Annotated in this window: 44 protein-coding genes and 2 pseudogenes (1 of these 46 cut by a window edge); 14 read left to right on the top strand and 32 right to left on the bottom strand. The window is 62.5% G+C overall.

The genetic code is table 11. The features are described from left to right. From BLR69_RS20995 to tssA, 16 genes and pseudogenes are all read right to left on the bottom strand, one after another. Positions 1-609 (bottom strand): annotated as a pseudogene (locus BLR69_RS20995) (RHS repeat-associated core domain-containing protein); its annotated part reaches 138 nt to the left of the window's first position; the annotation flags it as partial. Positions 610-680: 71 nt separating this feature from the next. Next, positions 681-1298, bottom strand: a complete 618-nt coding sequence (locus tag BLR69_RS20990) for a hypothetical protein (protein ID WP_071494645.1) — start codon at positions 1296-1298, stop codon at positions 681-683. Between the two features lie 225 nt (positions 1299-1523). Then, complete coding sequence (locus BLR69_RS20985; protein WP_071494644.1) at positions 1524-2093, bottom strand: hypothetical protein; 570 nt, start codon at positions 2091-2093, stop codon at positions 1524-1526. Between the two features lie 13 nt (positions 2094-2106). Beyond that, a complete protein-coding gene (locus tag BLR69_RS20980; RefSeq protein ID WP_071494643.1) occupies positions 2107-6492 on the bottom strand; it encodes an RHS repeat-associated core domain-containing protein in 4386 nt (1461 codons plus the stop codon). Between the two features lie 66 nt (positions 6493-6558). Then, entirely contained in the window at positions 6559-6840 is a 282-nt protein-coding gene (locus BLR69_RS20975) for a hypothetical protein (protein ID WP_058424275.1), read from the bottom strand. 2 nt (positions 6841-6842) lie between these two features. Then, positions 6843-11270, bottom strand: coding sequence for an RHS repeat-associated core domain-containing protein (locus BLR69_RS20970; RefSeq protein WP_071494642.1), 4428 nt, complete (start codon positions 11268-11270; stop codon positions 6843-6845). Between the two features lie 12 nt (positions 11271-11282). Next, positions 11283-11717: a DcrB-related protein gene (locus tag BLR69_RS20965; RefSeq protein WP_071494641.1), complete on the bottom strand. Its 435-nt coding sequence runs from the start codon at positions 11715-11717 to the stop codon at positions 11283-11285. A 14-nt stretch (positions 11718-11731) separates the two neighbouring features. Continuing rightward, complete coding sequence (locus BLR69_RS20960; protein WP_071494640.1) at positions 11732-13672, bottom strand: type VI secretion system Vgr family protein; 1941 nt, start codon at positions 13670-13672, stop codon at positions 11732-11734. Between the two features lie 156 nt (positions 13673-13828). Next, the gene (gene tssH / locus BLR69_RS20955; RefSeq protein ID WP_071494639.1) at positions 13829-16486 is read right to left on the bottom strand and encodes a type VI secretion system ATPase TssH; all 2658 of its coding nucleotides are present in this window, start codon (positions 16484-16486) and stop codon (positions 13829-13831) included. Next, positions 16479-17522 (bottom strand): type VI secretion system baseplate subunit TssG, encoded by a 1044-nt coding sequence (gene tssG, locus BLR69_RS20950; RefSeq protein WP_058424270.1) that lies wholly within the window; start codon positions 17520-17522, stop codon positions 16479-16481. The genes tssH and tssG overlap by 8 nt, the downstream gene beginning before the upstream one ends. Continuing rightward, positions 17486-19345, bottom strand: coding sequence for a type VI secretion system baseplate subunit TssF (gene tssF / locus BLR69_RS20945; protein ID WP_071494638.1), 1860 nt, complete (start codon positions 19343-19345; stop codon positions 17486-17488). The genes tssG and tssF overlap by 37 nt, the downstream gene beginning before the upstream one ends. Then, positions 19342-19857 (bottom strand): type VI secretion system baseplate subunit TssE, encoded by a 516-nt coding sequence (gene tssE, locus BLR69_RS20940; protein WP_058424463.1) that lies wholly within the window; start codon positions 19855-19857, stop codon positions 19342-19344. The genes tssF and tssE overlap by 4 nt, the downstream gene beginning before the upstream one ends. Before the next feature lie 78 nt (positions 19858-19935). Next, entirely contained in the window at positions 19936-20424 is a 489-nt protein-coding gene (locus tag BLR69_RS20935; RefSeq protein WP_005792512.1) for an Hcp family type VI secretion system effector, read from the bottom strand. Positions 20425-20574: 150 nt separating this feature from the next. Further along, positions 20575-22074 carry a type VI secretion system contractile sheath large subunit gene (tssC, locus tag BLR69_RS20930; RefSeq protein ID WP_058424268.1) on the bottom strand — a complete coding sequence of 500 codons (1500 nt, stop codon included), beginning with the start codon at positions 22072-22074 and terminating at the stop codon, positions 20575-20577. 2 nt (positions 22075-22076) lie between these two features. Next, positions 22077-22583 carry a type VI secretion system contractile sheath small subunit gene (gene tssB / locus BLR69_RS20925; RefSeq protein ID WP_010207547.1) on the bottom strand — a complete coding sequence of 169 codons (507 nt, stop codon included), beginning with the start codon at positions 22581-22583 and terminating at the stop codon, positions 22077-22079. Positions 22584-22637: 54 nt separating this feature from the next. Continuing rightward, positions 22638-23657 carry a type VI secretion system protein TssA gene (tssA, locus tag BLR69_RS20920; RefSeq protein ID WP_071494637.1) on the bottom strand — a complete coding sequence of 340 codons (1020 nt, stop codon included), beginning with the start codon at positions 23655-23657 and terminating at the stop codon, positions 22638-22640. Between the two features lie 394 nt (positions 23658-24051). Between tssA and tagH the strand changes: the two are divergent. The 13 genes and pseudogenes from tagH to BLR69_RS20855 all read left to right on the top strand — a co-directional run bounded on the left by tagH (position 24052) and on the right by BLR69_RS20855 (position 41526). Beyond that, positions 24052-25385, top strand: a pseudogene (gene tagH, locus BLR69_RS20915) (type VI secretion system-associated FHA domain protein TagH). A 52-nt stretch (positions 25386-25437) separates the two neighbouring features. Then, on the top strand, positions 25438-25947 hold the full coding sequence (gene tssJ, locus BLR69_RS20910) for a type VI secretion system lipoprotein TssJ (RefSeq protein WP_071494635.1): 510 nt from the start codon (positions 25438-25440) through the stop codon (positions 25945-25947). Positions 25948-25965: 18 nt separating this feature from the next. Beyond that, the gene (tssK, locus tag BLR69_RS20905; protein WP_071494634.1) at positions 25966-27300 is read left to right on the top strand and encodes a type VI secretion system baseplate subunit TssK; all 1335 of its coding nucleotides are present in this window, start codon (positions 25966-25968) and stop codon (positions 27298-27300) included. A 6-nt stretch (positions 27301-27306) separates the two neighbouring features. Continuing rightward, positions 27307-28596 (top strand): DotU family type VI secretion system protein, encoded by a 1290-nt coding sequence (locus BLR69_RS20900; protein WP_071494633.1) that lies wholly within the window; start codon positions 27307-27309, stop codon positions 28594-28596. Then, the gene (gene tssM, locus BLR69_RS20895) at positions 28593-32093 is read left to right on the top strand and encodes a type VI secretion system membrane subunit TssM (protein ID WP_071494632.1); all 3501 of its coding nucleotides are present in this window, start codon (positions 28593-28595) and stop codon (positions 32091-32093) included. Before BLR69_RS20900 ends, tssM begins: the two co-directional genes overlap by 4 nt. Then, entirely contained in the window at positions 32090-32743 is a 654-nt protein-coding gene (gene tagF, locus BLR69_RS20890; protein WP_071494631.1) for a type VI secretion system-associated protein TagF, read from the top strand. Before tssM ends, tagF begins: the two co-directional genes overlap by 4 nt. After that, complete coding sequence (locus BLR69_RS20885; RefSeq protein WP_071494630.1) at positions 32744-33463, top strand: PP2C family protein-serine/threonine phosphatase; 720 nt, start codon at positions 32744-32746, stop codon at positions 33461-33463. It begins immediately after the preceding gene. Continuing rightward, positions 33460-36426, top strand: coding sequence for a serine/threonine-protein kinase (locus tag BLR69_RS20880; RefSeq protein ID WP_071494629.1), 2967 nt, complete (start codon positions 33460-33462; stop codon positions 36424-36426). Before BLR69_RS20885 ends, BLR69_RS20880 begins: the two co-directional genes overlap by 4 nt. After that, complete coding sequence (locus tag BLR69_RS20875) at positions 36426-37130, top strand: ABC transporter ATP-binding protein (protein ID WP_071494628.1); 705 nt, start codon at positions 36426-36428, stop codon at positions 37128-37130. Before BLR69_RS20880 ends, BLR69_RS20875 begins: the two co-directional genes overlap by 1 nt. Next, positions 37130-38314 (top strand): ABC transporter permease family protein, encoded by a 1185-nt coding sequence (locus BLR69_RS20870; RefSeq protein ID WP_071494627.1) that lies wholly within the window; start codon positions 37130-37132, stop codon positions 38312-38314. The genes BLR69_RS20875 and BLR69_RS20870 overlap by 1 nt, the downstream gene beginning before the upstream one ends. After that, positions 38307-40016, top strand: coding sequence for a formylglycine-generating enzyme family protein (locus BLR69_RS20865; RefSeq protein WP_071494626.1), 1710 nt, complete (start codon positions 38307-38309; stop codon positions 40014-40016). The genes BLR69_RS20870 and BLR69_RS20865 overlap by 8 nt, the downstream gene beginning before the upstream one ends. Positions 40017-40100: 84 nt before the next feature. Beyond that, entirely contained in the window at positions 40101-41027 is a 927-nt protein-coding gene (gene tagQ, locus BLR69_RS20860) for a type VI secretion system-associated lipoprotein TagQ (protein WP_071494625.1), read from the top strand. 124 nt (positions 41028-41151) lie between these two features. Further along, on the top strand, positions 41152-41526 hold the full coding sequence (locus BLR69_RS20855; protein WP_003195530.1) for a hypothetical protein: 375 nt from the start codon (positions 41152-41154) through the stop codon (positions 41524-41526). Positions 41527-41627: 101 nt separating this feature from the next. Here the strand turns inward: BLR69_RS20855 and BLR69_RS20850 are convergent, their stop codons facing one another. The 9 genes from BLR69_RS20850 to exbB form a co-directional block, all read right to left on the bottom strand. Beyond that, positions 41628-43028: an aminoacyl-tRNA deacylase and HDOD domain-containing protein gene (locus BLR69_RS20850; protein WP_071494624.1), complete on the bottom strand. Its 1401-nt coding sequence runs from the start codon at positions 43026-43028 to the stop codon at positions 41628-41630. Between the two features lie 208 nt (positions 43029-43236). After that, complete coding sequence (gene recG / locus BLR69_RS20845; RefSeq protein WP_058424461.1) at positions 43237-45312, bottom strand: ATP-dependent DNA helicase RecG; 2076 nt, start codon at positions 45310-45312, stop codon at positions 43237-43239. Between the two features lie 8 nt (positions 45313-45320). Beyond that, complete coding sequence (locus tag BLR69_RS20840) at positions 45321-46241, bottom strand: hydrogen peroxide-inducible genes activator (protein WP_016975936.1); 921 nt, start codon at positions 46239-46241, stop codon at positions 45321-45323. Positions 46242-46358: 117 nt separating this feature from the next. Then, the gene (locus BLR69_RS20835) at positions 46359-46889 is read right to left on the bottom strand and encodes an iron transporter (protein ID WP_071494623.1); all 531 of its coding nucleotides are present in this window, start codon (positions 46887-46889) and stop codon (positions 46359-46361) included. Next, complete coding sequence (locus BLR69_RS20830; protein WP_071494622.1) at positions 46886-47728, bottom strand: FTR1 family iron permease; 843 nt, start codon at positions 47726-47728, stop codon at positions 46886-46888. Before BLR69_RS20830 ends, BLR69_RS20835 begins: the two co-directional genes overlap by 4 nt. Before the next feature lie 3 nt (positions 47729-47731). Then, positions 47732-48076, bottom strand: a complete 345-nt coding sequence (locus BLR69_RS20825; RefSeq protein WP_071494621.1) for a cupredoxin domain-containing protein — start codon at positions 48074-48076, stop codon at positions 47732-47734. A gap of 182 nt (positions 48077-48258) precedes the next feature. Beyond that, on the bottom strand, positions 48259-49008 hold the full coding sequence (locus BLR69_RS20820) for a TonB family protein (RefSeq protein WP_071494620.1): 750 nt from the start codon (positions 49006-49008) through the stop codon (positions 48259-48261). Then, positions 49005-49430 (bottom strand): TonB system transport protein ExbD, encoded by a 426-nt coding sequence (gene exbD / locus BLR69_RS20815; RefSeq protein ID WP_003195519.1) that lies wholly within the window; start codon positions 49428-49430, stop codon positions 49005-49007. Before exbD ends, BLR69_RS20820 begins: the two co-directional genes overlap by 4 nt. A 6-nt stretch (positions 49431-49436) precedes the next feature. Beyond that, the gene (gene exbB, locus BLR69_RS20810; protein WP_071494619.1) at positions 49437-50414 is read right to left on the bottom strand and encodes a tonB-system energizer ExbB; all 978 of its coding nucleotides are present in this window, start codon (positions 50412-50414) and stop codon (positions 49437-49439) included. A gap of 186 nt (positions 50415-50600) precedes the next feature. On the opposite strand from exbB, the gene BLR69_RS20805 reads away from it, so the two are divergent. Next, positions 50601-51452, top strand: coding sequence for an SDR family oxidoreductase (locus tag BLR69_RS20805; RefSeq protein WP_071494618.1), 852 nt, complete (start codon positions 50601-50603; stop codon positions 51450-51452). Between the two features lie 125 nt (positions 51453-51577). On the opposite strand, the gene BLR69_RS20800 is transcribed toward BLR69_RS20805, so the two are convergent. The 7 genes from BLR69_RS20800 to BLR69_RS20770 form a co-directional block, all read right to left on the bottom strand. Beyond that, complete coding sequence (locus BLR69_RS20800) at positions 51578-52288, bottom strand: hypothetical protein (RefSeq protein WP_071494617.1); 711 nt, start codon at positions 52286-52288, stop codon at positions 51578-51580. Between the two features lie 75 nt (positions 52289-52363). Then, entirely contained in the window at positions 52364-53107 is a 744-nt protein-coding gene (locus BLR69_RS20795) for a hypothetical protein (protein ID WP_071494616.1), read from the bottom strand. Positions 53108-53163: 56 nt separating this feature from the next. Then, a complete protein-coding gene (locus BLR69_RS20790; RefSeq protein WP_003176922.1) occupies positions 53164-53544 on the bottom strand; it encodes a RidA family protein in 381 nt (126 codons plus the stop codon). A 22-nt stretch (positions 53545-53566) separates the two neighbouring features. Continuing rightward, on the bottom strand, positions 53567-55672 hold the full coding sequence (spoT, locus tag BLR69_RS20785; RefSeq protein WP_058424246.1) for a bifunctional GTP diphosphokinase/guanosine-3',5'-bis pyrophosphate 3'-pyrophosphohydrolase: 2106 nt from the start codon (positions 55670-55672) through the stop codon (positions 53567-53569). Positions 55673-55732: 60 nt separating this feature from the next. After that, positions 55733-55996, bottom strand: coding sequence for a DNA-directed RNA polymerase subunit omega (gene rpoZ / locus BLR69_RS20780; protein WP_003176920.1), 264 nt, complete (start codon positions 55994-55996; stop codon positions 55733-55735). Positions 55997-56163: 167 nt separating this feature from the next. Continuing rightward, entirely contained in the window at positions 56164-56784 is a 621-nt protein-coding gene (gmk, locus tag BLR69_RS20775) for a guanylate kinase (protein WP_032884410.1), read from the bottom strand. Positions 56785-56794: 10 nt separating this feature from the next. Continuing rightward, positions 56795-57658 (bottom strand): YicC/YloC family endoribonuclease, encoded by an 864-nt coding sequence (locus BLR69_RS20770; RefSeq protein WP_049710930.1) that lies wholly within the window; start codon positions 57656-57658, stop codon positions 56795-56797. Positions 57659-57671: the final 13 nt, after the last annotated feature.

Here is a 57671-nt window from a genome sequence, read left to right as displayed (position 1 = left end):
CGCGAGGGATATTTCATTGAGTTGTGCTCGAACAGCTTTGTTGTAACCCGGATGTGAGCCTTTGTGAATAGTGCAATATTTGTGCTTGCCCTCTTGACTAGGCAAGTAAATGATGTTGGAAGTTTTGTATATGTCGAATCCAGCCTTCTTCAGAGCAGGGTGATCAGCCAGCGATTGAGGAATAATATGGTGTTTCTGGAGTCCATCGATTCCAGGCATATTTTTATAGTTCCACTTAAACAGGCCCCATGGATCAACCCATGTAATTGGATTTGGCGCATATTGGTACAGGTTTATGCCGCCCAGTAAACTGATCGGGTCTGGAGTCGTGAATGTCCCTATTTCGGGGTCGTAGAACCTGAGAGTGTTGTAGTGTAGCCCCGTCTCCCGGTCCAGATAGTGCCCCTGGAACCGCAGGTTCTGCTCCTCGATGTAGTAAGGCTCGCGCACCTCTTCCAGTGTGTTGCCCCACCCCCGATAAGTCGCCTGCCAGATGCTGTGCCCATCGGCCTCTGTCAGTTGTTCGGGCAGCCCGTTCAGGTCGTTGTGGTAGTAGCGAATCTTCTGCAACGGGCCAAGGCCGTCGATGCGGGCCAGCGGTTCATAGCCTCATCGTCGTAAATTTAAATTTTTAGCACTAAATAAAAACTTCCTTTTCTCTGCGAGGAATATTTGTATTTTTAACTCAGAATTTTATTCGCTAACGCCAGGTCGAACTGCTTGTTTCCAAAAATGGATTTAGTTGCAAGCGCTTTTTTTAGTGCGTCCGAATCCAGGCTCAGATTATTTTTGTAGGCAGCAAAGAGGATGGTGAGAAATGGGAATGCATAGTTGTCAGGCTCAGCCAATACGTCCTCAATTAGTGCTCGTTTGCCAAGGATGCAATTCTCTGCCTTTGGGAGGTAAAAAGCCTTCAAGCGGTCGGTTATTTTTTTTACAGTCTGGCTTATTTCTTGCGGCGACGGCGTTCTAATGATACCGCCCATCTCGTCGCCAAACTGTTTTGTCTCTTCTGATAAGGAAGTCTTCGAAAAAAATGACGCGTTCAACAGCCGACTCTGATACGGCGGGGATTGATCTATACAAAAGCTAGATGCCTCACAGGTATATATTTCCATTCCAGCGTAGTAACCATCGGCTTTGGTCAAGTGCTGGATGTAGATGTCTGCAAGTTTTTCCTTTGCTACAAGCAGGCAAAGCTTGTTTTTGCTTACCTTCAGGTCGACGTTGGGAAGCGTTATCTGCTTCAATGGTGCCAATAGTTCAATTTCCATATTTTTACGAATTTCTAGGCTCATGTTATTCACTTGTAGATCAGAAGATTGAAGGTTGCGTTGTGCTGTGCGCCTTTTTCACCTAACGATACCTCCAGCTTTCCTTTAGTATCAACTTTGAACGATCCTTTCGTTTCGACAACCGATAAAGGGGTCAGATTTATTTATAGTTCCTATCTGGATTAAATAGATCCGTCTCCTTTATCGCTTTATCACCATCGCCTTTATCGTTGAGTAGGCGGTCTATTTTTATTTGGAGTCAAACAATTCTTGCGTATGCAGGACTGCCTTGTTTACGCGCTCTGAAGCGGTAACGCTATCAATGCGTAAGTCGTCGGGTAAGTGCTCATAGTCCATGGCCTCATCCGCCGTTAGCGCCCCACGCAGATGAGCAATTACTCTGAAAATAATGTGATGCATACGCCAGCAAATTGAGGGTTCAATATTTACCAACTGTTCCTCAGATGCGGGCTTGCTTACACCGCCGGTCCAGATTTCTGACTCAAACGCGAATTGAATTCTGTCGTAACCAGAGGTCGATTTTTTGTAGTCGGGGTCACTGAAAAGTATCTTCCAGCGAGGGATACCTGAAAATCGCATGCTGCAGAAAATCGGCCGAAACAAACGTTTTGAGGTGTCCACCTGGCTGATCGAGGTCGGGATTTGTGTATAGAATTTCGCAAAAACCTCAATCAGATGTCCCAGCGCAGGAGGAATGAGTTCGATATAGCGTGCAATAACAAAGCCAGGCTCATCTGAAGCGTTGATGGCTGGGATGTAGAAGAGATCACCGGGTTTGGGTGCCTTGAGGGTTTTCATACAGCGGCCTCTTTTAGGTACAAGATTTGATTTTGCTCGGCTTGATGCCAAGGGCTTTAGCCGCAGCCCTATAGTTTTTATAGTGACTTTTGCCCCGTGCATCAGTACGGCTTTTATTGATGGGTTCGATGACGTTTCCGGGGAACTTGCCCTTCGTTTTATATTTCTCTCGGTAGGCCTGCTCGTAACCTTTGGCTTGAGAGTAGGTCATCTTGCCGTCCTGGCCTTTCAACACACGCAGCTTTCCTTTTCCAAGCCGCGTGGACCTGTCGTGCTGACTTTCACGCGCCGCAGGATCCTGTTCGGTGTGACCGATGTAGTAAGGCGTTTTAGCGCCCGGGGCGTAGAGCCCGTAGACATAGAAACCAGGTTTGTTTAGGGGCGTTGGGGTCCAGCCTAGTGGATCCAGCCATGTAATAGGGTTTGCACCGTACAAGTAGAGGTTCAGTCCACCTAGCAACCCAATCGGATCCGGCGTCGTAAGCCGCCCCACATCCGGATCATAAAACCTGAACGTATTGAAATGCAGCCCCGTCTCCCGATCCAGATACTGCCCCTGGAACCGCAGGTTCTGCTCCTCAATGTAGTAAGGCTCGCGCACCTCTTCCAGTGTGTTGCCCCACACCCGATAAGTCGCCTGCCAGATGCTGTGCCCATCGGCCTCGGTCAGTTGTTCGGGCAGCCCGTTCAGGTCGTTGTGGTAGTAGCGAATCTTCTGCAACGGGCCGAGGCCGTCGACGCGGGCCAGCGGTTCATAGCCGTCATCGTCGTAAACATAAAGGCTGGTCTGGCTGTGTTTATGCTCCTGCAACAACCGCAGTCCATCCCACACAAACTGCGTTTCTCCCAGCGGATACCCGTCACGGCCATGCTCGGTTTTTTCGATGCGTCGGCCCAGTGGGTCATAGGTCATTCGCACGACGCTGCCGTCATCGTTACGCACTTCAACCAAGCGGCTTTCAGCATCGTAGGCAAACCGCTGCACGCCCCGTTTGGCGCTGCGTTTTTCAATCGTGCGGCCAAACGCGTCATAGCGATAACGCTTGTCCTGATAGGTCAGCAGCTTGTTATGCACCACCAACCCCGCGCCAGCCTGCGGGCCGTCCAGCAAGTTGGCGGCGGCGTCGTAGGCGAAGCTTTCGCGCTGGCCGTGCAGGCTGTCTTGGCTGGCGATGATGCGGCCGGTGGCGTCGTAGTGCAGCAGTTGGCGGTGTTGCGTGGCGGGCTGCTGGTCGAGTTTGCCGATCAGGTTGTCGGCGGGGTCGTACTCGAACTGTTTTTGCGCAGCCGCGGGCAGCAAGGTTGACTGACTGGCGTGACGGCGCTGGCGCGAACGCAGGCGGCCGCTGCGGTCGTATTCGCTGCGGGTGCTGAGCTGGCCCTGGGTGCGCAGCACTTCGCGGTGCAGGCGGTCGCGTTCGAAGTCGCTGATGACTTGGCCGTCGAGGTTGATCTGGTGCAGATGGCCGCTGCCGTAATACAGGCGATTGAGCCAGCGGCCGTCCGGCAGTTGGGTCTGGATCAGGTTGCCGAGTTCGTCGTAGTGGTGGTGCAGGCCGCCTGCCGAGCTTTGTTCGGTCACCAACTGGCCGAGGGCGTCGTAGGCGAAGCCCAGGGCCTGGGCGTTGCCTTGCAGGTCGGTGAAGGTGACAGCAGTGAGTTGGTCGAGCTCGTCGTAGCGGTACTCGGTGCGGCCATCGTCCGTGGTTTTGGCCACCAACCGGCCGACCGCATCACGTTCGAGTCGATGCACGATAGGCGCGGGTGGTCTGTCGGGCACCAGCGCCAGGCCATTGCCGTAAGGCGCGGGAACTGCCGTCAGCGTCGTGACATTATCCAACGCGTCGTAATCGTAGCGCTTGGCGCTGCCATCGAGGTCTTGCTGCTCAACCAGCCGATCGCCAGCGTCCCACGCGAAACGATATCGCTCGCCGTTCTCATTGATCAGTGCCTGCAACCGCCCATAGCTGTCATAGCCGAACTGCACTTGCCGGCCATGGGCATCGATGCGCTGGCGTACCTGCCCGCGACGGTTGTGCTGGTACAACGTGGTATGTCCGGCCGGGTCGGTGTAACCCACCAGTTGCCCGCTCGTATCGCGCTGGTACTGCTCGATACGACCGTCTGGCAATTGGGTGGTGAGCAAGCGCCCCTGGGCGTCATAGCTGAATTGAGTGCGTTCGCCGAGAGCATCGGTGATGACCTGCAGATAGCCGCGCTCGTCATAGCTGAAACGCGTTGGGTAACCCGAGCAGTCGATATGCTCGACCAGTTGCCCGAACGGATTCCAGCGCAGCTTTTTGCTTTTGCCGGTGGCATCGATGATTTCCACGACCTGACCGTGGTCGTCATAGCGGTAGCGGGTGACGTAGCCCAGTGGATCGGTTTCGGCGATGCAGTTGCCGCGCTGATCGTAGCGATACGCCCAGCTATTGTCGGCGGCGTCGGTCTCCACCACTGGCAGTGCCCAGTGCTCAAGCCACAAGGTCGAATCGCTGCGCCCTAGCGGGTCGGTTTCGCCAATCAGGTTGCCGGCCTCGTCGTAGCTGTATTCAAAGCGCCCGCCCAGCGGATCAGTGGCACTGAGCAACTGGCGCTCGTCGTTCCATTCGAACAGCCAGGTGTGGCCGAGATTGTCGCTGTACCGAATGATCTGGTGTTGGGTGTTCCAATGCCGGGTACTGACGCGTTGCAGGCCATCGGTAATTCGCGTGATACCGGCCTGCAAGTCATAGTCGAACTGGTAGGCGTCGCCTTCGTCGGTCCAGTGCCGCACCACGCGCCATTCCAGGTCTTCAACCAAGGCCCACTCATAGAAGCAGCGCAATCCGGTGGGCAGTTGATGCTCCACCATCCGCTGGCCACTGTCGTAGGCGAAACGCCGCTGGACCTGGCCAGTGGTATCGCGCACTTCAGCCAGGTTGCCCTGCGCGTCGAAGCCATAGCTGACGAGCACTTCGCGGCGCTGATCGGGGTACAGGCGTTCGATGCGCGCCAACTGGCCCTGATCACGGATCAACTCAACCTGCACCAGATCGAAGGTATCGCGCAGGCGCACCAGTTGCCCGGCGGCGTCGTAGTCGACATGGATGCGGTTGTCATTGCGGTCGCCGAGCTGGCTAAGGCGCAGCAATGACGGGTTGGCAGAGGGTTCAAACAAGCGATACAACCCGTCATCGCTTTCGATCAGCAACTGCCCATTGAGATGTCGCCGCACGGCCAGCCCTTCACCCGCGCTGAACACGGCGCCGCCCAAGGGAATCGAGCCCATGTCGATGGGGCGGCCTTGTTCATCGGTGTAGACCAGCGTTTCGCCGCCATCGGGGTGAGGCTGGATGTCGACGCACACTTCATACGGCACGCTCCAGCCTGCGCCGAAAAGACTGCCCGTGCGTGCGTCGCGGCTGTTGTAGAAACGTTGCCAATCAATCGGCAGGATGCCGGGCAGGACGAAATCCAGCTCATCATCGCCGCCCAGCACCTTCGCGCCGGTGGCCGCATGCACCGGATTCGAAGAACCCATCGCTGCGTTCGCCACGGCCCCCATCGCGCTGCTGACCGCCATCGACGTAGCGCCGCCGATCAACATGCACGGCAGTTTGCTGAAGAACTTGCCCTTGCCGCCCTTGAGCATCAACAACGCCGTGACCGCCAGCCCCACGCCCGGGGTCTTGCCGCTGCGGATCTCACGCACCACCACCGAGCCGCCGCCAATGGTCACGTTGGAAGAAATCAACCCCGACGACACCACTGTCGCATCACAGGTACTGCGATCACCACTGCGCACCGCCGGTTGGCCGTTGATGGTGACTTTGTCCGATCCTTCGGCCAGAAACTGCGGCGGCATCGGCGGGTGCTTCATGCAGGTGACCAGGTCCAGCGGCTTGGGCTCGGCCCCAGGCGCGGGGGTGGCGACGGTAGGGCGCCACATCTGCGAGAAGAAACTTTCGGCCATGTCCAGGTAGCTGGCTTCGGGCTCCGGCTCGGGCGCTTCCAGCTCGGTACCGGCCGGTGCGACATGGGAGCTGATCGCCCCTGCGGCGCGTGCAGCGGGGATGTTGTTGGTCAGGGTATCGGTGGAACCGGTAAGAATATTGGCCTGAACCGTGGGCGGAAACAGCGCGTTGGCGAACGTATCGCATAAATTCGTCAGGCCTTTGTCGGCCCCGGTCTTGCTCATGGCCAGGCCGACAATCGTGCCCACCACCGCTCCCAGCAGGAAACAGCCAAGCCCACCGGTGGCGACGGTAATCCCGGTGGCGGCGACGACAGCCGCCGTCGCCACCGCCGTGATCGCGATATTGGCCGCCACCTCCAGCACCCCGCCAAGGATGTCCGCCATCATCGAGGTGTGAGTCAGCGCATCGCCCATCCGGGCCGCCCAGAGTGCATCAGACAAGGACTGCACTCCTGTGTCTGATCGAATTGAACGCACAACTTTCCATAGTCGCCGTGTCCTTGGGTGTTATGGCATACGCATCAGTGCTGTCTTCAACCGCTTTATCAGCGTGGGACTTTCCAGGCACTCCAGCGGGGTGAGGTTGTCCAGTGCCGGAACCTTTTGCCCGATCCACCACAACCCCTCTTCAAGGCCTCGTTTCCCACGCAGTATCACTGCCAGGTCGAGATGGCCGCCCAAGGCCTTGGCCAGTTCACGTGCATCGTCGTCAAGGTAGTCTTCTTCATACAAGGCCACTGTGCTCTGCCAGTCCGCGTCACCTGGGTATTCGTTTTCCAGTCGTTCCATGTTCAAAAACCTGCAAAGGAGATCAAGTTGCTGCCGGTCGGGTTGCGTGCCGATGGTGCCAGGATTCCATCATAGCCGTTGGCCTTGGCCCAATTGCCGATCTGATGGGTCTCGGTGTACTTCGAGCCGGTGATGCTTTTAAGGCTGACCCCTAGCTGTTTGCGCACATCGGCGCGGGTCAGATCCAGGACATTATTGAGCTGCACTTTCTTGCTGACCAACACCCGTTTGGACAGGTCGACCTTCCAGTGCGTGACCTCGCCCAGTGCGGTCTTCCGTGAGTTCGCGCCATACACGCCGCCGACGCCTTTGGTGGTGTAGCGGTGGGTGGACTCCACATTCCACTTGTGTGCCTGCCAAGTGGTCCCGATGCGCCCCGGCTCCTCGAACCGATACACGGTGCGGCTGACCTTGCGCCCCTTGGGTGGGCTGGAGCATTTCATCAGGCCCAGCGGGTCAATCCAGCTCAGCGGGTTGGGCGCATATTGGTAGAGATTCAGGCCGCCGGCCAGACCGATGGGGTCGGGTGTGGTGAAGCGCCCGATATCCGGGTCATAAAAGCGCAAAGTGTTGTAGTGCAGGCCCGTTTCCCGGTCCAGATACTGGCCCTGGAAGCGCAGGTTCTGTTCTTCGATGAAGTAGGGTTCTCGGCTTTCCTCGACGGTATTGCCCCAGACTTCATAGCGCGCTTGCCACACCGTATGGCCGTCGCTCTCGGTGAGGCGTTCGGGCAATCCGTTGAGGTCGTTGTGGTAGTAGCGGATTTTTTGCAGGTGACCCGTGCCATCGACACGGGCCAGTGGTTCGTAGCCCTCGTCGGCATAGATATAGAGGCTGGTCTGCTGATTGCAGTGCTCCTGCACGAGTTGCAACGCGTCCCAAGTGAAACGTGTCTGGCTGCGCTGAACACCGTTGCGGTCGTAGGTGGTCTTGGCGGTGCGCCGGCCCAGCGGGTCATAGGTCATGACGACCCGGGAACCGTCATCGTTGTGCACCTGTGCCAGCCGTTGCTCCGCGTCGTAGCTGAAGCGCTGTGTGCCGTGCCGAAGGCTGCGCTTTTCAACCATTCGGCCAAAACCGTCATAGCGGTAATGTTTGTCCTGGTAGGTCAGCAATCGGTTGTGGGCGACCTGTCCTGAACCGTCCAGCAGGTTGGCCGCCGGGTCGTATCGGAAGGCTTCCCGCTGGCCCAAGAGGTTGTCCTGGCTAGCCAGAATGCGGCCGGTGGCGTCGTAATGCAGCAATTGGCGGTGTGCCGCGCCGGGCTGGCTGTCGTAGCGTTCGACCAGTTGGTCGCTGTCGTCATAGCCCAGGCGTGTCTGTGCCGGCGGATGTAACAGTGAATGGTCCGGTTGGCGGCGCTGGCGGGCGCGCAGACGTCCACTGCGGTCATATTCGCAACGCGTGCTGATGCGGCCCTGGGTGCGCAGCACTTCGCGGTGCAGACGGTCGCGCTCGAAGTCACTGATGACCTGCCCATCCAGGTTGACCTGATGCAAGTGCCCGCTACCGTAGCGCAGGCGGTTGAGCCAGCGGCCGTCGGGAAGTCGGGTCTGGGCCAGGTTGCCCAATTCGTCGTAGAGATGCTCCAGGCAACCGGCGGCGCTTTGCTCAAGGGTCAGCTGGCCGAGGGCGTCATAACCGAAGCCCAGGGTTTGCTGCTCGCCGTCGTGGCCTGTAAAGGTGATGGCTGTGACTTGGTCGAGCTGATCGTAGCGGTACGTCGTGCAGCCATCCACGGTGCGCTTGGCGATCAGCCGGCCTGCTGCATCCCGCTCCAGATCATGGATGATGGCGGGCTCGGTGTCGGACGATGCGAGGGTTTCTACCTGTGTGACATTGTCCAGCGGGTCGTACGTGTACCGTTTCCGGCAGCCGTCCAGGCGCTGCTCGAGGGTCAGGCGGTCACCGTCGTCCCAGTCGAATCGGTAGCACTCGCCATTTTCGTTGGTCAGGCTGTGCAGGCGGCCATAGGCGTCATGGCTCAACTCCACACGGCGGCCATGGGCGTCGATACGGTGGCGCAACTGGCCGTTCGACGCATGCTCGAAGCGCGTGGTGTGGCCGGCCGGGTCGCTGTAGCCGATCAACTGGCCGCTGACGTCACGCTGATAGTGTTCGTTGCGCCCATCGGGCAACTGCTTGCTGATCAGGCGGCCCTGGTCGTCATACTTGAAGGTGGTGCGTTCCCCGAGCGCGTCGGTACTGGCCAGCAGCAAGCCTCGCTTGCAGTAGCTCAAACGGGTGGTCAGGCCCGTACAGTCGGTGTGCTCGGTCAATTGACCCAGTGGGGACCAGCGCAACGTCTTGCGCTTGCCGCTGGCGTCGATGATCTCGCTGACTTGGCCGTGTCCGTCATAGTGATAGACCGTGCGGTTGCCCAGCGGGTCGGTTTCGCGAATGCAGTTGCCCCGCGAGTCGTAATGGTACTGCCAGGTATTGCCCGCGGCATCGGTCTCCGCCAGTGGCAGCGCCCAGTGCTCCAGCCACAAGGTCGATTCACTGCGCCCCAGGGGGTCGAGGGTCTCTGTCAGGTTGCCGGCATCGTCGTAGCTGAACTGATAATGCCCACCGAGAGGGTCGGTTGCGCCCAGTAGTTGGCTTTCATCATTCCACCGGAAGGCCCAGGTTCGCCCCAGGGCATCGGTGGACGCAATGATCTGGTGTCGCTCATCCCAGTGTCGAATGCTGACGCGCGACAGCCCGTCGGTGATACGGGTGATGCCGGTGTCCAGCGCATAGTCGAATGTGTAGGTGTCCCCGGCCTCCGTCCAATGCCGCACAACACGCCATTCACGGTCATCAACCCTGGCCCACTGATAGAAGCAACGCAGGCCGCTGGGCAATAGATGCTCGACCATGCGCTGCCCGGCATCATAGGCAAAACGGCGCTTCACGTGCCCGTCGGACTGGCGTACAGCGGCCAGGTCGCCACGGACGTCGTAGGCGTAATGCATCAGTACTTCACGGTGGTGGTCGGGATACAGCCGTTCGATCCGGCTGACGCGCCGGGGCCAAGTGCTGTCGTAGGTCAGCTCGACCCTGACCAGGTCAAAGGTGTCACGCAGGCCCAGCAGGCGACCATCGTCGGCATAGTCGAGGTGGATTCGGTTGTCGTTGCGATCTCCCAGTTGGCTCAGGCGTAGCAATGATGCGTCCTGTGGCGCCGGATCGAATAGCCGGTACAAGCCGTCTGCGCTTTCGATCAGCCACTGGCCGTTCAAGTGACGCTTGACACTGAGGCCTTCGCCAGCGCTGAACACGGCACCGCCCAAAGGGATCGAACCCATGTCGATACGTCGACCCTGCTCGTCGATGTACAACGCGTAGTCGCCCCCTTCAGTGTGAGGCAGCAGCTGCACGCTGACTTCATAGGGCACACTCCAGCCGGCACCAAACAAGCCATCGCGGCGTTCATCTCGGCTGTTGTAGAAACGCTGCCAGTCGATGGACATGATTCCGGGCAAGGCGAAATCCAGCTCCTCGGGACCGCCCAGCACCTTGGCCCCCGTGCTCGCGTGCACCGGGTTGGAAGAGCCCATAGCGGCGTTGGCCAATGCGCCCATGGCCTGACTGACCACAAACGAATTGACGCCTGCCAGCAGCATGCAGGGAAGGTTGCTGAGGAACTTGCCTTTACCCCCCTTGAGCATCATCAGTGCGGTGACGGCCAGGCCAACCCCCGGCGTCTTGCCACTGCGGATCTCGCGCACCACGACGGAGCCGCCGCCGATAGTCACATTGGGCGAAATCAGCCCCGACGACACCACAGTGGCATCGCAGGTGCTGCGGTCACCGCTGCGTACCGCCGGTTGACCGTTGACCGTGACCTTTTCCGAGCCTTCGGCCAGAAACTGCGGCGGCATCGGCGGATGTTTTGTGCAGGTCACCACGTCAAGCGGTTTAGGGACTGCACCTGGCGCTGGCGTGGCGACGGTGGGGCGCCACATTTGCGCAAAGAATCCTTTGGCCATGTCCAGGTAGCCGGGCTCTTCGCTGTGTTCCGGTGCTGGCGGCGTTTCGGTTTCGGTGCCCGCAGGTGCGACGTGGGAGGGCACGACGCCGGCCGCGCGCGCAGCGGGCAAGGCGTTGATCAGTGTGTCGGTGGACCCGCTGAGGATCGTGGCCATGACCGAGGGAGGGAACAGCGCGTTGCCGATTCCTTCGCACATGGCGCTCAACCCCTTGTCGGCCCCGGTCTTGCTCATGGCGATGCCGACGATGACGCCGACGACCGCCCCCAGCACGCAGGCCCCCAGCCCACCGGTCGCGACGGTAATGCCGGTAGCCGCCACCACCGCAGCGGTCGCCAATGCAGTAATCGCCACGTTGGCCGCCACTTCCAGCACACCGCCGAGGATGTCGGCCATGACAGAGGTGTGGGACAGCCCATCGCCCAGGCGCGCTGCCCAGAGCAGTGCGTCAGACATGCAAAGGCCGCTTCACTGGGGGACGTCGAACACGAGCGAGCCCTTGATCGTCGACCAATGCGCCGCCTCGGCATCCCCGAGCTTGTCCGCCTTCACATAACTCAAGGCGAGCATCTTGCGCGTCCCCGGCAACACCAGCGCCAGCTGATACTGGAACACCTTGTCATTGCCCTTGTTGAACTGGCTGCGCAGCTCGATGCCTTCGACCTCTTGCGCGGCGCCGAGGCGCACATCAACACCCGGTTGATAACGCAGGTCCTGCACCTGTTTTTCCAGGCGCTGGAGCTGGTCATTGAAGTTACTGTGCAGGGTTTCACCCTCGGCGAGCAGGCTGCGGCTGACGATCAGGGACGTGCCCAATTCAGGGAACTTGAGGATATTGACCGTCGCGTCCTGCAACTCGCTGGCGGGCAGTTGAAACTGGAATTCGTTGATGCGATACGTCATGAAAACAGGTCTCGTCAGGAGCTTTTAGGCGCGGGGAACGCGGCTTTGATGTTGGCGTCGATGGCGGCTTTCTGGCCCTGGCCATCGGGCGTGGCGCCGGGGCCGCCGCCGTTGTTCAGGTGCAGCACGCCGCCAGTGTTGAACTCGGCGTCGCCGCTGGCATAGAAGCTGATCTGCACGCCGGTGAGGTTGATCTGCCCGCTGGCGTTCAACTCCAGGATGCTTTCACCGCAGACCAGGCGCAGGTTTTCGCCCACTTCGATGACGTAGCTCTGGCTGATGCTGTCGGTCTTGCGCTGGCCCACCGAGAGGATGTCTTCCTGCTTGACGATGCGCAGGCGGTTGTTGCCGATGGTCACCGTCTCGTTGTGGCCGATGCTCTTGTTGCGGTCATGCCCCACCGAGTGGCTCTCATCCACCTCGACCACGATGTCTTGGTTGCGCTCGGCATGGATATACAACTGCTCCAACCCCTTCTTGTCCTCCATGCGGATTTCATTGAAGTTGGCCGGCGTGCCGCCCTTGCTCGAACGGCTTTTCATGCCGCTCTGGGTCGCATTTTCCGGCAGGTCGTAGGGCACGGTCTGCTCGGCGTTGTACACCCGCCCGGTGATGATCGGCCGGTCGGGATCACCTTCCAAAAAGCTCACAATCACTTCCTGGCCGATCCGGGGAATCTGCATCGAGCCCCAGTTCTTGCCGGCCCAGGATTGCGACACGCGAATCCAGCACGAGCTGTTCTCGTTGGATTGGTCGTGACGGTCCCAGTAGAAGTGCACCTTGACGCGGCCGTACTGGTCGGTCCAGATTTCCTCGCCCTTGGGGCCAACCACCAGCGCGGTCTGCGGGCCTTTGACGATAGGACGGTGAGTGATGGCGAGCGGGCGGAAGCTCTGTTGGGCGTCAATGCAGGTCAGGCTGCTTTCGAACTGTGCCGAGCCCGAACCGCCGCCGCTCTCCAGGCTTTCCTGGACGATGTAGTAGCGGCAGCCGATGATCAGGTATTCGCGGTTCTGGTCCTGGCGACTGAAGCCGGTGAGGCTGAACAAATGCCCCGAACCCAAACCCCGTGCATTACCGCTGAACTCGATCTGTTCATGCAGGGTTTGCAAGGCTTCGATGCGGGTTCGGGCATAGTGTTCGCCGTCCTCGCTTTGCACGTAGGTGCCGGGGTAATCGTACAGCGGGTAGTCGCCGGCGGTGTGCGGGCGTGGCATGGCCGAGCGCACATCGATGCTGGCGCTGGGGCGCTGGAAGTCGTAGTCGTTGAGCTCCAGCGAACCGGGCTGCACCTCCTGCGCCAGGTGCCAGTTGTGCATGTGGTCGCGTTCGCGCTGCTGCTCGTCCTTGGGGTAGTACGGGATCGACGCGTAGCCTGGCACCGTGGTGTGGGCGCCGTAGGCATCGGCCAGCACCAGCACATGGCGGTCTTGCTCGTGGCGGAAGAAGTAGTAGATGCCTTCCTGTTCCATCAAGCGGCTGACGAAATCGAAGCTGGTCTCGCGATACTGCACGCAGTATTCCCACTCGCGGTACGGCCGGCTCAGGGCGTCTTCGAAATCGGAAAAACCCAGGTCGCGGAACACCTGCTTGATGATCTGCGGGATGCTCAGGTTCTGGAAAATCCGGCAATCGGAGGTGCGGCTGAGCAGCCACAGCCACGGGCGCAGCGTCACCTGGTAACTGGCGAACTGGCCCTGGTCGATGTTCTGGCTGCACCGCGCGACGATGCCGTGGAAGTGCCGTTCACCGCCGTCCGCCAGTTGCAGGCCCACGCTCATGGGCTTGCCGAGCAACTGGTTGAGGTCGATGTTGGCGTCCAGGGACGTCAGTTGCAGCTCGTAACTGAACAGCCTGCCCAGCTCTTCGCCGCCGCCCATTTCATTGAGCAGCAGCACATCCGGCCCGAGGGGGCTGGTGATCTTGGCCAGGCGTGAGGCTTGGTTGAATAGCATCGGTTAACCCGTAAATGACTTGATAACTGAAGAAACCGAATCAAGTGTGGGAGGGGGCTTGCCCCCGATAGCGGTGTATCAGGTTAGAAATTTCTGGCTGACCCGACGCCATCGGGGGCAAGCCCCCTCCCACAGTTTTAATCACATTTCGACAGGTCAATCGCTGAAGTCGTAGTGCAATTCATTATCCCGACTGCTGATCCGTACCCCCGCCAACGCCTTGCCTTCCAGCATGCGCGTGAGGAATTCACGGCTCATGTCCGGCAGCAGGCTGTTGGTGAGGATGGTGTCGATCATGCGCCCGCCGCTTTCGGTTTCGGTGCAGCGCGAGACGATCAGGTCGACCACTGCGTCGTCGTAGTCGAAGGCCACTTTGTGGGTGCTCTCCACGCGCTTCTTGATGCGGTTGAGCTGCAGGCGGGTGATCGCCTTGAGCATCTCGTCGCTCAGCGGGTAGTACGGAATGGTCACCAGGCGGCCGAGCAGGGCCGGCGGGAAGATCTCCAGCAGCGGCTGGCGCAGGGCCTTGGCGATGTCTTCCGGCGCCGGCACGTTCGCCGGGTCTTTGCACACCTGGGAAATCAGCTCGGTGCCGGCGTTGGTGGTCAGCAGGATCAGGGTGTTCTTGAAGTCGATCACCCGGCCTTCGCCGTCTTCCATCACACCCTTGTCGAACACCTGGAAGAAGATCTCGTGCACGTCCGGGTGGGCTTTTTCCACCTCGTCCAGCAGCACCACGCTGTAGGGCTTGCGCCGCACCGCTTCGGTGAGCACGCCGCCTTCGCCGTAGCCGATGTAACCCGGTGGCGCGCCCTTGAGGGTCGACACCGTGTGGGCTTCCTGGAATTCGCTCATGTTGATGGTGATGACATTCTGTTCGCCGCCGTACATGGCCTCGGCCAGGGCCAGGGCGGTTTCGGTCTTGCCCACGCCCGAAGTGCCGGCGAGCATGAACACGCCGATCGGCTTGCTCGGGTTGTCGAGGCCGGCGCGGGAGGTCTGGATGCGCTTGGCGATCATCTGCAGGGCGTGGTCCTGGCCGATGATGCGTTTCTTCAGGTGCTGGTCGAGGTTGAGCACCGTCTCCAGTTCATTGCGCGCCATGCGACCCACCGGAATGCCGGTCCAGTCGGCGACCACCGAGGCTACGGCCTGGTAATCCACGGTGGGCAGGATCAGCGGGGTTTCGCCTTGCAGTTCGGTGAGGCGCTGTTGCAGGTCGACCAATTGGGCGCGTAGTTCATCGTTGCCACTGTCCACCACGCCGGCTTTTTCACGCAATGTTGCACGGGTGGCGAGCAGTTCATCCACCAGCGCTTTCTCTTCGGCCCAGCGGCTTTCCAAGGTCGCCAGACGCTCACGCTCAGCGCTCAACAGCGCCTCTGTATTGGTCTGGCGTGCACCAATCGCAATGCCAATGGCATGCTCACGGGCGATGATCTGCAACTCAGTTTCCAACGCCTCGATACGACGACGGCTGTCGTCCACTTCGGCCGGCACCGCGTGCAGGCTGATAGCAACGCGAGCACAGGCGGTGTCGAGCAGGCTCACCGACTTATCCGGCAACTGGCGCGCCGGGATGTAGCGGTGGGACAGCTTCACCGACGCTTCCAGGGCTTCATCGAGGATCTGCACCTGGTGGTGCTTTTCCATGGTCGAGGCCACGCCGCGCATCATCAGCAGCGCCTTGTCTTCCGACGGCTCGGCGACTTGCACCACCTGGAAGCGACGGGTCAGGGCCGGGTCTTTCTCGATGTGCTTCTTGTACTCGGCCCAGGTGGTGGCGGCCACGGTGCGCAAGGTGCCACGGGCCAGGGCCGGCTTGAGCAGGTTGGCGGCATCACCTGTTCCGGCAGCGCCACCGGCACCCACCAACGTGTGGGCTTCATCGATAAACAGGATGATCGGCTTGGGCGAGGCCTGGACGTCTTCGATAACCTGGCGCAGACGCTGTTCGAACTCGCCTTTCATGCTGGCGCCGGCTTGCAGCAGGCCCACATCGAGGCTGCGCAGTTCCACGTCTTTCAAGGCTGGCGGTACGTCGCCGGCGACAATGCGCAGGGCGAAGCCTTCGACCACAGCGGTCTTGCCCACGCCGGCTTCACCGGTGAGGATCGGGTTGTTCTGACGGCGACGCATAAGGATGTCGACCAGTTGGCGGATCTCTTCATCTCGGCCAACAATCGGATCGAGCTTGCCGCTGCGCGCCTGTTCGGTCAGGTCGACAGTGAAGCGCTTGAGCGCTTCCTGCTTGCCCATCGCACTCGGCGCCATCGCGCCGCTGGCTTCGCCCGGCACGGCGCCGGCGTTGAAACCGTCGCTGGCGCTGAGCGCGTTTTCCGGCGAGTCGCCCACGTATTCATCAAAGCGTTCGCTCAGGGCCTCGGCCTTGATCTTGTCGAATTCGGCGGACAAACCCAGCAGCGCGTGACGCAGGCTCGGCGTCTTGAGAATGCCCAGCACCAGGTAACCGGTGCGCACCTGGCTTTCGCCGAACATCAGGCTGCCGTAGACCCAGCCGCGCTCGACGGCTTCTTCCACATGGGACGACAGGTCGGTGATCGACGTCGAGCCACGCGGCAGGCGGTCCAGCGCTTCGGTAAGGTCACGGGCCAGGCGTGCCGGCTCGACGTTGAACTGGCGGATGATGCGGTGCAGGTCCGAGTCCTGCAGTTGCAGCAACTGGTGAAACCAGTGGGCCAGTTCCACATACGGGTTGCCCCGCAGTTTGCAGAACACGGTGGCGGCTTCGATGGCCTTGTAGGCCACGCTGTTGAGTTTGCCGAACAGTGCGGCGCGACTGATTTCACCCATGCTCTGGATTCCTTGAGGTGGTGGCGTGGTCGGCGTAGTGCCGGGCCAGGATTAGGTCGTTGGCGTCATGCTCGGGTTTACCGAGCCAGGTGTTGAAGCCCAGGCGGAACTGGCCGTTGAGTTGCAGCGCCGGGACTTCGGGTTGTTGCAAAACCAGGTTCAGGTCCCAGTCCAGTTCATGGCCCAGGTACTCGGCCACCCACGCCACCAGTTCGTTGAATGGCTGGTGGCCGGGCAGCATGCCCATGTAGTCATCCAGCGTGAGCGGGCCCAGGCGGATACGGAATTTGTGCTGGCGGTCCCACACGAAGCTGCCCAGGCAAAAGTCCACGCCCAGGCGGTTGGCGCTCACACTCACGCGGCTGCGTTCGGGCAGTTCCAACCATTGGCCTACGTACTCTTCGATCTCTACCGGCAGGCCGAAATACTCGCTGAGAATCGCCTTCAGGCCGTCCGGGTAGCGGGTTTGCGCCGACAGGTGGCCGCTGTAGTGCAGCTTGGCGGTATCCGGGATCAGCCCCTGATTCAGCAGGCTCGGCATGCCCCGGCCGCTCAGCGCGGCGAGGCGTGCCGACCAGTAGTCATCGTCCGGGCGGTCGTGGCTGACGGTCGGCCGCGCCTCGGCCCAGGCCCGGTAAAACAGGCTGAGCAGGCGATGGTGGAACACATCCAGGAACTGCTTGCTGGTGCTGTCGGCGTTGTTGCGCTGACGCTCGCGCACGTACTCGGTGATGTGCAGTGGCAGCGGGCCGTTGGGGCCGCCAAGACCGAAGAAGAACTGCTCCAGGCGCGCCGGCTTGCCGTCGCCGCCGGGGTCGACCGAGGCCAGCGTGGCCGGGGCGAAGGTGCAATCGGCCTGTTGCCCCAGGCGCAGCGGGTCATCCGCCAGGCGCAGGGAATGGCCCAGGCGCGGCAGCTCCGGCGATTCGCACTCGATACGCCGCAGCGCCTGGAAGAAATCGTATTCCCAGGGCTCCTGGTGCATCGCATCCAGGGTACTCACAGGGTCGGACGACGTCCGGGCTTGGCTTTCCATCGCATGATCTCGCCGCGTTCGGTGGTACGGATCACCGTCTCGGTAAAACTGTTGATCGACACGTAGCGTGCCAGGAAGCGTTCCAACACCGCACCGAGCAGGAACACACCGGTGCCGCGAAACGCGTTTTCATCGAATTCCAGGGTGATCTCCAGGCCCCGGCCGAACACGATCGGGCCGGGCATCGGCAGGCGTCGGGTCACGGCTTTGCTGCTGACCTCGCGCAGGCCTTCGATCTGCAATTGCAGCGCGGCGTCGTTGCTGTCGCCGTACAGGCGCAGCAGTTCGCGCAAGGCGCCGGCGCCCTCGCCCTGTTCGCTCAGGGACAAATAGTTGAGCGAGAGCTGGCTGATCAGGCGCCAGGCCTTGGCGTCATGCGCGTGGCTGGGGCGCGGGCGGCTCGGGCCTGCCACGCAGCGCACCGACAATACCGGCGCGCTGTCGGCCAGGGTGAAGTCGGTCTTGCCGTTGCCCACGCTCATGAACAACGGCAGATCGCGGTTGGTGCACAGCGCGGTCACGCCGAGCTGGCGCAGGTCGTGGCGGTACGGCGACTGCCGACTGTCCACCAGGCTGACGAAGGTTTCGCTGCCCACATAGGTGGAGCGCGGGCCGTTGCGACGTTGGTCGCTGGACAGCACACGCGGCTCGCGGCGAACGGTGTAATACGCCTGGTCACGGCCATAACGCGACGGATCGCGCACCGCGTAGAACGGCAAAAACGGCTGCTCCGGCCCGGTGCCGTGGCCGGTGATGCCGCTCAAGGAATGAATCTCGAAATCCATCGGCCGTGTGCGGTCGGCGATCACATGGTGTTCGTTGACGCGGTCGGACAGATGGATACGGTCCACGCGCTTGGGAAACAGGTTGATCGCCGGGGTACAGAACGGCAGGAACTGCGCTGCGCCGACGCTACCTTCCAGGCTCGGTTCGTGGCGGTCGAACAGCACAATCAGTTCCAGCTCCTGGCCGTCACAACGCTTGACCGCACGGCTCAGCTCGGCGAATTCGACGAACAGGAAGCGGTGGGGCAGGGCGAAGTATTCCTGTAGCAGGCGATAGCCTTGGAACGCCCGCGCCACCACCGGCATGGCCGCGTCGGCGTCATCGAAACCACGGGAGCGCAACGCGTCCTGCGGCAGGCGCTCGACCCAATCGCCACCCGGCTTGCGCGCAAACACCGCGCAGGCGTTGCCCAGCAGTTGCTCGTAGAGGCGGAACGGTTGCTCGTCGGCGCCACTGAGGTACAGCGGCAGGTTATCCAGGTCGAGGCTGTTGAACGGCAGCTCGGCACCCGTGCGCAGGGTCAGACGCAGGCCGGCCTTGGCTTTCGGCTCGCTGGCGGCGAGACGGCCCAACACAGCGGCGGGGTTGCCGAAGTATTCGGCGTTGCTCACCTGCAACGGCCACAACGTCACCGGGTGTGCAGTGCGGTACTCGCAGCAGGTCTGGGTTTCGCGGCCCAATGCGGCACGCAGGACGGTGTCGCGGGGCAGCGGGAAACCACTGGCCAGCGAGCCTTCGTCCGGGTCGGTGTGCAATTGCACCACGGTCATCGACGGCGTCGGTGCCAGGTAGTGCGGGTAGGCGATTTCCAGCAGGTTATGGGTGAAGGTCGGGTACTCGGCGTCGAGCTTGAGCTGCACGCGGGCCGTGAGGTAGGCAAAACCTTCGAGCAGGCGTTCGACGTACGGGTCGGCGCAGTCCATGCCGGACAGGGTCAGCCGACTGGCGATCTTCGGGTATTCCTTGGCGAATTCCGCGGCGCTTTCGCGCACGTGGTGCAGTTCCTGGTTGTACAGCTCCAGCAGGCGCGGGTTCATGGGCGCCTCCGCTGGTCGGCATTCACCACGCGTACATGGCCGGATTCCAGGTCGAGGTCGGTTTGCAGCAACAGGCGCAACGGCACCGGCTGTGCCCACAGGTCGCCTTCGATCTCGAAACTCAGGGCGTTGTGATTCATCTCGCCATGGCCGACACGGGCTTTGACGCGCAGAGTGTGACGCAGGATGCGCGGCTCAAAGGTGGCGATGGCCTGGTAGATCAGGGCTTCCAGGGCCTTGATATCGACGCTGGAAACACTGTTGCCCGCCAGCGCCGGCAGGCCGTAATTGACCACCGAGGTGCCGGCTGGAGTGTGCAGTGTGGCATCGGCATCGAGCAACGACGTGGTGTTGAGCAGCCACGCCAGGTCACGCAGCACCGAGGCTTTCAATTGGGTCAGGGACAGCACGCGTTTGTCGGCGCTTTCCTTCGGGTTGGTTGGATCGTCATCGGTCAGCCGGTCCAACAGGGACGGTTGCAGACGGTCGCGGGAAGCGATTTCAGTGATCACCAAAGCAGCTCCACGGACGGGTTGCGAGAGGGACAAAAATCCAGGGGCCGTGGCATGGCGCCACGGCCACCAGGGCTATCAGCGCTTGGTGTTGGAACGGATGTTCCAGCCAAACTTGATCGCGCCGCCGTCTTTGGTGCCGTCGGCTTTCTGCGGCTGGTAGTCGACCATCACTTGGGCGAAGTTCAGGGTCACGTTCTCGGTCAGGCGGTCATCGGTGCCCGAACCGCCGGTGCTCAGCGAGGTGACCAGCACTTCTTCCAGGTTGATCACCATGTACTCGACCTGGCTTTCGCCACCGGCCTTGCGCACGGTCAGCTTGACCTTGTCGATGTGCTTGCCGCTGGCGCAGTGCATCATCAGGTTCGGCGAAGCCTTGTCGACGTACTTGGTCAGCGACAGGTCCTGGATATTCACCTTGCCCGCGCCGCCACCGCCGCCCACGTGCATGTTGCCGGACTGGGCCATGCCCCAGCTCCAGTTCAGCACGTCGATTTCGTCCTTGTGGGCCTTGTCCATGGACTCGCCCTTGATGTCGCCGATCTTGATGAAAATATCAACAGCCATGTTTTCTCCCTGTGTGGCCGCAGCCACTTGATTTGGTGATCGTTCCCACGCTTTGCGTGGTAACGCATCCTGTGACGCTCTGCGTCACTGGGACGCGGAGCGTCCCGAGCGGCATTCCCACGCAGAGCGTGGGAACGATCAGGCAGCTACTTACGCGCTTTTCGCCGAAGGCAGCTTCGATACCAGGCGCAGCGACACGGTCAGCCCTTCGAGCTGGTAGTGCGGGCGCAGGTAGAACTTGGAGTTGTAGTACCCCGGGTTGCCTTCGACTTCTTCCACGATCACTTCGGCGGCAGCCAATGGGTGCTGGGCCTTGGTGGTTTCGGTGGAGTGCGCCGGGTCACCGTCCACGTAGTTGAGGATCCAGTCCTGCAACCAGCGCTGCATCTCGTCCTTCTCTTTGAAGGAGCCGATCTTGTCGCGCACGATGCACTTCAAGTAGTGAGCGAAACGGCAGGTGGCGAACAGGTACGGCAGGCGCGCGGCCAGGTTGGCGTTGGCGGTGGCGTCCGGGTCATCGTATTCGGCCGGTTTCTGCAACGACTGCGCGCCAATGAACGCGGCGAAGTCGGTGTTTTTCTTGTGCAGCAGCGGCATGAAACCGTTCTTCGCCAGCTCCGCTTCACGACGGTCGCTGATGGCGATTTCGGTCGGGCACTTCATGTCCACGCCACCGTCATCAGTCGGGAACGTGTGGGCCGGCAGGTTTTCCACTTCGCCGCCAGACTCGATGCCACGGATGCGCGAGCACCAGCCGTAGTGCTTGAACGAGCGGTTGATGTTCACCGCCATCGCATACGCGGCGTTGGCCCAGGTGTACTTGGAACTGTCGGCACCGTCGGTGTTTTCTTCGAAGGCGAACGCCTCCACCGGGTCGGTCTTGGCGCCGTACGGCAGGCGCGCCAGGAAGCGCGGCATGGTCAGGCCGATGTAGCGCGAGTCTTCCGATTCACGCAGCGAGCGCCAGCCGGCGTATTCCGGGGTGGTGAAGATCTTGGTCAGGTCGCGCGGGTTCGACAGCTCTTGCCACGAGCCCATGCCCATCACGGTCGGCGAGGCCGCAGCGATGAACGGGGAGTGCATGGCGGCGCAGACTTTCGACAGTTCGCCCAGCAGTTCCACGTCGGGTGGCGACTGGTCGAAGTAGTAGTCGCCCACCAGGCAGCCGTACGGTTCGCCGCCGAACTGGCCGTATTCTTCTTCGTACATCTTCTTGAAGATCGGGCTCTGGTCCCACGCGGTGCCCTTGAATTTCTTCAGGGTCTTGTGCAGGTCCGGCTTGGAGATGTTGAGCACACGGATCTTGAGCTGCTCATCGCTCTCGGTGTTGTTGACCAGGTAGTGCAGGCCACGCCAGGCGCTTTCCAACTGTTGGAAATCCGGGTGGTGGATGATCTGGTTGACCTGGGCGGTCAGCTTGGCGTCGATGGCGGCGATGATCGATTCGATCGACTTGATCGCGTCATTGGACACCAGGTCGGTTTGCGCCAGGGCCTGCTCGGCCAAGGTGCGCACGGCAGTTTCCACGGCTTCGCGGGCGCGCTCGGTCTTGGGCTTGAACTCCTGCAGCAGCAGGTTGGCGAACTCGCTGGCTTCTTCGGTCTGGGTGCCCAGGATCTGGGAGCCTTCGCGGGCGGTATTGTCAGTCATGATTACTGGTCCCCTGCAGGCTTAGGCGCGCTGGCAAGTGCTTGCAGCAGTGCCGGGTCCTTGATCGCCTTCATGATGATTTCTTCAGCGCCGGTCTTGCCGTCCATGTAGGTCAGCAGGTTGGCCAGCTGGGTGCGGGCTTCGAGCAGTTGGTTCAGCGAGTCGACCTTGCGGGCCACGGCGGCCGGGCTGAAGTCGTCCATGCTTTCGAAGGTGATGTCCAGGCTCAGGTTGCCTTCGCCGGTCAGTTCGTTCGGTACGTGAAACGCCACGCGCGGCTGCATGGCCTTGAGGCGCGAGTCGAAGTTGTCGACGTCCACTTCAAGGAACTTGCGGTCGGCCACCGGCGCCAACGGCTCGGCAGGCTTGCCGGCGAGGTCGGCCATCACACCCATCACGAAGGGCAGCTGGACCTTTTTCTCGGCGCCGTAAAGCTCGACGTCGTACTCGATCTGCACTCGAGGCGCACGGTTGCGCGCGATGAATTTCTGAGAACTTTGCTTCGCCACGTTGCTGCTCCTGGTCGCTTGAGCGACGGTGTTGTTACTGCACAGTCGGATGGCTTACTCGCCGTCCGGCCCGCGCAGGTTTTCAAATTGGGACATGCCGTCGGGAATCAGATTGCGCACGATGGCCGCAAAGTCGGCGTGCACCAGATTCTTCGCCCGGTTCAACAGTACCGGCAGCGGGCTCGAAGGCTCGTGCCGGGTGTAGTACGCAAGGATCTTGTCGAGGCTGCGCAACACATCGTCGCGGCTGGCGATATCGCCAACGGGACGCGGTGCTGCGGGGGCGGCGGCAAAGTCGGCCGAGGGGGCATTGTCGTCACTGACGGCCTCGGGTTCGCTGCTGCCGGCGGCGCCGGGCACCGCTTGATTGAGGATCTGCAACGCTTGTTTGAGCGGTTGCTTCAAGGCACTGAGGTCCACGCCTTGGGCCGAACCGACCTGATCGTTGACCTGCCGTTCGATGGCTTCACACGCCGCACGCGCCGCAATCAGGGCGTCGCGGGTGGCCTGTAGCTGCTCGGGGTCGCTGTCGAGGAACGCGGCGTTGAGTTGTTGGGCGCCGAGTTGCTCATCGGGGAAGCTCAGCAGGCCGCTGGCGTTGAGTGCCGCGCGCAGGCTCACGGGGCCAAAGGTGCGCGAGCGCGTGAGGATGCTTTCGCGCAGCAGGCGGATGGTGGTGTCGCAGGTCAGGCCGGTGAGGGCGTTGATACGTACGGTGGGGTCGTTATCGTCGTCGGCGTCCAGGCGTGGGTGCAGGTCGGGCCAGTAATCACGCAGCAGCGCATCGATCAGCGTCAGCGCTTCGGCCAGGCCGGCCACGCCTTGGAGGGCGAGGGCGCTTTGCAGCAGGAAATGGGTGATGCGCAAGTCTTTGCTGCGCGCGAGCAAGTCGAGGCTTTGCTGCTGGATGCTGCGCCATTCCGGCGGTTCAGCGGGCAGGATCGAGTCGCCCATGCTGCGCTCGGGTTGGCCCTTGGCATCACGCTCCAATTGCAGAAATTGCGCGTCATATTCCATGTCTTCGCCACAGGGCGAAGTCGCGGAAACGGCGGTGAGCAGCAACGGCACATCCACTGAATTTGATCTCCCTATCAGCCCGTTAGATGGCGGGCAATTCATGCATTAGTTGCGTAAGGAACTTTGCATGTTTTCTTGGTCATATAAGCAAGGCGCCATTAATGTGCCATCACTGGTATTCAAGAAGTTGTGCATTTTTGGTGTAGTACTTATGCCTTGTCAAGGTAAGCTATTCGCCCTCTGTGACAGATGTGCGGTGCTTAACAACCTGCGCGACTGGTGGGTCGAACGACGTACCGGGACAGGATTTTTGTCATAGAGCCCAGTTAAGATCAGCGATCATGCTGGCATTGGCAGGTTTTGGACGGTCGATTGCTCGACCTGATGGGGATATCCCGGGAAGCGCTGTCCCGGGAATCGACCGCGCGCGAAGTATCAGCAAGGAGGCAAGATGTCGCTGTGTTTGACTATCACTAGTTATCACAAGATTACCCCTGGGCAGTGCTCCGAAAAGTCCATGAACCAGGGCTCGATGGCTATTGGCCGCAGCTCGGATAATGACTGGGTATTGCCTGATCCTGAGCGTCTGGTCTCCTCGCAGCACTGCGTTATTCAATACAAAGATGGCCGTTATTATTTAACCGATAACAGTACCAACGGCGTGGAGTTGGTTAACGCCGGTATTCGTTTGCGTAGAGGTAACAGCGAGCTGTTGCAAGATGGCGAGCTGATCCGCATCGGCGATTACGAGATCCAGGCGCGTATCGATTTCAACGTACAGGCCGTCGACAGCCAGCCGTTTGCCGGCGAGTCGCCGAACAGCTTTGAAGCGCTGATGGGCGCTGTGTCGAATAAGCCCGCGCCTGTTTCCACCCCTGTGATCGCGCCGCAGTTCCAGGGCGCTTCATCGATGGACACGCTGCCGGACCTGTTCGACTTCCTCAGCCCCACCGCCGTACCGCCACCGACCGTGCCGGACCACGTGCCTTCCGAGCAACATGACTTCCGCCCACCGACGCCAGTGGCCGTGCCGGTAGTGGCACCGCCGGTGGTGTCGGGCGCGGTGATTCCTGAAGACTGGGACCTGTTTGGCGACACGCCAGCACCCGTCGTCAGCGCTGTGCCGCCACCTGCGCCGCCACCGGTCATCCAGCCGCCCCCGTGGTCGAGCCCCCGCTCCCCGTGGCCGACAGCCAGCAACCTGATCTTCTGCAAGCCTTCCTGCGCGGCGCGGGCCTGGATCAACTGCGTCTGGACAAAGCCCAGGCCGAGGCCCAGATGGAAAGCATCGGCCGCAGCTACCGCCTGATGGTCGAAGGCCTGATCGACGTGCTGCGGGCCCGTGCGAGCCTCAAGGGCGAATTCCGCATGCAGCAGACCATGATTCAGCCGGCAGAAAACAATCCGTTGAAATTCGCCCCGAATGCCGACGAAGCGTTACTGCTGCTCCTGCGCCACGGCAACCAGGCGTTCATGGCACCCGACCTCGCCGTGCGCGACAGTTTCAACGACCTGCGCGCCCACCAGTTGGCGGTGATGGCCGGCGTGGAAGCGGCGATCAAGCACTTGCTCAGCCGCTTTGAACCGGCCCAGCTGGAGGAGCGCATGGGCAAGCCCGGCGGGCTGTCGAGCATTTTCAATGGCTCGCGCCAGGCCCAGTACTGGCAGCAGTTCACCGAGCTCTACAGCAATATTTCCCGCGAGGCCCAGGAAGATTTCCAGGACCTGTTCGGCCGCGAATTCAGCCGAGCCTACGAAGAACACAGCGCACGACAGCGACGCTGAACCGCAGCACATGGATTTAACGGATAGCTAAGTACGTCATTGAGGACGCAGGATGATTCCCAGGTTTTTACTCGCAGTCGCCACCGTGTTTCTGCTGACGGCGTGTGCCAAAGACGCCGCCAAACCCGAAACAGCCGCCGAGGCCGAAGTGGATACGGCCGCCGTCGAGCTGCACTTTCATGCGATCAGCGGGCTTAACCCCGGCGCCAATGGCCAGGCCGCCCCGGTGCGGGTGCGCATCTTCGAACTGAAAAACGCCGCCACCTTCGCCCGCTCCGATTACTTCGCCCTGGCCGACCGTGCGCAATCCACACTGGGCCTGGACCTGCTGGACCAGGACGAAGTGATGGTGCAACCCGGCGAGCAACTGAGCATCCAGCGCGACCTCGACCCGTCCACGCGCCAGATCGGCTTGCTGGTGGGCTATCGCGAGTTGGACCGTGCGCAATGGCGCACGGTGCTCAACGTGCCGGCGCGCCAATACACCGAATACCAGATCAGCCTCGATGTGCGTGCCGTGCGCGCCGACGTCGTGGCCACCCCATCCAGCCCTGCCCAATAAGAAGCAATCGGAGCCCCCATGTCCTGGAACAATCGCGTGGTCTGGTCGGAAGGCATGTTCATCGGAACGCAGCACTTCCAGCAGCATGACCGTTACCTGGAAAACCTGATCGATGCCCGCAGCCGCCCGTTGTCCGCAGGCGCCTGGGGGTTTTCCGAGCTGCTGATCGACCAGGGCCTGCTGGCCCAGGGCAAGCTGGCGATCGTATCGGCGCGTGGCCTGTTGCCCGACGGTACGCCGTTCAATATCCCCCAGGATGACCTGGCACCAAGCCCGCTGAACATCGACGACAACCTGCGCGACGGCCTGGTGTACCTGGCATTGCCGCTCAAGCGCGCCGGTGCCCGCGATACCGTGGATGCAGGCGAAGCCCTGGAAGCCGCGCGTTATGTGAGCCAGGTGCGCGAAGTGCGTGACGACAACGCCCCCTTCGAAAACCGCGCGCCGGTAGCCGTGGGCTCCCGCGCCCTGCGCCTGCTCACCGCCCAGGATGGCATCAGCGATTACGCCGCCGTAGGCCTGGTGCGCATCAAGGAAAAACGTGCCGACCGTGCACTGGTGCTCGACGACACCTACATCCCGCCGGTACTGGATGTGGCCGCGAGCAAACCGCTCAGCGCCTTTCGCAGCGAATTGCTCGGCCTGCTGCACCAGCGCGGCGAAGCCCTGGCGGGGCGGGTGGTGGCATCGGGCGCCGGTGGCGCGTCGGAGATTGCCGACTTCATGCTGCTGCAACTGGTCAACCGCGCCCAACCACTGGTCCAGCATTTGAGCCAGTTGAGCCCTTTGCACCCGGAGCGCTTCTTCAGCGAATTGGTCAGCCTGGCCGGTGAGTTCTCGACTTTCTCCACCTCCGGCCGTCGCCCCCAGGAATACCCGCAATACCAGCACGACGACCTGGCCCTGAGCTTCGCTCCGGTGATGGCGGCATTGCGTGAAGCGCTGTCGATGCTGATCGACAGCAAGGCCACGCCAATCCCAATTGTCGAAAAAGCCTATGGCGTGCACGTGGCTATGCTGGCCGACAAGACTCTGCTCGACAACGCCAGTTTCATCCTGGTGGTGCGCGCCGATGTGCCCGGCGAAACCCTGCGCGCACGCTTCGGCCAGCAGAGCAAAGTCGGCTCGGTGGAGCACATCCGCGACCTGGTCAACCTGCAACTGCCGGGGATTGGACTGTTGCCTCTGCCGGTGGCGCCTCGCCAACTGCCGTACCACGCAGGCTCGACGTATTACGAGCTCGATCGCGGCAGCGAGCATTGGCAACAGCTGGGCAATTCCGGCGGTTTTGCCTTCCATATCGCCGGGCAGTTCCCGGGCTTGAACCTGGCCTTCTGGGCGATCCGAGGATAATCCGCGATGCATCCCAATGATGATGACCGCACCCAGTTCATGCCGCGTCCGGGTGGCCGGGCGCCGGAACCTGTGCGTGCCGAACCTTCGCCGCTGGCCATGCCGGCCGCACCGATGCTCACCGGCAAGAGCCACGGCCTCAACCCGCTGGAAAGCGCCGCCGGCCCTTTGCTGGCGCTGCTGACGCGCCTGCGCAACACCATCGCCCACCCGGCGCCCGCCAGCCTGCGCGCACAGTTGTTGGCCTACCTGCGCCAGTTCGAAGAGCGTGCCGAAGCCGCTGGCATCGCCCGTAACGAAGTGCTGCTGGCGCGTTACGCGCTGTGCACTGCGCTGGATGAGGCGGTGTTGAGCACCCCCTGGGGCAGCACCAGTGACTGGGGCAAGCAGAGCCTGCTGATCACCGTGCACAACGAAGCCTGGGGCGGCGAAAAGGTCTTCCAACTGTTGGACCACTGCCTGCAAAGCCCACGGGAACGTCTGTATCTGCTGGAGCTGTTGTACTTGTGCATGTGCCTGGGGTTCGAAGGCCGCTACCGCGTGATGAACGACGGTCGCAGCCAGCTGGAGACCCTGCGCGAGCGCACTGCTGCAGCCATTCGCAGTGCGCGTGGCGAGCATGAGCGTGAGCTGTCGCCGCACTGGCGCGGCGTGACCGTGGCCCGCGATCGCCTGGCGCAATTCATGCCGCCGTGGATCGCCGTGGCCATCGGCTTGGCGTTGTTGCTGGCGTTGCTGTTTGGCTTGCGCATGAAGCTGGCGTCGGATGCCGAGCCGGTGTTCAAGAATATCCATGCGCTGGGCGAGATCCCGGTGCAGGCCATCGACCGTCCGGTGGCGCAGCCCAAAGTCATCGAGCGCCCGCGCCTGGCTGGCTTCCTGGTGGAAGACATCAAGGCCGGCCGCGTGGCGGTGGAAGATGCGGTCGACCGCTCCGTGGTGACCATTCGCGGCGACGAGCTGTTCGCCTCCGCCAGTTCCAGCATCGTCGATGACTACCAGCCGCTGATGCTGCGCATCGCCGACGCCATCCGCAAGGTCAAGGGCCAGGTGCGGGTGACCGGGCACAGCGACAACCGCCCGATTGCCACGTTGCGCTTCCCGTCCAACTGGGCGCTGTCCGAAGCGCGGGCCAAGTCGGTGCTGGAGATCCTGGCGGCCAAGACCGGCCAGGCCGAGCGCTTCAGTGCCGAAGGGCGCAGCGACACCGAGCCGGTGGCGACCAACGCCACCGCCGAAGGCCGTGCCCGCAATCGTCGGGTTGAAATCACCGTATTGGCGGAGGGCGTCGAGTGAAGGCGTTTTTCAGTTTCATGATTCGCTGGGTGATCCCCGTGCTGGGTTTGATCGCCCTGAGCCTGATCATCTGGTTTGTCGGGCCGCTGCTCGACGTGCTGGTACCGGAAGGCCGGCGCTGGGCGCTGATCATCCTGGTATTCGCGGTGTGGCTGGCCTACCGCGTGTTCCGCATCATCCAGGCGCGCCGTCAGGCCGCCGAAGTGATGCGCAGCCTGGCTGCCGAAACCCCGGCCGACCCCAACAGCGTCGCCACTGCCGAAGAACTCACCACCCTGCGCCAACGCATGGACGAGGCCCTGGCATTGCTGAAAAAGGCCAAGCTCGGTGGCGATGAGCGCCGCAACCTTTACGAGCTGCCGTGGTACGTGATCATTGGCCCACCGGGTTCGGGCAAGACCACCGCGCTGGTCAACTCCGGGCTGCATTTCCCGCTGGCGGCGCAGTTGGGCGCCGGTGCCGTGCGCGGCGTCGGCGGTACGCGCAACTGCGACTGGTGGTTTACCGATCAAGCCGTGCTGCTCGACACCGCCGGCCGCTACACCACCCAGGACAGCAACTCCACGGTGGACAAAGCTGCGTGGCTGGGCTTCCTCGACCTGCTGAAAAAGCAGCGCTCGCGTCGCCCCATCGATGGTGCGTTTATCGCCATCAGCCTGTCGGACCTGTTGCTGGGCACCGATGCCGAACGCGCCGCCCATGCCGCTGCCATCCGCCTGCGTATCCAGGAGCTGTACACCCAACTAGGCGTGCGCTTCCCGATCTACCTGATGCTGACCAAGCTCGACCTGGTGCCGGGCTTCATGGAGTTCTTCGACAACCTGAGCAAGGAAGAGCGCGCCCAGGTGTGGGGCATGACCTTTGCCCTGGACGATGGCAAAAACAGCGACAGCCCATTGGCACACCTGCAAAGCGAGTTCGCCGGGCTGGAACAGCGCCTCAACGAACGCCTGGTCGAACGCCTGCAACAGGAACGCGACCCGGCGCGGCGCGACCTGATCTATGGCTTCCCGCAGCAGTTCGGCGCGTTGAAGGACTGCCTGCAAAGCTTCCTCGAAGGCGTGTTCAAACCCAATGCCTTTGAAGAGCGCGTGTTGCTGCGCGGCGTGTACTTCACCAGCGGCACCCAGGAAGGCAGCCCGATTGACCGCCTGATCGGCGCCATGGCCCAGAGCATGAACCTGGACCGCCAGCATTTGGCGCGCCAGAGCGGCACCGGGCGCAGTTACTTCATCGAAAAACTCTTCACTGCGGTGGCGTTTGCCGAGCGTGGCCTGGTGGGGGTGAACCCGAAGGTCGAGCGCCGCCGCAAGTGGATTGCGCGGGGTGTGCTGGCCGCCACTGTGGCGTTGGTCGTGGTGGTCAGCGGTTTGTGGTGGGTGAGTTATCGCGCCAACCAGGCCTACATCGCCCAGGTCGACCAGAAGGTCGCGCCGCTGGGCCAGACCGTGCAGAACCTGAGCCCGGCGCAGCGCGAAGTGCTCGCCGTGCTGCCGTTGCTCAATGCCGTGAAAAACCTGGCGGGCGATTCGCCGAGCTGGTCCGAAGGCCTGGGGCTGTATCAGGGCGATATGCTTGAAGCCGAGTCTGCCAGCGTCTACCGCAAGCTGTTGATCGCGGTGTTCGCGCCACGCCTGGTGACGCGCATCGAAGAACAACTGCACGGCGGCGGCAATTCCGACTTCCTCTACGAAGGCCTCAAGGCTTACCTGATGCTGGCTGACGCCGAGCATTACGACCCGGATTTCATCAAGGCCTGGATCGCCCTGGACTGGGACCGCAACCTGCCCCGCGACCTGCCGGCGGATCAGCGCCAGGCATTGGCCGGGCACTTGCAGTCGCTGTTCGAACGCCACCCGCCGAACGCGCGCCTGGATCAGCGGCTGATCGACGACCTGCGCCGCCAGTTGCAACAACTGCCGGTGGCCCAGCGCGTGTATGACCGGGTCAAGCGCCAGAAACTGCCCGAGGGCATTCCGGACTTTCGCCTCAACGAAGCCGCTGGCCGTGACGCCGCGCTGGTGTTCAGCCGCAAGAGTGGCAAGCCGCTGGGCGAGCCGTTGAGTGGGTTCTTCACCGCCAAGGGCTATCGCCAGGCGTTCCTGCTGAGCAGCCTGAACCAGACCGGCACCCTCGCGGAAGAGCAGTGGGTGCTCGGCCAGGAACAGGCCGACCAGCAAAACGTGGTGAGCCTGGCCGCCGATGTGCGGCGCCTGTATTTCCAGGATTACCAGCGCCAGTGGGATGCGTTGCTGGCGGACATCGACTTTGTACCGATCACCAGCGTGGCCCAGGCGGCCGATGTGCTGCGGGTGATTTCCGGCCCGACCTCACCGCTGAAAAAACTGCTGGTGGCGGTGGCCAAGGAAACCGACCTGCAAGCCGAAGAGCGCCAACTGGCCGCCAAAGGCGTGCCGGTGGAAGGCGGCGTCGACAAGCTCAAGGAGCGCCTGGGCAGCCTGCTCGGCCAGGAACAACCGGCCGCCAATGCGCCTGCGGCGGCGGAGGACCCGGTGACCGCGCACTTCGCCCAGCTCAACAGTATCGTCAGCAAGAACGAAGGCGAACCGGCGGCCATCGACGGCCTGCTCACCGACATGAACGCGCTGTATGTGCAGGTCAGCGCCATGGTCGGCGCCAGCGGCGATGCGTTGCTCGGCGAGGCGAAGAACCAGGCGGCGGCTGCGGCCACGCGAGTCAGCCTGAATGCCGAGCGCCAGCCACCGCTGGTGCAGGGCATGGTCAAGTCGGTGGTCAACTCCACCACCAACAGCATGATGGGCGGCGTGCGCAACCAATTGAACGCCGCCTGGGTCAGCGAAGTGGTCAACGTGTATCGCCAGTCCCTGGCCGGGCGCTACCCGATGTCGCCGGGCAGTGCACGGGACGCCACCCTGGATGACTTCGGCCAATTCTTCGGCGTGGGCGGGGTGATGGACAACTACTTCCGCAAATACCTGCAGCCTTACGTCGATACGTCCGCGCAGACCTGGCGTTGGCAGCCGGGCGCGGCGCAGAAGCTGGGGATTGCTCCGGGCGTGCTGCAAACCTTCCAACGCGCTGCGACGATCCGTGATGCGTTCTTCCGCGCCGGGGGGACTCAACCCATCGTGCGTTTCGAACTCAAACCGGTGTCGATGGACCCGACCATCACCCAGTTCCTGCTGGACCTGGACGGCCAGCAGCTGAGCTACGACCACGGCCCCAGCCGCCCAGTGGCGATGCAATGGCCGAACCCCGGCAGCATTGGCGTGGTGCGGATCTCCATCATGCCGCCCGCCGCCAGCGGCCGTTCCGGCGTGACCCTGGACGGACCGTGGGCCTGGTTCCGCCTGCTGGAACAGTCGGACCTCACCGCCGGCAACTCGCCGGACCGCTTCAACCTGCGCCTGCGCGTCGACGGTGCAAGCATCGCCTACGAGTTGCGCGCCAATAGCGCGTTCAACCCGTTCAAGAGCCGCGTGCTCAGTGGCTTCAGCCTGCCGGAGCGGCTATGACGACGCTGGGTTTCTACGGCAAGTTGGCCAGCCGTGGCGACTTTGTCAGCCGCGCCTTGCCCCAGAGCTTTATCGGCCCGTGGGACAGCTGGCTGGCGGCGGGGTTGCTCGCCAGTCAGAACAGCCTCGGCGGTGAATGGCTCAATACTTACCTGGTCAGCCCGCTGTGGCGCTTTGTGCTGGCGCCGGGCGTGTGCGGGCCGGATGCGGCGGCGGGAGTGGTGATGCCGAGCATCGACCGGGTGGGGCGCTACTTCCCGCTGGCGGTGGTGGTGTTGCTCGATCACGACACCAATCCGGCTTCCCTGGTGGGCGGGCCGGACACTTGGTTCGAACAGGCCGAGGCGCTGTTGCTCAGCACCCTGGAGGCCGGTGCCACCTTTGAAGGTTTCAACCACGGCCTCGACAGCCTGGGCTTGCCGGCGAGCGAGCCGCGTGCCGTGGACAGCCGTTTCGCTGGCCTGCAACGGGTGGCCGCCACCGTCCCCCACGGGCGCATGACCGCCCTGGCCGAACAGGCCTGCGAAGGCGCCAGCCTGTGGTGGGGCCGAGGTTCGCAACGTATTTCCCCTGGTTTGCTGCGGTGTCAGGGCCTGCCTGCCGCCAGCGATTTTGCGCAGTTTTTGCTCGGACAAGAAGGTGTGGTGTAGATGGGGTCGACGTACAAATCCGCGAGCAAAAGCCATGTGGGCATGGTCCGCCAGGTCAACGAAGACGCCTGCCTGGACCTGCCGGAAAACCGCCTGTGGGTGGTGGCCGACGGTATGGGCGGGCATGCGGCGGGCGACTATGTCAGCAGCCTGATCGTCGACAGCCTGCGCAGCGTGCCGGTGGGGCGCTCCCTGGATGAATACACGGCAGCGTTGCGCAACGACCTGCAGCGCATCAACGCAGCCGTGCGCGAAGAAACCGCCAACCGTGGCGTGACCATGATGGGCAGCACCGTGGTGGTGCTGGCCGCCCGTGGCCTGCGCGGTGTGTGCCTGTGGGCCGGCGACAGTCGTTTGTACCGCCTGCGCGACGGCGTGCTCGAAGGCATCTCCCGCGACCACAGCTACGTCCAGGACCTGCAGGACAGCGGCCTGCTCAGCGAAGCCGACGCGCGTACGCACCCGCGCGCCAACATCGTGACCCGTGCGATTGGCGTGGAAGCCCACCTGGACCTGGCGGTGGTCGACCTGCTGATCGCCCCCGGTGACAGCTACCTGCTGTGCAGCGACGGCCTGAACAAGACCGTCGAAGACCATGAAATCCGCGATGTGCTCAGCCACGACGCGCCGGACGAAATCGTGCGCAGCCTGGTGCACCTGGGGCTCAACCGGGGCGCGCCGGACAACATCACCGCCATTGTCGTGAAGGTATCGCCATGAACATCGTCATCCCCGGTTATGACATCGAAGGCGAGATCGGCGAAGGCGCCATGGCCAGCGTGTACCTGGCGACCCAGCGCTCGTTGGAGCGCAAGGTGGCGTTGAAGGTGATGGCGGCGGCGCTGGCGGCCGATCCAACCTTCTGCGAGCGCTTCCTGCGCGAGGGCAAGACCCTGGCACGCTTGTCGCACCCGCACACGGTGACCATCCATGACATCGGCAATGTCGGTGAGCTGTACTACATGGCCATGGAATACCTGCCCAACGGCACCCTCAAGGAGCGCATCGCCGCCGGCATGACGCCGGAGCAGGGCGTGACGCTGATCCGCCAGATCGCCTCGGCGCTGGGCTATGCCCACGCCCAGGGCCTGGTGCACCGCGATGTGAAACCGGCGAACATCCTGTTTCGCGCCGATGGCACGGCGGTGCTGTCCGACTTCGGCATCGCCAAGTCACTGGATGACCGCACGCAATTCACCCAGGCCGGGTTTGCCGTGGGCACCCCCAGCTACATGAGCCCGGAACAGGCGCGGGGCCAGGAGATCGACGGCCGTGCCGACCTGTATGCGCTGGGTGTGGTGTTGTACGAGATTCTGGTGGGCAAGCTGCCTTACACCGGCACCGATGCGCTCTCCACCGCGCTGGCGCACCTGACCGAACCGCTGCCGGAACTGCCGGTGCACCATGGCCGCTATCAGGACGTGCTGCGCAAGCTGTTGGCCAAGGACCCGGCTGAGCGTTTCCCGGATGCGGCGGCGCTGTTGCGCGCCTTGGACAACCTGCCGGCGGACTCGCCGGAAGCCACGCTGGTGCGGCCGCTGCCGATTCCGATGAGTTTCGACCTGGCGGGCATCACCCCGGAATCCATCGAGATTCCCAGCGACAAACCCCAGCCGGTGCGCCAACCGGTGGTGCCGCCGACCCAGCACAGCGAGCAGCGCCGTGGGCCGGTGTTAGCGCTGGCGGCGGTTGCGGTGGCGGTTGCATTGGCGATTGGTGGCGCGAGCTATTGGTGGTTGAGCGGCAGCGATGAGCCGGTGGCCAAACCGCCCGCTGCCGAGCTGCCGAAAGTCACGCCACCGCCGCCAGCGCTCGCCGAAGCGGATGGCGGCCAACGCCCGTTGCTCATGGCCGGCAAGAAGACCCTGTTCCAGCGCGTGCTCAGCAAGCCGGGCGCCAAGCTTTCGGCCGATGCGGGCAGCGCGCCAGGCAAGGCCCTGCCGGCGTTTTCCGTGCTCTATGTGTACCAGCGCAAGGACGTCGACGGCAGCCCGTGGGTGCGTGTCGGCGCCGCCACCGATGGGCGCAGCGACGGTTGGTTGCCTGCGTCTCAAGTCAGCGACTGGAAGCAGAGCCTGGTGCTGAAATTCACCGAGCGCTCGGGCCGGGCGCCGGTGATGTTCCTGCGCCAATCCGGCGAAGTGGAAAAGCTGCTGGCTGACCCTTCCGCCGCCAAAGGCGTGCTGGCCAAGGCGCAGAAAAACAGCGAAGACAACAGCCAGATCCTCGCGTTGGAGCCTGCCGCCAGCGCCGTCCCGCAGAACCAGTTCTACCTGTTGCCGATCTTCGACTCCAAAGAGAGCTTCGACGAAAACGGCCAGCCTGTGCAGTTGCTCAATGTGGCCTCCATCGACCCCGGCAGCAGCGCGGCCGCCAAACCCGCGACACCGGTGATGAATGCCAATGCCGACGCCTTCCGCACGGCGGTGGTGCTGGTGGTGGACACCACCGTGTCGATGCAGCCCTATATCGACCAGATCCGCGATGTGGTGCACGAGCTGCAAACCCGCATCGCCGAGCGCGGCGAGTTGGACAGTGTCAGCTTCGGCATGGTCGGCTTTCGCAGCAGCATCAAGAAAACCCCGGGCCTGGAGTACGTGGCCAAGACCCTGATCAGCCTCGATCAGGGCCGCGACCCGCAACGTTTCCTCGACATGGCGCGGCAGGTCAAGGCGTCCACCGTGTCCAGCCACTCCTTCAACGAAGACGCGTTCGCCGGGGTGATGCAGGCGGTGGACGGCATGGATTGGTCCGGTTATGGCGGGCGCATCATCCTGCTGGTCACCGATGCCGGCGCGCTGCGCAAGAACGACCCGTTCGCCGCCACCCAGATGAACGAAGCCGAAGTGCGCCAGGCCGCGCTGGGCAAGCAGATCAAGATCTACGCCCTGCACCTGCGCACCGACGCTGGCAAGAAAACCCACGCCGGCGCCGAGAGCCAGTACCGCATCCTCACCGCCGACGCAAACCCACAGATTGGTGACCTGTACACCGCGGTGCCCGGTGGCGATGTGCGCAAGCTCGGCGAGCGGGTGGATGAGATCGGCACGGTGTTCGCCAACCTGGTGCATCAGGTGCGCAGCAACACGCCGCAGCCGGTGCCGTTGCTGAACAACGCACCGAGCCTGGCGGATAAGTCCGCAGCGGTCGGCTACGCCATGCACATGGATTTCCTTGGGCGTAAAACCGCGAGCCAGGCGCCGCAACTGGTCAGCGCCTGGACCGCCGACCGCGACCTGACCAACCCGGCGCTGCCGGCGTTCCAAGTGTGCGTGATGCTGACCAAGTTGCAGCTCAACGACCTGCAGCAGTCGCTGAAACTGATCGTCGACGCGGCGCGCAAGACCCAGACCTCACCGAAAGACTTCTTCCAGGAAATCGCCAGCGCCTCGGCCTACATGAGCCGCGACCCGCAGGCCCTGCGCAAGGGCGGCAACCTGGCCGACGGCGGCATCCTCGGCGAATACCTCGAAGGCCTGCCGTACCGCAGCAAGTCGCTGAACATGACCCAGGATTTGTGGTTGTCGTTGAGCGTGGCCGAGCAGGAAGACTTTATCGACGAGCTGGATTCGAAAATCCGCCTCTACGAAACCTTCCACAATGACCTGACCAACTGGGTCCGCTTCGGCGATGCCGAGCCGGGCGACGCGTTGTACCGCGTGCCGTTGTCGACGTTGCCGTGATGCTGAACCTGAATGCGGTGCACAAGAGCCGGGGCGTCGGCAGCCAGCGCTATAGCCTGGTGATCCCGGCGCTGGCGCTGCGTGCGGGCGAGCAAGTGGCGATTGTCGGGCCCAGCGGTTGCGGCAAAAGCACCTTGCTCGACCTGCTGGCGCTGGTCTTGGCGCCGGATCAGGTCGGGCAGTTTGAGTTTCATCAACAGGACATCGCCGGGCTGTGGCGCGCCGATCAGCAATCCAGCCTGGCCGCGCTGCGCAGCCAGCACTTGGGCTATGTGCTGCAAACCGGCGGCCTGCTGGGCTTTCTTGATGTGCGCGGGAATATCGCCCTGTCCCGGCAACTGCTGGGTTTGAAGGACGATGGCAGCGTGACGCGCCTGGCCGAGCAGTTGGAGATCAGCGACCAGTTGGCCAAGAAGCCGGCGGCGCTGTCGGTGGGGCAGCGCCAGCGTGTCAGCTGCGCCCGTGCCCTGGCCCATGCGCCGCAACTGGTGCTGGCGGACGAACCGACTGCGTCCCTCGACCCGTTGAATGCCGAGCGCGTGATGCATGCATTGCTGGCCCAGGCCCGTGAACACCGTGCGGCCTGTGTGATCGCCACCCATGACGAGCCCCTGGCGCGCGCCAGTGGCTTGCAGGTGCGGCGCATCAGTTGCCGTCGCGACACCGATGGCGGCGTCACCGCCACCCTCGGGGAGGTGTGCTGATGCGCATCGCTCTGGTGGTGTCGCTGGCCTGGCAGGATTACCGCAACGATGCCTGGCTGTCGGCCTGTTCGGTGCTGGCGCTGGTGGCGGTGATCGCGCCGCTGCTGGTGTTATTCGGCCTGAAATTTGGACTGGTTAGCAGTTTGACCGAACGTTTGCAGACCGACCCCGCCACCCGTGAAATTATTCCGCTGGGCGGTGGTCGATTCAGCAGTGCGTTTATCGAGCAACTGGGCGAGCGCAGTGAAGTGGCGTTCGCCATACCGCGTACGCGGCAGATTGCGGCGACGGCGCAAGTGGGCACGTTGGCCCTGGAGATGCTGCCGACCGCGTCCGGTGATCCACTGCTGGCCGACCTGCCGGTGCCCAAGGGCCTGGACCAGATCGTGCTGAGCCACACCGCCGCCGAAAAGCTCGCGGCGCGGCCTGGCGATTGGCTGGAAACCAGCTTTGCACGGCAAGTGGCCGGGCGCGTCGAAGCCCAGCGCACACGGGTGCAGGTGCTGGCGGTGTTGCCGCTGGAAGCCTTTGCCCGTGACGGTTTGTTTGCCGACCTGGGTTTGCTGGAAGCGGCGGAAAATTACCGCGATGGCCGCGCAGTGCCGGCGTTGGGGTGGGACGGGGAGGCCGTGGGTGTGAGTGAGCAGCGCGTGTACCCGGCGTTCCGCCTGTACGCCCGCAACCTCACCGATGTGGAGCCGCTGCGGGTGTACTTCGCCGGGCAGAATCTGTTGGTGTCGACCCAGGCGCAGACCATCGCGCAGGTGCAGTCGTTGAGCCGCAACCTGTCGATCGTGTTCTGGGTGATCTGCGGGCTGGCGTTGGCGGGGGCGTTTGCGGCGATTTTTGCCGGCGCCCTGGCCGCCGTGGCGCGCAAGCGGCGGGAGTTGTCAGTGTTGCGCCTGCTGGGGTTTCCCACCGGTGGGCTGTTGTTGTTCGTGGTGGTGCAGGCGTTGTACAGCGCGGGTTTTGCTGCCGTACTCAGTGCCGGTCTGTATGGCCTGGCCGAGGCGGGCTTGAATGAATTATTCGTGCAGGTGCCGGGCGAGTACGCCAGCCACCTGCTGGCGCGCCATTACGGCCTGGCCCTGGTTGCAGTCCTCGGCGTCAGCGCCGTGGCGGCGGCCTGTGGTGGTTGGCGAGTGGCGCGGATCCAGGCTTCTGAAGGAATCAGAGATGTATAAGTTACTGGGCGCCTGTGTGGCGCTGACCCTGGCCTCGATGGCCTGGGCCGACGAGGCAAGTGACAAGCTCGACAACCCCAAGCCGCTGGAAGGCGACGTCAGCCTGCCATTGCCGTGCGAAGGCAACATGCTGTTCCGCTACGCCTATGTGCTGGCCCAGGGCACCCTGGATGACCGCGAGATCAGCCTCGGCTACCCCTTTGCCGAAGGCGAGGCGGGTTACCAGCAATCGTTTATTTCCGGCTACCGCCGCGACTTCATCAACGGCCAGTTCACCCTCAAGGATCTGCCCAAGGACTGGAACAAAGTCATCGCGCCCTTGATGCCGAAGACCGACGCCAAGACCCCGCTCAAGCCCATGCTGTACTTCATTGGCAAGTACGAAGTGACCGCGCGCCAGTACGCCCAGGTGATGTCCCAGGCGCAGTCCCTGGCCAGCGGCGAACCGGCGCCGGCGTGCGATGCGCCGACCGGCATGGCCGGGCGCTTGCCCAAGGTGAAACTGTCGCGTTTTGAAGCCGAGCGCTTCTCGGCGGTGTACAGCGCCTGGTTGATGAAATACCACCGTGACTTGCTGCCGGTCAGCGGTCGTGGTTCCTCGGCGGATGACGGCGGCCTGGGCTTTGTGCGCCTGCCCACCGAAGTGGAGTGGGAGTTCGCTGCGCGCGGCGGCCATGCGGTAAGCCGCCAGGACCTGGAAGGGCGCCTGTTCCCGCGCCGTGTCGACGGCAGCGACAGCGACGGCCCGCTCGGCGATTACGCGGTGTTCAACCAGGTCGCCGGTGGCACCGGCCAGGCTGCGCGGCTGATGCCCATCGGCACCAAATTGCCCAACCCGATTGGCATGTTCGACGTGATCGGCAACGCCGCGGAAATGGTCCAGGAATCGTTCCAGCTGGTCCACGCCGGACGTCGCCAGGGCACCTACGGCGGTTTTGTGGTCAAGGGCGGCAATTACCTGGAAGGCGAGGGCACACTGTTCACCGGCATGCGCCGCGAATACCCGCTGTTTGCTGCCGATGGCACCGAGCAGAGCAACGAGACCACCGGTTTTCGCGTGGCGATCGGCGCGCTGTCGGCACCGCGTTCGCGCTACAAGGAGCTGTTCGCCCAATGGCAGAAAGAGGGCCGCCTGGCCGCGCTGACCGACGCCATCGACGACGCCCAGGACCCGACCAAGCGCCTGGACAGCATCATCGCCGCCAGCGTCGACCCCAAGCTGCAAGCCGAACTGGGGCTGGTCAACGAAGAGCTCAAACGCAACGTCTCGCTGATCGCCCAGCAACGCGAAGAAGCGGCGGGCAACCTGATTCAATCGGCCGCGCTGGTGGCCGAGACCATTGCCAACTACAACATCCGCCTGGCCAACCTGCAGAAGAGTCGCCAGCAGGCCCTGGACAACAAGGACGCGGCCAGCGCGCAACTGTTCGACATGGCCATTGCCAATGGCCGCAGCGCCCTCGATGGTGCGGTGGCGATCTATATCGACAACCTGGCCACCGGCACGCGCTATACCGATGCGGTGATCCAGGCGCAGTTTCAACGGATCAAGGAAGAGTTGGATCGCAAGCCGGTGCTCGGCAAGAGCCTGGTGACGCGCGCAACACTGTTCGTTCGCCATGTTGGCAACTACCGCAAGCAACAGCGGGCCGACCCGGCAACGATCTTGAAGGAATTGCTCGCAGCGAGCGGTCAGCGATGAGCGCTGGCTGTATAGCGAGCTTGGAAGGGACTCAGGCGGCGGTGGGCCGTGCTGGGCAAGTCAAACTTAAAAGAGAACACACCTATGCTTTTTTCCCGTAAGGCGGTTTCCAAGCGTCACTTGCTGCTGATCGCGGCTGGCTTCAGCACGGTGCTGACCGGTTGCGCGACGTCGCCGGCCTCCAAGGTCGCGTCGAGCACCAAGGTCGAGTACTACCCGAACTGCTACGAGCCGGTGCAGCACTTGCGCGCCACCGACTCGAACATGACCAAGTCGGTCGTGACTGGCGCGGCCATCGGCGCTGCCGGTGGTGCATTGCTCGGCGCGCTGACCGGCGATTCCGACAAGCGTGGCCGTAACGCCGCCATCGGCGCAGCGGGCGGCGCCCTGGCTGGCGGCGCGGCGGGTTACTACACCGAGCGTCAGAAGCAGATCGCCGATGACAACCAGCGTATTGCCTCCTATGCGGCTGACGTGAACAAAAGCGCCTCCGACATCGACCGCAGCACCGCCTACGCAAAGGCATCGCAACAGTGCTACCAGAGCGCATTCACCAAGCTGGTGGCCGACCGTAAGGCCAAGACCGTCAACGACACCGAAGGCCGTAAGCGCCTGGCGGAAATTGTCTCGGGCCTGAAGGAATCCAATGACCTGATCGTTGCGGTCAACGGTAAAGCCGCCGAAGACCTGAACAACTACACCCAGGCCTACGAGAAAGACCTGCAACAGGTGGGCGTACAGCGTACTGACGTGGTCACCGTGGCCAAGGCCGACACAACGCCCGCTGTGACATCGGGCAAGAAGAAAGGCACAGGCACCAAACCGCCGAAAAAGCCGGTTCTGCCAACCGTACCCACAGAAGCAGTGAGCACCGAGAAGACCTTCCAGACTGCCCAGACCAAGCAAGATGAAAGCAAGAAGGTCGCCAGCGCCGGCAAGGCGCAGCTCGAAGGCAGCTGCCGCGATCCGAACCTGGCCGACTGGGCACCGGTTCCTTGCCCGAACGTTTAAGTAACATGCTGCTATAAGCGTCAAACGCCAGCCGATCTTCCGCTAATGCGCAAGATCGGTGGCGTTCTTTTTGCAAATCGTTAAACTGCTGCGGCCACTCAATAATTACACCGAGGCCGTGTGCATGAAATTTCGTCTTCTCCTGTGGGTGCTGGGCCTGATGATGGGCAAAGCCAGCCGCACCAATCCTGCCTTCCAGCAACAGTTGGGCGATAAAGACCTGGCGTTCCAGCTGCAGACCCTCGACGGCAAGGTTGCCCGTCACTTCATCGTCAAAGACCAGCGCATCACCAGCCGTTCGGGTGTGCACCCGGCGCCGGCGTTTGCCATTGCGTTCAAAGATGCCGCCTACGGCTTCGCCACGATGCAGGCGAAGAACAAGCAACTGGCGTTCATGACGGGGATTCAGGACAAGTCGATCCAGATCAAGGGCAACCCGGCGCTGGTGATCTGGTTCCAGGGGTTGACCAAGTATTTGAAGCCGAAGAAAAAGAAGTAGACCGAGGTGGATTCATCGGGGGCAAGCCCCCTCCCACATGGGAATGCATTTCAAGTGTGGGAGGGGGCTTGCCCCCGATAGCGGTCTGACAGGCTATCGATTCAGCCCTGACTGAACTGCGACGCCAACTCGCGCAACAGCACTTCAGCATCCAGCACCTTACCCACCACCTCTTCAGCCTTGTCACGGCTCAAACCCAGGCGCTCAAGCAGCGCATCCGGAATCGCCTCGTCCGGCCCGGAGCCAATCCCTCGGCTGCGCAACAAACGCACCGCCAGGCACACCAGGTTCGGGTACTCGGCGTATTGCCCATCGTAGGTCGGGTCGTGCTGGAAGCGCAGGGCGGTGGACAGTTCGTCCGGCATGTCCCAGTAGCGCATCAGCCAGGCACCGATCTGCTCGCGGCTGATGCCCAGCAGGTGTTGCTCGACATAGCTGTGGCACAGGTGCGGGTTGACCTCCAGGTGCCGGCAGATCAGCGAGAAGTGCGGCGGGAACACGTGGGCCAGCAGCAGGTAGCCGAAGTTGTGCAGCAGGCCGGCGAGGTAGGTCAGCCCGGCTTCCGGGCGCTGGGCGCGGGGCATGGCACGGGTCAGGCCTTCGATCACGGCGGCGGTGTAGATCGACTGGTGCCAGTACGGCGTCGACTGGTGCGGGTGGTCCTTGGGCAGGCTCAGGGTCTTGCCCAGGGCCAGGCCCAGCGCCAGGTTGATCACCAGGTCGAAGCCCAGCACACGCACGATGGCGTCTTCCACTGAACGGATCTTGCCCGGCGAGGCGTAGTACGGCGACGCGGCCCAGCTCACCACTTGGGCAGCCAGGGCCGGGTCGGTCTCGACCACGCCGGTGATGTCATCGATGGTGGCGTTTGGGTCGACGCGCAGCTTGATGATCTTCTGCGCGGTGTCGGCCAGCGGTGGAATCTCGATGGTCGCTTCCAGGCGTTGCTGGATGCGGCGGGCGGTAAAGGCCTGCATCGCCTGGGTGATTTCCTCGCGGTCATCGTTGGGGCGGTCTAGGTTGGGGCGGATATTGCTCAGCGGCTCGCCGAAGTGGCCGGCGCTGGCTTTGGTGAGCATCGTCTTGAAGGCGTCGCTGGAGATCTCCAGTAACAGCCCGGCTTCACCCGAATGCACCAGCAGGCTCGGCTCGTTGAGCAGGCTGCCTTCGTACAGGCAGGGCGAACTGGTAAGGGGTGGCAGGCCGGGCAGCAGGCTCAGGTCATGTTTGTCGAGCATGCGCTTGACGCGATCCGGCGACACAGCGGTCAGGCGGCGGCCGGTGAGTTCGGCAAGGCGGTTGAGGTCGAGCAACTGGTTCTGCGGAAACAGCACCATCAGGGCGCCCACCGCGTCTTCCAACAGCACCGCCTGGACCTTCTGCGCAGGATTCAGGCCCGGGAGTTCGGCGACTTCCGTGTAGGGGATGGCGAGTTTGGCGAGCAGAGCCCGAATGACCGGTGGGGCGGTCAGTGGGGCTGTGGCGAGGGCAACTTCTGACATGGCCTGATCCAATTTCTTACAGTCCACGAAGTATAACCAGCTTGATACAACTGTTGGTCGACTAACTGCGGTTTGTGACGCGGTTGGCGCAGAACCCCTGACCCTGTAGGAGCGAGCTTGCTCGCGAAGAGACCCAAGGTGCCGCGTTCATTCCAGAATGCCCGCGTCATTGTTGGCGTTTTTCGCGAGCAAGCTCGCTCCTACAGGGTCAGACTTGGCCGTATTGTTGGCCGTGGCGTAGCCAGCGATTGAGCAGCGGGCTGACGTGATCCGGCCAGCGCTCCAGCAGCGCCTGCGCCGCATCGCGCACGGCTGGCAGCAGGTCGGCGTCGCGCATCAGGTCGGCGACCTTGAATTGCAGCAGGCCGGTCTGGCGGGTGCCGAGCATTTCGCCGGGGCCGCGCAGTTCCAGGTCTTTTTCGGCGATGACAAAACCGTCGTTGGTTTCACGCATGATGCCCAGGCGCTGGCGGCCGATCTGTGACAGCGGCGGGTGGTAGAGCAGCACGCAGTGGCTGGCGGCGCTGCCTCGGCCCACACGGCCACGCAACTGGTGCAGTTGCGCCAGGCCCAGGCGCTCGGGGTTTTCGATGATCATCAGGCTGGCGTTGGGCACGTCCACGCCGACTTCGATCACGGTAGTGGCTACCAACAGTTGCAGGTTGCCGGCCTTGAACTCGGCCATCACTGCGGCCTTTTCTGCCGGTTTCATGCGCCCGTGGATCAGCCCGACCTTGAGTTCGCCGAGGGCGCTGGTGAGGTCTTCGTAAGTGGTTTCGGCCGCTTGGCAGGTCAGCTCTTCGGACTCTTCGATCAGCGTGCACACCCAGTACGCCTGGCGCCCTTCAGCACAGGCGCCGCGTACGCGTTCGATCACTTCCACGCGCCGGGTGTCGGTGACCAGCACGGTGTTGACCGGCGTACGGCCAGGCGGCAGTTCGTCGAGGATCGAGGTGTCGAGGTCGGCGTAGGCGCTCATGGCCAGGGTGCGCGGGATCGGTGTGGCGGTCATGATCAGTTGGTGCGGGTTCATCCGCCCGCCCACGCCTTTCTGGCGCAGGGCCAGGCGCTGTTGCACGCCGAAGCGGTGCTGTTCGTCGATGATTACCAGGGCCAGGTTCTTGAATTGCACTTCATCCTGGAACAGCGCGTGGGTGCCGACCACCATCGGCGCGCCGCCGGCGATCTGTTCCAGTGCCGCCGCGCGGTTCTTGCCCTTGAGCTTGCCGGCCAGCCACGCCACTTCCAGGCCCAGCGGTTCGAGCCAGCGCTTGAAGGTGATGAAGTGCTGCTCGGCGAGGATCTCGGTGGGCGCCATCAGCGCCACCTGGTAGCCGGCTTCCAGTGCTTGCAGTGCGGCGAGGGCGGCGACCACGGTCTTGCCTGCGCCCACATCGCCCTGGATCAGCCGCAGCATGGGCTCTTGCTGGCTCAGGTCATAGGCGATTTCATTGCCGACGCGTTGCTGGGCACCGGTCGGCGCAAAACCGAGGTTGGCCAGGTACTGCGCAGGCAGGCGCGTGGCCTTGGGCATTGCCGGTGCACGCAGGGAACGCATGCTTTCGCGCAGGCGTTGCTGCGACAATTGGTGGGTCAGCAGTTCTTCAAAGGCCAGACGGTGCTGGGCCCAGTGATGACCGAGCGCGAGTTCGTCGACATCGGCGTCGGCGGGCGGGTGATGCAGGTAGCGGATCGCATCGTCCAGCGGCGCCAGTTGATAGTCGCGAGCCAGCTCCTGGGGCAGCCAGTCGGGCAGGCTTTTCGGGCCGAGCATGGTCAGCGTCTGCATGCACAGTTGGCGCAGGCGTTGCTGGGTCAGGCCTTCGGTGAGCGGGTAGATCGGCGTGAGGGTGGTGTCGACCGGCGGCGGTTCGTCACCGGTGATGGCGCGGTACTCCGGGTGATAGATCTCCAGGCCGGATGCGCCGGGTCGCGCTTCGCCGTAGCAGCGCACGCGGGTGCCGCGCTTGAGGCCTTCCTTCTGCGCGTTGCTGAAATGGTAGAAGCGCAGGCTCAGGCCGCCGGTGCCATCCTGCAGGCGTACGACCAAACTGCGGCGCTTGCCCATCACCACGTCGGCGCCGCTGACGGTGCCTTCGACCACCGCGTCCTGCCCAGGGCGCAACTGGCCGATGGGCACTACGCGGGTGCGGTCCTGATAGCGCAGGGGCAGGTGGAACAGCACGTCCTGGAGGTTCTCCAGGCCAACCTTGGCCAGCTTCTCGGCCATGGCTTCACCGACACCCTTGAGTGCCGTCACCGACACCTGCGACAGCTCAGTCATACCCTGGCTTAGCTCGCGGCAGTCGGCTTGGCGACCGAACACAGGCGGATCGAGTCGGCGAGGATCTCAATCGCTTTGGGCCGTGGGAAGCTGGCGCGCCAGGCGATCGCCACGGTGCGGAACGGCACCGGCGGCGTGAGTGGGCGTACTTCGATCACGCCGGGGGCGTAGTGATGGCTGTCGACCGCCGACAGCGGCAGGATGGAAATGCCCAGGCCGGACGCGACCATGTGACGAATGGTTTCCAGGGAGCTGGATTCCACGGTGGTGTGCTTGGCACCGTCATTGCCCTTGGTCAGGGTCGGGCAGGCTTCCAGGACCTGGTCGCGGAAGCAGTGGCCTTCGCCGAGCAGCAGCAGGCTCTTGTCGTTGAGCAGGCCGGCGTCGATGGTGTCTTTCTGGGTCCAAGGGTGCGAGGCCGGCATCAGCACGTAGAACGGCTCGTCGTAGAGCGGCAGGGTCAGCACGTCGGCTTCATTGAACGGCAGGGCGATGATGATCGCGTCCAGCTCGCCGTTGCGCAGTTTGTCGCGCAGCACGTGGGTGAAATTTTCTTCGATATACAGCGGCATCTGCGGCGCGACGCGGTGCAGTTGCGGGATCAGGTGCGGAAACAGGTACGGGCCGACGGTGTAGATGGCGCCGACCTTGAGCGGTGCGGTCAGCTGGTTCTTGCCGGCCTGGGCCAGTTCGCGAATGCTCTGCGCCTGCTCCAGCACCTTCTGGGCCTGGGCCACGATGCCTTCGCCCACCGGGGTGAGGCGCACGGCGCTCTTGCTGCGCTCGAAAATCAGCACACCGAGTTCGTCTTCAAGCTTTTTCACGCCCACCGACAGCGTCGGTTGGCTGACATGGCAACGCTCGGCCGCGTGGCCGAAGTGCTGCTCTTGGGCGAGGGTAACGATGTAGCGCAATTCTGTAAGAGTCATAGCGGGCGTCCATGAGGTTGCGGGCCAAGCATACCGGCTGCAATCGATAGACGCACGTTATCAGACACGATGGGGTTTGCGACACCAGCTAATCGGGTGCCGCAGGTGTTTTGCCGGTTATTTCTGCGGGTATTTGAAGGTGAAGGTCTCGGTGAACGGGCCCCACCATTCGGGCACGCCGGTTTCTTTGTCGACGTGGTGGAAGAAGCCATTGATCTGTGGGCTCTCGTAGCGCAGGACGACGGTATAGGTGCCGGGGCCGTCCATCTTCACGTTGTTCGCATAGTGTGCGCCGTCTTTGGCAACCATCGGCAGGAGCGTGCCGATTTGCTTGTAGTCCGGAGCGCCTTCCTTGACCAGGGAATAGGAGATGCTCAGGTAAGGCACCCATTCACCGTTGGACAGTCCGTACTTGTTGTCGGCGGTGGCATGCACATCGGTTTCAAGGTGCACCGAGTCCTTGTCCATGACCATGCCCGGTGGCATTGGCGCCATCTCGATCCCGGTGAGGTACGAGGAGGCGATCTCCATGTCGTGGGTCTGAACCGGCCCGCCGATCGGGTATTCACGGGCTTGGCTGACGGCGGAAAAAGCCAGGGCACTGGTCAGGACCAGTGCAGCGGCCACGGGTTTGGACAGGTGGTTCATGGGTGACGCTCCAGGGTGGGTGAAGACGGTTGAGTGGTGCGCGACTGCACAAGGCGGCTACCCACCAGCAGCAGGGTAAGGGTGGCCACCCAGGCAAACAGTTGAATGCCCAAAGGGCGGTCGGTGTAGCCGGTCAGCGCTTGCAGCGCCCGGCCGGTGAGGCTTGCGTCGGAGACCAGCCAAGAGGTGTCCCACAACTCGTAGCCCCAGGCCGGGATCAGGTTGATACCGGCCAGGATCGCGGCGGCGCGGCCGGCCATTCCCGCCGCGAGTACGGCGATCATCCACGTGGTGACCGAGAACAGGCGCTTGAGGCTGATCACCACCAGTCCGCGATACAGCAGCCACGACAGCACGCCGCCGCCGGCAATCCCGAGCACGCCGCCGATGAGCATCGTCAGGGGTTCGGTGTGGGTGGATGCGGCGATGCCATACAGGAACAGCACGATTTCCGAGCCTTCGCGCAGCACGGCCACGGTGATCACGATGGCCAGTGCCCACAGGGTCTTCTCGCCGCGTTGCACCGCCGACCCGCTTTCGCGCAGTTGAGTGGCGAGTTCGCGGCCATGGCTGCTCATCCACAGGTTGTGCCAGCCGAGCATGCACACCGCGACGATAAGGATGGTGGCGTTGAAGATTTCCTGGCCGAAACCGTCCAGGGCCTGGGTGATGGCGCCAGTGAACAGCGCGAGGATCGCCGCGCCGCCAACACCGGCAGCGATGCCGCCGATGATGTAGGTACTTCGCCGCGCCAGCCCCTGGGTGGCGGCCATGACGATACCGATGACGATGCCGGCTTCCAGGACTTCACGAAACACGATCAGCAGACAGGCCAGCATGACTTACTCCTTGGCCGCGACGACGGTGACGGTGCCTTTGGCCTGGTCGGGGTGGTAGTCGTCGAAAAAGCTGTAGGTGCCCGGATGCATCGGGCCGGCGAAGACGGTAATGGTGTTGCCAGGCACGACGATCTTTTCGAATTTCATGTCGTAGCTTTCGAATTCGTCGACGGTGTCGTCGTTGTTGGTGAGCTGGATGCGAAAGCGCTCCCCGGCCGGCACGGTGAAGCTGGCGGGTGTGAAGGTGTGGTTCTGCACGGTCAGGCTGACCAGTTGATCCGCATGGGCTGCGCAGGGGGCGCCAGCGATTGCGAGCAGGGCAAGCGTCAGGCGGTGAGGGCAGGACATGGCGAAAAGCCTCTCAAATGAGAATTGTTCGCGCATGATTGGTGGTGTATTGAAGTGTTACAAGTGAAGAACCATGACATTGGTTTCACATTCAGCCACGGTTCAGCTCGCGGGTCTGCAAGGCTTGAAATACCGGGGAGGGGGAACGCAATGGGCACCCGAGGGTGCCCATTGGGAGCGGCTCAGCGACGACGCTTCTCGATGTTGTACACGAACGGTGCAACGATCTCGATGCTGCCACCCTTGAGCATGTCCGCAGGCGGCTTGGGCAGCGGCTGGGCACGACGGATCATGTCCAGCGTGGCGCGGTCCAGGTCGGCGTTGCCGGAGCGGCCCACCAACTCGTAGGACAGCACGTTACCCTCGGCATCCACCACGAACTTCAGGCGGTTGAGGCCTTCCTTGCCACGCGCCTGGGCGCCTGGCGGGTACTTCTTGTACTTCTGCAGGTGAGCCAGCAGGGTGCCTTCCCAGGACGCCTTGGCGGCAACCTGTTGCGGCGACGGGCCAGGAACGGGCTGGGCCGATTTTTCAGCCGGTGCCTGGGTCGGTGGAGCGTCGCTCGGCGGGTCCTCGGAAGGTTTCTCCTTGGGCGGCTCGATCTTCTTCTCCACCGGCTTGGGCGGCTGCGGTTTGGGCTTGGGCTTGACCGGCTTGGGCACCTGGATCGTCGGCTTGGGTGCCTCGGCCAGTTTCGGCAGGGGCAGCTCTTCCACCGGGGCAGGCGGTTGCGGCGGCGTGACCACCTTGGGCGGTGCCGGCGGCGGTGGGGCTGGCATCGGAGCCAGGTCGATGACCATGGCAGCCGGTGGCAACTGCACCGTGCGCGGCGCCGACCAATGAAGCGCGATAGCGATCGCGACGGCATGCACGCCCAGTACGACGGCGAGGCTGGTGCCATAACGCGTCAGTTTGTGGCGCGTCGTGATCATTTCTTGGCTGCCGTCTCAAGTCCGACCAGGCCTACCTTGAGGTAGCCGGCTGCCCGCAGGGCATCCATCACGCTCATCAGGTCGCCGTAGTCCACGCCCTTGTCAGCCTGGAAGAAGATCGTCGTGTCCTTCTTGCCCTGGGTCTTGGCGTCGAGCACCGGCCCCAGGGTTTCAGCCTTGACCTCTTCTTCGCCCAGGAACAGGCGTTGGTCCGCCTTGACGCTGAGGAAGATCGGTTTCTCCGGCCGAGGCGCAGGTTTTGCGCTGGAGGCGGGCAGGTCGACCTTGATGTCCACGGTGGCCAACGGTGCCGCCACCATGAAGATGATCAGCAGCACCAGCATCACGTCGATAAACGGCGTGACGTTGATTTCGTGGTTCTCGACGAGTTCGTCGTCGCCTTGATTCAAATGCAGGCCCATGGCCGATTACCCCACTTTCACCATGTGCGGTTGCGAGCTGCGCTCGGTAGGCAGGTGATCGAGGTCGCGGCTGACCAGCAGCAGGACTTCCGCCGACGCGTCCGATACCTGGGCCTTGTAGCCGGCAATCGAGCGAGCGAAGACGTTGTAGATCACTACCGCAGGAATTGCGGCAACCAGGCCCAGGGCGGTGGCCAGCAGGGCTTCGGCGATGCCTGGGGCAACGACGGCGAGGTTGGTGGTCTGGGTTTTGGCGATGCCGATGAAGCTGTTCATGATGCCCCACACGGTACCGAACAGGCCGACGAACGGCGCGGTGGAACCGATGGTCGCCAGCACGCCGGTGCCGCTGCTCATGTTACGGCCGCAGGCCGCCACCAGGCGCTCCAGGCGGAAGGCCACACGTTCCTTGATGCCTTCTTTTTCGCGGGTGTTGGCCGACAGGCGCATTTCTTCCAGCGCGTCGTGCACCAGGGTATTGGCCAGCGTGCCCTTCTTGGTCGCGCTTTCGCTGGCTTCCTTGAGGGTGGTGGCCTTTTTCAGGTGGACGATTTCGGTGCGCAGGCGACGCTTGGCGCCCAGCAGCTCGAAGCCTTTGGCGATCCAGATGGTCCAGGTGATGATCGAGGCGATGGCCAGGCCGATCATCACGGCTTTCACCACCACGTCAGCGTTCTGGTACATGCCCCAGGGCGACAGGTCGTGGGCCATGCCCAGGGTGTTGTCTTCTTCCAGCACCCCACCGCTGTCGTCGGCGGCAGGGTCAGCAGCCTGGGCCGGGTCGGTGGCAGCGGGCGCTGCGGCAGGTGCTGCCGGTGCCGCAGTGTTGTGCTCGGCGGCCGCCGGGGTGGCTGGCGCGGTGGCATCAGCGAAGGCGGCGGTCGGTGCCAGCAGTACGCTGAACAGCAGCGCAGCAATCGCGCGCCAGGCGCGGGATGGGCTGTGAAGCTTGGTTGGCGAAGCGGGGGTTGTATTACGTGTCATGCTGGCCGGACCTGAGTAAAAAAATGAGTGATCGTCCTTCCAGACCCAGGGGTCGAGGACAAATGGGCGGTTATTATTGCAAGTAATTCTTGTTAACAGAAGTAATACAGTAACTTTATTTGTGCTTTTTCTGGCCGTCTGTCATCTGCGAAGGCTAACCTAGACCTTTCTTCGCGGAGTTTTGTGATGTCAGCGCCTTCTGTTGTGATTGCCGGATGTGGCGATGTGGGTAGTCGGCTGGCTAGCCAGTTGCTCGCCTCGGAATGGGAGGTTCATGGCCTGCGCCGCGATATTTCGCGGCTTCCTGAGGGCGTCATCGGCATTGCCGGTGACCTGTTCAAAAAGGATTGCCCCGACACCTGGCCAATTGGCGGGGTGGATTACCTGGTGTACTGCGCTGCTGCGACGGACCACGATGAGGCCGGTTACCGCGCTGCTTATGTAGAAGGGCTGAAACATGTGCTGGAGTGGTTGGGCGACTACGGCCAGGAGCCTAAGCACTTGCTGTTTGTATCCAGCAGCAGCGTCTACGGGCAGCAGAATGGCGAGTGGGTCGACGAAACATCGGAGACTCAGGCGAAGGGATATTCCGGGCAGGTGATGCTGGAGGCTGAGCAGGTGGCGCTCAATAGCAGCATCCCAGCCAGCATCGTGCGCCTGACCGGCATTTATGGTCCGGGACGTGAATGGCTGCTGACCCAGGTTCGCCAGGGCTACCGAGTGGCAATCGATCCACCTTTATATGGCAATCGCATTCATGCGGAGGACGCCGCTGGGCTGCTGGCCTTTTTGTTGCGCCATGTGGAAGAGGGCGGTTCGCTGGACAAGGTCTACATCGGTGTCGACGATGCACCCGCTCCACTGGCCGAAGTGGTGGGCTGGTTGCGCGATTACCTTGGGGTGACAGAGTGGGCTGAGGACGCCAGTGTGCGGCGAGCGGGCAGCAAGCAGTGCAGCAATGCCCGTGTGAAAGCGTTGGGTTGGACGCCGACCTACCCGACCTATCGCGAAGGCTATGCTGCGATCCTCAAGGGCTGAAACGCAGTCAAAAAATGTGGGAGGGGGCTTGCCCCCGATAGCGGAGTGTCAGCCACAGTTGTATTAGCTGATGCACTGCAATCGGGGGCAAGCCCCCTCCCACATTTGGATTTGCGGCATGGCGGCTATTGTTTTACCAGCAGCCACTGCCGAGGTCCCGGCGTAAACGAGGGCACCTCATCGGCCTGCGCGGTATTCACTGCCTGGAAAATCTCCAGTTGCTTGCCTTTGCGCACGAAGATCCATGTATCGTCGGTGCCTGCATGGCCTAAAAGCAGGGTTTCATTGCCCGCACCCTGGGACCGGCAGTCGCCGTCCAGGCACAGTGTGTATCGATCTGCTTGCCCAAGCCCTGAAACACGCCCCTGCGTGGTGAACCTCGCCGTCGTGCCTTTCCCGGGGCCGTCGATGATGTTCCATTCGCCGGCCATGTACGCTGTATTCAGGGCTTTCACGAAGGTGTTGACCCAGCCGTAACCCGTCTCCACCGTTTCGGTTGGGCGACTGAACACTTCCTGTGGTGCGTATTGGTTGGTCGCCTGGGTCAGATACTTGCCATCAAATTGCAGCTCATCGGTGTGACCGCCACCGTAGTCGACGATCCAGACGTTGGGGGATTTGAGCAGTAACTGGCCTTCGCTCATCTCAAAGCCGTTACGCACCTGTGCCTTGCCAGCACGAGTGTCGATGTGCCACTCCAAATGCGTACCGTGGATGTTCAGCGGTTTGCCTTGCGCGGCCACATCAATGATTGGCTGATTGATCCAGACACCACTGATATCCGCAGGGGTGCAGCCGTTCAGCAGCAAGAGGCCGAGGATAAGGAGTGTGCGCATGGGGCAATGCCTTCAGTCGTGGCAATCGCGGTGCAGGCTAAAGAAAAAGGAGCCCTTGGGCTCCTTTGCTTTGTATCACTGTTTTTCCAGTAGCCACTGCCGAGGCCCGGGCGTAAACGAGGGCACCTCGTCGGCCTGCGCGGTATTCACCGCCTGGAAAATCTCCAGTTGCTTGCCCTTGCGCACAAAGATCCACGGGTTGCCCTGGCCGTTCAGCTGCAGCCAGATGCTGTCGTAGCCACCGCTCATCGAGGCGCAATCACCGGCCAGGCACAGCGAATACCGGTCCACATTAGGCAGGCCGGCGACCTTGCCGTCAGCCTGGAACTGCACGATGGCGCCGCTGCCGAAGCCGTCGCTGATCTTCCAGTCACCGCCCAGGTAGGCCGCATACAGCGCTCGCTCGAAGTTGGCACCCAGTGGTGCGCCTTCGGGGGCTGGGTCTTTGGCGCGCGCAAACAGCTGTTCGGGCTCGTTGTCGTTGGCCACTTGCAGCAGTTGCTTGCCTTTGCGCTTGAGTTCGGTGGCGGAGCTGCCGTAGAAATCCACGTTCCAGGCGCCGGATTGTTCACCCAGCAACTTGCCTTCAGCTACTTCAAAACCGTTGTAGTAGCGGGCCTGCGAAGCCTTGGTATTGACCTCCCACTCGAGGTTCGGGCCAAAGCTCTGCAGGGCTTCACGCAAAGGGCCGCCCTTGGCTGCCGCATCGATGGCGACCTGGTTGATCCAGGTGCCGCTCACATCCCTGTCGGCAGGGTTACTGGCACAGCCGCCGAGCAACAGGGCGAGCATTGATGAGGCTACAAGCGCTTTGCGCATCATGAAATCCTTCTGAAACGAAGTCGGCGCAGCTTGTGGGGGCTGCGCCGGGTGTTTTACTCGATGACCAGGATCGCGTCCATCTCAACCTGCGCACCCTTTGGCAGGGCGGCAACGCCGATGGCGGCGCGGGCTGGGTAAGGCTGTTCGAAGTACTTGCCCATGATCTCGTTGACCTTGGCGAAGTGGCTCAGGTCGGTGAGGAAGATGTTCAGCTTGACGATGTCCTTGAACGAACCGCCGGCGGCTTCAGCAACGGACTTGAGGTTTTCGAAGACCTGTACGGTCTGTGCTTCGAAGCCTTCCACCAGTTCCATGGTCTTTGGGTCCAGCGGGATCTGGCCGGACATATAGACGGTGTTACCCGCCTTGATCGCCTGGGAGTAAGTGCCGATGGCAGCAGGGGCTTTGTCGCTGGTGATAACGGTCTTGGTCATGAATGACTCCTTGTAATGTGGGTTAGGCGCGCATGCGAGTGATGCGGATCACACCGGTCAAGGCACGCAGTTTCTTGATCACGCGGGCCAGGTGCACGCGGTCGTGGACGCTGACCACCAGTTGGACCACGCTGATGCGGCCATCGCGCTCGTCCATGCTGATTTTCTCGATATTGCCGTCGGCCGCGTTGACGCTGCTGGCGAGCAGGGCGATCAGGCCGCGCTGGTGTTCCAGCTCCACGCGCAACTCGACGTTGAATTCGCCGGTGACATCCTTGGCCCACGAGAGCTGGATGCATTTTTCCGGGTTGTGGCGGATTTCGGTGATGTTGCGGCAGTTGTCCAGGTGCACCACCATGCCTTTGCCTGCGGACAAGTGGCCGACAATCGGGTCACCCGGGATCGGCGTGCAGCATTTGGCGTAGCTCAGCACCAGGCCCTCGGTGCCGCGAATCGCCAACGGGCCTTCCGGGCTTGGCAACTGTTCGCCTTCGCCGAGCAGGCGGCGGGCGACTACATAGGCCATGCGGTTGCCAAGGCCGATATCTTCCAGCAGGTCTTCGATGGTTTCCTGGCGGTACTCGTGGAGCATCGCTTGCACGCGTTCCTGCGGGATCTTGTCGAGAGCGCTGTCGAAACCGTTGAGCACCTTGTTCAGCAGGCGTTCGCCCAGGCTGATGGACTCGGAGCGGCGCTGCAATTTCAGCGCGTGACGGATGTGCGTGCGCGCCTTGCCGGTGACCACGAAGTTGAGCCATGCCGGGTTCGGGCGCGCGCCCGGGGCACTGACGATCTCGACCGTGGAGCCACTTTGCAGCGGTTCGGACAGCGGTGCGAGACGACGATTGATCCGACAGGCGATGCAGCTGTTGCCCACATCGGTGTGCACCGCATAGGCAAAGTCGACCGCCGTGGAGCCCTTGGGCAGCTCCATGATCCGGCCTTTGGGCGTGAACACGTAGACCTCGTCCGGGAACAGGTCGATCTTCACGCTTTCGATAAATTCCAGGGAGTTGCCGGCACGTTGCTGCATTTCCAGCACGCCCTTGACCCACTGGCGGGCGCGGGCATGAGTGCCTTTAGGCTGCTCGTCGCCGCTGGACTTGTACAGCCAATGGGCGGCGATGCCGTTGTTGGCCATCTCTTCCATTTCGCGGGTACGGATCTGGATCTCGATCGGCACCCCGTGCATACCAAACAGGGTGGTATGCAGCGACTGGTAGCCGTTGGCCTTGGGAATCGCGATGTAATCCTTGAAGCGACCTGGCAGGGGTTTGTACAAATTATGTACAGCGCCCAGTACGCGATAACAGGTGTCGACCTTGTCGACGATGATCCGGAACGCGTACACGTCCATGATCTCGTTGAAGGCCCGGCGCTTGCCGCGCATCTTCTTGTAGATGCCGTAGATGTGCTTTTGTCGGCCGCTGACCTCGCCCTCGATCTCGTCGATCGCCAGGCAATGGCTCAGGGATTCTTCGATCTTGTTGACGATTTCCTTGCGGTTGCCCCGGGCGCGCTTGACCGCCTGGTAGATGCGTGCCGAACGCATCGGGTGCATGGCTTTGAAACCAAGGTCTTCGAATTCGATACGAATGGCGTGCATGCCCAGCCGATTGGCGATGGGCGCGTAGATTTCCAGGGTTTCCTTGGCGATGCGCCGGCGTTTTTCGCCGGAGAGCACTTCCAGCGTACGCATGTTGTGCAGCCGGTCGGCCAGCTTGACCAGGATCACGCGGATATCGCGGGCCATGGCCATGGCCATCTTCTGGAAGTTTTCCGCCTGGGCCTCGGCCTTGGTCTCGAAGTTCATCTGGGTCAGTTTGCTGACCCCGTCGACCAGTTCGGCCACGGTTTCGCCGAATTGCGCGCTGAGCGCTTCCTTGGCGATGCCGGTGTCTTCGATCACGTCATGCAGCATCGCGGCCATCAGGCTCTGATGGTCCATGTGCATGTCGGCAAGAATGTTTGCCACCGCAAGGGGATGGGTGACATACGCCTCGCCGCTACGGCGGCGTTGGCCGTCGTGGGCTTGTTCGGCGTAGAAATACGCTCGGCGGACCAGGTTGACCTGGTCTGGGCCGAGGTAGGCCGATAAGCGATCGGCGAGGGCGTCTATGCTCGGCAAAGTGTGAACTCCTGCCGTTGGCTGTGACCCCGCGCCGTGCTACGTCGACCAGGCATAGGCTTAGACGGCCTCGTTGGACTCGTCCTCGAACGCTGCAAACAGCGGTTCGTCTTCAACGATTTCGGCGTTGGCGATGAACTCGTAGCTCATCAGGCCTTCAGCGATTTCACGCAGGGCGACAACGGTAGGCTTGTCGTTTTCCCACTGGACCAGGGGCTCTTTGCCGCCAGTGGCCAGTTGACGGGCACGCTTGGTAGAGAGCATGACCAGCTCAAAGCGGTTATCCACGTGTTCTAGGCAGTCTTCAACGGTTACGCGGGCCATGGTATTCCTCGGAGCGAATGCAAGATGCGCGCTGCCCGGTTGGGCGAGCGGACTAAACAGTTTAAAAAATCACCAGCGTTTAGGGAAGCGCTGATTTTTCGCAGGCCCTCGCAAAACCGCTACAAGCGCCAATGTAAAGCCCTTGCAGCGGTTTTGGGAAGAGCCAATCAACCGAGCAGTTCGGCCAGCAATTTGCCAAAACGCTGTTGCTGACGCTTTTGCTGCAGCTGATTGGTGCGGAAAATCGCCTTCAGATCATCCAGTGCGTGGGAAAAATCGTCGTTGATGATCAGGTAGTCGTAGTCGACGTAGTGGCTCATTTCGCTGACTGCTTCACGCATGCGGCCTTCGATAATCTCGTCGCTGTCCTGGCCGCGGTTGGTCAGGCGCTGGTGCAGCGCTTCAAGCGACGGCGGCAGGATAAAGATCGAACGCGCCTTGGGCATCAGCTGGCGCACTTGTTCGGCGCCTTGCCAGTCGATTTCCAGGATCAAGTCGTGGCCTTCGTCCAGGGTCTGCTGCAAGTGGCTTTGCGAAGTGCCATAGAGGTTGCCGAACACTTCGGCGCGCTCCAGGAAGTCGCCGTGTTCGATCATCTTGACGAACTCGGTGCGCTCGACGAAGTGATAGTGCACGCCGTTCACTTCACCCGGGCGCATGGCGCGGGTGGTGTGGGAGACCGAGATGCGGATCTGCTCGTCAGCATCGGTCAAGGCCTTGACCAGGCTGCTCTTGCCCGCGCCCGAAGGCGCGGAAATGATGTAAAGGGTGCCGGTACTGTGGGTCATGGAGGTTGCCTTACTCAATATTCTGTACTTGTTCGCGCATCTGCTCGATCAACACCTTGAGGTTGACCGCAGCCGTGGTGCTGCGCGGATCGAAAGCCTTGGAGCCCAGTGTATTGGCTTCGCGGTTGAGTTCCTGCATCAGGAAGTCCAGGCGCCGACCGGCGGCGCCGCCGGACTTGAGCACGCGGCGTACTTCGAGGATGTGGGTGCTCAGGCGGTCCAGCTCTTCGGCCACATCGCTTTTTTGCGCCAGCAGTACCATTTCCTGCTCCAGGCGCACCGGGTCGAGGTCGGCCTTCATGTCGGTGAAGCGGTCGAGGACCTTCTGGCGTTGGGTGGCAAGCATCTGCGGGACCAGCTCGCGCAGGGTGACCACGTCTTCTTCGATCGAGGTCAGGCGCTCGCTGATCAGGCGGGCCAACTCGGCGCCTTCGCGCTCACGGCCGGCCTTGAGCTCCTTCAGGCCCTGATTGAACAGGGCGAGTGCTTCGGCGTTGAGCGCTTGCGGGTCGGTGGCGTCGGCCACCAGCACGCCGGGCCAGGCCAGCACTTCCAGTGGGTTGAGCGCGGCTGGCTGCTTGATCAGGCCGGCGATGGTTTCGGCGGCGGCGACCAATTGCGCGGCGCGGTCGCGGTCGACCTGGAGTGGCTTGCCGGTGGTTTCTTCGGTAAAGCGCAGGGTGCATTCCAGCTTGCCGCGGGAAATGCCCTGGCGCAGCGCTTCACGCACAGCGCCTTCGAGGTCACGGAACGACTCCGGCAGGCGCAGATGCGGCTCCAGGTAGCGACTGTTGACCGAGCGCAGTTCCCAGCTCAGGGTGCCTTGTACGCCGGCTTTTTCGACGCGGGCAAAGGCGGTCATGCTGTGCACCATGGAGGTACCTCGC

The organism is Pseudomonas azotoformans, from assembly GCF_900103345.1.
Taxonomy (GTDB): domain Bacteria; phylum Pseudomonadota; class Gammaproteobacteria; order Pseudomonadales; family Pseudomonadaceae; genus Aquipseudomonas; species Aquipseudomonas azotoformans.
The sequence above is the reverse complement of the archived record's forward strand: the minus strand, read 5'-3'. Positions and strand labels throughout refer to the sequence as shown.

Coding starts and splice junctions, on each gene's coding strand:
- tssH (WP_071494639.1), bottom strand. CDS start 16,486: ATGGGTGAAATCAGTCGCGCCGCACTGTTCGGCAAACTCAACAGCGTG.
- BLR69_RS20850 (WP_071494624.1), bottom strand. CDS start 43,028: ATGTCAGAAGTTGCCCTCGCCACAGCCCCACTGACCGCCCCACCGGTC.
- BLR69_RS20830 (WP_071494622.1), bottom strand. CDS start 47,728: ATGCTGGCCTGTCTGCTGATCGTGTTTCGTGAAGTCCTGGAAGCCGGC.
- BLR69_RS20985 (WP_071494644.1), bottom strand. CDS start 2,093: ATGAAAACCCTCAAGGCACCCAAACCCGGTGATCTCTTCTACATCCCA.
- exbD (WP_003195519.1), bottom strand. CDS start 49,430: ATGGGCCTGCATTTGAATCAAGGCGACGACGAACTCGTCGAGAACCAC.
- BLR69_RS20880 (WP_071494629.1), top strand. CDS start 33,460: ATGAACATCGTCATCCCCGGTTATGACATCGAAGGCGAGATCGGCGAA.
- tssC (WP_058424268.1), bottom strand. CDS start 22,074: ATGACTGACAATACCGCCCGCGAAGGCTCCCAGATCCTGGGCACCCAG.
- exbB (WP_071494619.1), bottom strand. CDS start 50,414: ATGACACGTAATACAACCCCCGCTTCGCCAACCAAGCTTCACAGCCCA.
- BLR69_RS20965 (WP_071494641.1), bottom strand. CDS start 11,717: ATGACGTATCGCATCAACGAATTCCAGTTTCAACTGCCCGCCAGCGAG.
- BLR69_RS20770 (WP_049710930.1), bottom strand. CDS start 57,658: ATGGTGCACAGCATGACCGCCTTTGCCCGCGTCGAAAAAGCCGGCGTA.
- recG (WP_058424461.1), bottom strand. CDS start 45,312: ATGACTGAGCTGTCGCAGGTGTCGGTGACGGCACTCAAGGGTGTCGGT.
- BLR69_RS20835 (WP_071494623.1), bottom strand. CDS start 46,889: ATGAACCACCTGTCCAAACCCGTGGCCGCTGCACTGGTCCTGACCAGT.
- tagQ (WP_071494625.1), top strand. CDS start 40,101: ATGCTTTTTTCCCGTAAGGCGGTTTCCAAGCGTCACTTGCTGCTGATC.
- BLR69_RS20900 (WP_071494633.1), top strand. CDS start 27,307: ATGCATCCCAATGATGATGACCGCACCCAGTTCATGCCGCGTCCGGGT.
- BLR69_RS20960 (WP_071494640.1), bottom strand. CDS start 13,672: ATGCTATTCAACCAAGCCTCACGCCTGGCCAAGATCACCAGCCCCCTC.
- rpoZ (WP_003176920.1), bottom strand. CDS start 55,996: ATGGCCCGCGTAACCGTTGAAGACTGCCTAGAACACGTGGATAACCGC.
- BLR69_RS20885 (WP_071494630.1), top strand. CDS start 32,744: ATGGGGTCGACGTACAAATCCGCGAGCAAAAGCCATGTGGGCATGGTC.
- BLR69_RS20805 (WP_071494618.1), top strand. CDS start 50,601: ATGTCAGCGCCTTCTGTTGTGATTGCCGGATGTGGCGATGTGGGTAGT.
- BLR69_RS20990 (WP_071494645.1), bottom strand. CDS start 1,298: ATGAGCCTAGAAATTCGTAAAAATATGGAAATTGAACTATTGGCACCA.
- tssJ (WP_071494635.1), top strand. CDS start 25,438: ATGATTCCCAGGTTTTTACTCGCAGTCGCCACCGTGTTTCTGCTGACG.
- tssF (WP_071494638.1), bottom strand. CDS start 19,345: ATGAACCCGCGCCTGCTGGAGCTGTACAACCAGGAACTGCACCACGTG.
- BLR69_RS20865 (WP_071494626.1), top strand. CDS start 38,307: ATGTATAAGTTACTGGGCGCCTGTGTGGCGCTGACCCTGGCCTCGATG.
- tssG (WP_058424270.1), bottom strand. CDS start 17,522: ATGGAAAGCCAAGCCCGGACGTCGTCCGACCCTGTGAGTACCCTGGAT.
- BLR69_RS20935 (WP_005792512.1), bottom strand. CDS start 20,424: ATGGCTGTTGATATTTTCATCAAGATCGGCGACATCAAGGGCGAGTCC.
- BLR69_RS20840 (WP_016975936.1), bottom strand. CDS start 46,241: ATGACTCTTACAGAATTGCGCTACATCGTTACCCTCGCCCAAGAGCAG.
- BLR69_RS20870 (WP_071494627.1), top strand. CDS start 37,130: ATGCGCATCGCTCTGGTGGTGTCGCTGGCCTGGCAGGATTACCGCAAC.
- BLR69_RS20855 (WP_003195530.1), top strand. CDS start 41,152: ATGAAATTTCGTCTTCTCCTGTGGGTGCTGGGCCTGATGATGGGCAAA.
- BLR69_RS20790 (WP_003176922.1), bottom strand. CDS start 53,544: ATGACCAAGACCGTTATCACCAGCGACAAAGCCCCTGCTGCCATCGGC.
- BLR69_RS20800 (WP_071494617.1), bottom strand. CDS start 52,288: ATGCGCACACTCCTTATCCTCGGCCTCTTGCTGCTGAACGGCTGCACC.
- BLR69_RS20875 (WP_071494628.1), top strand. CDS start 36,426: ATGCTGAACCTGAATGCGGTGCACAAGAGCCGGGGCGTCGGCAGCCAG.
- gmk (WP_032884410.1), bottom strand. CDS start 56,784: ATGACCCACAGTACCGGCACCCTTTACATCATTTCCGCGCCTTCGGGC.
- BLR69_RS20795 (WP_071494616.1), bottom strand. CDS start 53,107: ATGCGCAAAGCGCTTGTAGCCTCATCAATGCTCGCCCTGTTGCTCGGC.
- BLR69_RS20820 (WP_071494620.1), bottom strand. CDS start 49,008: ATGATCACGACGCGCCACAAACTGACGCGTTATGGCACCAGCCTCGCC.
- tssK (WP_071494634.1), top strand. CDS start 25,966: ATGTCCTGGAACAATCGCGTGGTCTGGTCGGAAGGCATGTTCATCGGA.
- tagF (WP_071494631.1), top strand. CDS start 32,090: ATGACGACGCTGGGTTTCTACGGCAAGTTGGCCAGCCGTGGCGACTTT.
- BLR69_RS20975 (WP_058424275.1), bottom strand. CDS start 6,840: ATGGAACGACTGGAAAACGAATACCCAGGTGACGCGGACTGGCAGAGC.
- BLR69_RS20970 (WP_071494642.1), bottom strand. CDS start 11,270: ATGTCTGACGCACTGCTCTGGGCAGCGCGCCTGGGCGATGGGCTGTCC.
- BLR69_RS20825 (WP_071494621.1), bottom strand. CDS start 48,076: ATGTCCTGCCCTCACCGCCTGACGCTTGCCCTGCTCGCAATCGCTGGC.